Raw genomic sequence first — 56343 nt, 5'->3', positions numbered from 1 at the left:
ACACTCTGCTTGATTGATGCCCCACACCCAACCCTCCTAAGGTGACTCCACGACAGCGAACCCGTGGAGTGGTCATGACTACAACAATATCCCCCGACGCGCGATGGACGCGGCGGCGCAGCGAGAAGCAGCGGCGTCTTGAGTTGGTCAAAGGCCTGGCCGACGGTGTGGTGTTGCCCACCGAGAACATCGTCGCGGCGCTGGAGGCGTTGATTCTGCCCGGCGACCGTGTGGTGCTGGAGGGCAATAACCAGAAGCAGGCGGATTTCCTTTCGCGCTCCCTGGCCAAGGCTGATCCGGCCAAGTTGCACGACCTGCACATGATCATGCCCAGCGTCGGTCGCTCCGAGCACCTGGACCTGTTCGAACGCGGCATCGCCCGCAAGCTCGATTTCTCCTTTGCCGGTACCCAGAGCCTGCGCATCAGCCAGTTGCTGGAAGATGGCCTGCTGGAAATCGGCGCGATCCACACCTACATCGAACTCTATGCACGGCTGGTGGTGGACCTGATCCCCAACGTCGTGCTCTCGGCCGGTTTCATGGCCGACCGCGCCGGCAACATCTACACCGGCCCGAGCACCGAAGACACTCCAGCGTTAATCGAACCAGCCGCGTTCAGCGACGGCATCGTCATCGTCCAGGTCAACCAATTGGTGGACGACGTCACCGACCTGCCGCGCGTCGATATCCCCGCGTCCTGGGTCGATTTCGTCGTGGTGGCCGACAAGCCTTTCTATATCGAACCGCTGTTCACCCGCGACCCGCGCCACATCAAGCCTGTGCACGTGTTGATGGCGATGATGGCGATTCGCGGGATCTACGAAAAACACAACGTTCAGTCGCTGAACCACGGCATCGGTTTCAACACCGCTGCCATCGAATTGATCCTGCCGACCTACGGCGAATCCCTCGGCCTCAAAGGCAAAATCTGCCGCAACTGGACGCTCAATCCGCACCCAACCCTGATCCCGGCGATTGAAAGCGGTTGGGTCGAAAGCGTGCATTGTTTCGGCACCGAACTGGGGATGGAAAACTACATCGCCGCCCGGCCCGACGTGTTCTTCACCGGGCGCGACGGCTCGCTGCGGTCCAACCGGATGTTCTGCCAATTGGCCGGGCAATACGCCGTGGACCTGTTTATCGGCGCGACCCTACAAGTCGATGGCGATGGTCATTCCTCCACCGTGACCCGTGGACGCCTCGCCGGTTTCGGTGGTGCGCCGAACATGGGCCACGACCCGCGCGGTCGCCGCCATGGCACGCCTGCCTGGCTCGATATGCGCTACGACGATGCGCCGGAAGCCTTGCTCGAACGCGGTAAAAAACTCGTGGTGCAAATGGTCGAGACGTTCCAGGAGGGCGGCAAACCGACCTTCGTCGAAACCCTCGACGCGGTGGAAGTGGCACGTAAAAGCGGCATGCCGCTGGCGCCGATCATGATCTACGGCGACGACGTCACCCACCTGCTGACCGAAGAAGGCATCGCCTATCTGTACAAGGCGCGCTCGCTGGAAGAACGCCAGGCGATGATCGCGGCGGTCGCGGGCGTCACCGTGATCGGCATGCGCCACAACCCGAAAGACACCGCGCGCATGCGCCGCGAAGGCTTGATCGCCTTGCCCGAAGACCTCGGCATCCGCCGCACCGACGCCACCCGCGAACTGCTCGCGGCGAAAAGCGTGGCCGATCTGGTGGAGTGGTCCGGTGGCCTCTACAACCCGCCCGCCAAGTTCAGGAGCTGGTAAATGCACGCACTTAACCTGCAACCCAAAACACTGACCCTGGCCGATCGGCTGGCGGATTTGGCGGTGGATGCGCTGATCGACGAAGCGGACCTGTCGCCGAAACCGGCGCTGGTGGACCGTCGTGGCAATGGCGCCCACACCGATTTGCACCTCGGGCTTATGCACGCCTCGGCGCTGTCGTTGTGGCCGGCGTTCAAGGAAATGGCGGAAGCCGCTATCGAGTTTGGCGAAGTCGGCTTACCACTGCGCGAAGCCCTTGGGCGGATTGGCCGGGAAGGGGAGCAAGCGATGCTCGCCACTACCAGCGGTGTGAATACTCATCGTGGGGCGATTTGGGCCTTGGGGCTGTTGGTCGCTGCCGCTGCACTTGAAAACACAAAGGCCAGCGCCGTCACTCTGTGCGCCGCACGTTTGGCCTTGCTCGATGACCGCTATGCACCACGTCCTCTAAGCCACGGCGCCCAAGTCGCCCAACGCTACGGCGCACGCGGCGCCCGTGAAGAAGCACAACTTGGTTTCCCTTCGGTGCTGCAACGCGCACTGCCCCAACTTCAGCGCAGCCGCGCCTTGGGCCACGGCGAGCAGAACGCGCGCCTCGACGCCTTGCTCGCGATCATGACCCGACTGGCCGACACCTGCGTGCTCTACCGCGCCGGCGAACAAGGCCTGCAAACCATGCAACTCGGCGCCCAAGCCGTGCTCGACGCGGGCGGCAGTGCCAGCCTCGGCGGTCGTCGGCGCTTGCATGAACTGGATGAACAATTAATCGCGTTGAACGCCTCGCCGGGCGGCGCTGCTGATTTGCTCGCCGCTTGCCTGTTCATCGACCGCATCGAATCCGGAGCTTTCTGATGGAAACCTTATCCTTTGAATTCCCCGCCGGGCAGCCGCCCCGGGGCCGGACGCTGGTGGGCTGTGTCGGCTCGGGCGATCTGGAAGTGCTGATCGAACCGGGTCAGGCCGGCAAGCTGACCATCCAGGTGCAGACCTCGGTGAATGGCGCCGAACAACGCTGGCAGCATCTGTTCGCACGGATGTTCGACGGGCAGACCCCGCCGGCGATGGCGATTGATATCCACGACTTCGGCGCGACGCCGGGTGTGGTGCGTTTGCGTCTGGAACAAGGCTTTGAGGAGATCGGCCATGACTGATCTCCTGCGTAAACACAGCTTCGTCGAACTCGGCGCGCGCCAGCGGGCGAAAGCCTTGCTCGACGCCGGCACCTTCCGCGAATTGCTCGATCCGTTTCAACGCATCATGTCGCCATGGCTCTCGCGCCAAGGCGTGGTGCCGCAAGCCGATGACGGCGTGGTGATCGCCAAGGGCAGCATCGGCGGATTGCCGGTGGTGATCGCGGCGATTGAAGGCTCGTTCCAGGGCGGCAGCCTCGGCGAAGTCGGCGGGGCGAAGATGGCCGGTGCGCTGGAATTGGCCGCTGAAGACAACCGCAAGGGCATTCCGACCCGCGCCGTGCTGCTGCTGGAAACCGGTGGCGTACGGTTGCAGGAGGCCAATCTCGGGCTGGCGGCAATTGCGGATATTCATGCGGCGATTGTCGATTTGCGTCAGTACCAACCGGTGGTTGGCGTCGTCGCCGGCAGCGTCGGTTGCTTTGGCGGGATGTCGATTGCCGCCGGGTTGTGCAGCTATTTGCTGGTGACCCAGGAAGCACGGCTTGGGTTGAACGGCCCGCAAGTGATCGAGCAGGAAGCCGGGATTGAGGAATACGACTCGCGGGATCGTCCTTTCATCTGGAGCCTGACCGGTGGCGAGCAGCGGTTTGCCAGTGGTTTGGTGGATCGGTATGCCGCTGATGATGTGGCAGAGATTCAGCAGCAGGTCAGCGAATTGCTCAAGCAAGGCGTGCCCGCGAAGCAGCGTAGCCAGCAATCCGAACTGTTCCTGCAACGCTTGGCGCGTCTGGATGCCGAGCCGCAAATCGAGCCGTCGGTGGTTCGCGATCTGTATCAAGGAGAGGGCGCATGAGAGGTTTGAACTGGTTCAATGCTTTGAGTGCTGGCGCCAAACCGGTCGAGGGTTTGCCGGCTTCTTTGAAGGTTGCCGACGGCGTGTTGGGCGATCAATCGGTGCGGTTTATTGCCGTGGTGACTGACCCCGACAACCGCTTCGCCCGCGCTCGCAATGGCGAGGTCGGATTGCTGGAAGGCTGGGGCTTGGCCAAAGCCGTGGATGAAGTGATCACTGCTGACGTAGATAAACCGAACAAGCGCGCCTTGATCGCCATCGTCGATGTACCGAGCCAAGCCTACGGTCGCCGCGAAGAAGCCCTCGGGATTCATCAGGCATTGGCCGGTGCGGCGGACAGTTACGCTCGCGCACGTCTGGCTGGCCACGCGGTGATCGGTTTGCTGGTGGGCAAGGCGATGTCCGGGGCGTTTCTGGCTCACGGGTATCAGGCCAATCGACTGATCGCCTTGCGTGATCCGGGCGTGATGGTGCATGCGATGGGCAAGGCTTCAGCGGCGCGGGTGACCTTGCGCAGCGTTGAAGAACTCGAAGCCCTGGCCGCCAGCGTGCCGCCGATGGCGTATGACATCGACAGCTACGCGAGCCTCGGTTTGCTTTGGGAAACCTTGTCGGTGGAGAAGATCGAACAGCCGACGGCGCAGGATCTTTCCCGCGTGACGGAATGCCTGAATCAGGCGATCAGCGATGTCGCCGCAAGCGGTCGCGACTTGAGCAGCCGCTTGGGCGCCAGCAACCGCGCCGCGTCGAGCAAGGTTCGCGAATTGCTGAGAGCGCAGTGGTGAACACGCTTCTGGCGCACGACTTGCTCTGGGGCATGACCCCGGCGCAGTTGCCTGCGGATGCGCCGTTGTGGGCGATTCAGTCGCTTGGCTCCGGTCAGCCTGTAGTGGTTCGGCGTGCATTGAGCGCGCCGGGTCAGGTCGCGGTCGGGGTGCGTGGGCCATTGCGGGAACAGCGTTATGCAGCGGTGATGTCGGTCGATTCGATTCAGCGTCGGATCAAACCGGAAGAGCTGTGCCATGTCTCGATTGATCGCGATCTGCCGGCCTTGCGCGCCTTGGCGCAACTGCGGGCGATGCTGGATGCCAGCGGCTGGGTCTGGGGCATCAGCGGCAGCGCCGGGTTTGAATTGGCCAGCGGTGTTGAGGCGCTGCATGAACGCAGCGATCTCGATTTGATCCTGCGCACACCGCAACCGCTGGACCGTGAACAGGCTCGGGAGTGGGTGAAGATTTTCGATACCTGCGCCTGCCAAGTGGACATGCAATTGCAAACGCCGTTGGGTGCCGTCGCCTTGCGCGAATGGGCCGGCCCTGCACGTCGGGTGCTGCTGAAAAATGCGCGCGAAGCCTGTCTGGTCATCGATCCATGGAACCCACAGGAGCAAGCCGCATGAGCAGCCTGCTGGTGTTCCCCGGCCAAGGCGCGCAGCAGCCCGGCATGCTGCAGCGTTTGCCTCGGGAAACGCTGAACGAGGCGAGTGATGTCCTGGGCGAAGACGCGTTGCTGCTGGATTCCGCCGAAGCGTTGAAGACCACGAGGGCGGTTCAGCTCTGCTTGCTGATCGCTGGCGTCGCGGCTTCGCGGCAATTGCAGGAACCAGCGGATTATGTGGCGGGATTGTCCATCGGCGCGTACCCGGCAGCGGTGGTCGCCGGCGCCTTGAGCTTCAGCGATGCGCTGCATCTGGTCAGCCTGCGCGGTGAACTGATGCAGCAGGCTTATCCACAGGGCTATGGAATGACCGCGATCATCGGTCTGGATTTATCCACCGTGGAAACCTTGCTGGCGCAGGTTCACAGCGTCGAAACGCCGGTGTACCTGGCCAATATCAACGCCGATAACCAGGTGGTGATTGCCGGCAGTGACGAAGGGATGAAAGCCGTGGCGCAGTTGGCTAAAAGTCGCGGTGCAGGTTTGGCCAAACGCTTGGCGGTCAGCGTGCCGTCGCACTGTCCGTTACTGGATGCACCAGCCAAAACCCTCGCCGAAGCCTTCGCCAAAGTGACACTCAAAACACCGACGATGGGTTATCTGAGCGGCAGTCGCGCTCGGCCCATCGTCAACCTTGAAGCCCTGCGCGACGACCTCGCTTTCAACATGTGCCGCGTCGTCGATTGGCGCGGCACCGTGCAAAGCGCCTACGAGCGTGGCGTACGTCTACACATCGAACTGCCGCCCGGTGCGGTGTTGACCGGGCTGGCGCGCCGGGTGTTCGAGCAGGGCACCGTGATTGCCTTCGACGGTGCTCGGCTGGACACCTTGCAAGCGCTGTTGCGTGAGGAGGGAAGCCGCCAACTTTAGAACACCGACTCAGGCTTGCGAAGCACAAAAACAACAACTTCGACGATGCACTTTGAGGACTACAACAATGATTATTTACGGTGTGGCGCTGTTAGCGATCTGTACGCTGGCAGGGGTGATCATGGGCGATGCCCTGGGCATGTTATTGGGCGTGAAGTCTAACGTTGGCGGGGTCGGGATCGCGATGATCCTGTTGATCTGCGCACGGTTGTACATGCAAAAACGCGGCGGCATGACCAAGGATTGCGAGATGGGCGTCGGTTTCTGGGGCGCGATGTACATTCCGGTGGTGGTGGCGATGGCGGCACAACAGAACGTCGTGACTGCGTTGCACGGTGGCCCGGTGGCGGTGTTGGCGGCCATCGGTTCGGTGGTGATCTGCGGCTGCACGATTGCCCTGATCAGCCGGACTCATAAAGGCGAACCTTTGCCCGATGAACCGGCGGAAGTGACCCCGCTCGGCACCCCAGTAGGAGGTCGCTGATATGTGGGAACTCATTGATAAAGGCCTGACCGCCAATGGTCTGGTCACCGCGTTCGCGTTCGTCGGCATCATCATGTGGGTGTCGGTGGTGTTGTCCAAACGCCTGACTTACGGGCGGATTCACGGCTCGGCGATTGCGATCGTCATCGGCCTGGTGCTGGCCTGGGTCGGCGGCACCATGACCGGTGGGCAAAAAGGTTTGGCAGACCTGACGCTGTTCTCCGGCATCGGCTTGATGGGCGGCGCCATGCTGCGGGACTTCGCCATCGTCGCCACGGCGTTCGAAGTGCAAGCCACCGAAGCGAAAAAGGCCGGGTTGGTCGGCGCGATTGCGCTGCTGCTGGGCACGGTGCTGCCGTTCATTGTCGGCGCGAGCATTGCCTGGGCCTTCGGTTATCGCGATGCGATCAGCATGACCACCATCGGCGCGGGCGCGGTGACGTACATCGTCGGGCCGGTGACCGGGGCGGCGATTGGTGCCAGTTCGGATGTGGTGGCGTTGTCGATTGCTACCGGTTTGATCAAGGCGATTCTGGTAATGGTCGGCACGCCGATGGCGGCGAAATGGATGGGCCTGGATAACCCGCGTTCGGCGATGGTGTTTGGTGGGTTGGCCGGGACCGTGAGCGGTGTGACGGCGGGGTTGGCGGCGACGGATCGGCGGTTGGTGCCTTATGGGGCGTTGACCGCGACGTTCCATACCGGGCTTGGGTGTTTGTTGGGGCCTTCGTTGTTGTACTTCATTGTTCGCGGGATTGTGGGTTAAACCGCTGGATCTTTGTTGACTGTACCGACGTCTTCGCGAGCAAGCCCGCTCCCACATTGGAATGCATCCTCCTGTGGGAGCGGGCTTGCTCGCGAATGGGGCGCCACGGTCTCAAGCCTGGCGATTCGCATACATCCGACACTCCGCCAACAACGCCAGCAAATTCGGATCGCGCTCCTTGGCCTTCAAGAACACCACGCCAATGTGCTGCTGCAACCGGTACTTTTCCTGCAACGGAATCAGCTTCACCCGGTTCTCATACACCGCCGCAATCCTCCCCGGCAGCAACGCATAACCCACTCCCGAGCTGACCATGCTCAGCAGGGTGAAGATGTCGTTGACCTGCATCGCCACCTTCGGCTCGAACCCCGCCTGCTTGAACACCCGGATCCCGTCCTGGTGCGTGGCGAAGCCTTGGGTCAGGGTGATGAAAGTTTCGTCGCGCACTTCGGCGAGGTCGACTTCGGTCCGTTGGGCAAACTTCGAGTCCGCCGGAGTGGCGAGGAAGATGTCGTCGGAGAACAGCTGGATATGCTCGCAATCCGGGTCGTTGATGCTGTCGTCCAGGGACATCAGGATCGCGTCGACTTCCATGTTTTTGAGCTTGTAGAGCAGGTCGATGTTCGAGCCGAGGATCAGGTCGATGTTGAGTTCGCTGCGGCGGATTTTCAGGCCCATGATCAGCTGCGGCACGGTTTTCACCGTCAGTGAGTACAGCGAGCCGAGCTTGAAGCGTTCCGCCGAGAATCCGGCGGCTTCGCGGGTCAGGCGCACGCTTTCGACCACGTCCTGAATCAGCTTCTGCGCCCGTTCTTCCAGTACATACGCACTTTCCAGCGGCGTCAGGTTACGGCCTTCGTGTTTGAACAGCGGGCAGCGCAGGGCACTTTCCAGGGAGTGGATGGCGCGGTGCACGCTGACATTGCTGGTCTGCAACTCGGCGGCGGCACGGGCCAGATTGCCGGTGCGCATGAAGGCAAGGAACACCTCGAGTTTTTTCAGGGTCAACTCTTCGTCGATCAGCATGGGCCGGACTCTTTTTGGAATGACCTGATTGTGCACGTAAGTGGGTTCTTGTAGGAGCCGTGTAGGAGCTGTGTAGGAGCTGTCGAGAGAAACGAGGCTGCGATCTTTTGATCTTGGCGTCTACAAAGGCACCGCAGATCAAGGTCAAAAGATCGCAGCCTCGTTTCACTCGACAGCTCCTACGCCTTGCGCCATGTTGTAGCGAATTTTGAGGAAAGCGATTCATGTATCACGGGGAAAGATTGAACGCCTGGACGCATTTGGTCGGGGCGGTGGCGGCGACGGTCGGGGTGGTGTGGATGCTGGTGATTGCCAGCATGGACGGCAGCCCGTGGAAGATTGTCAGCGTGGCGATTTACGGATTTACCTTGATGGTGCTCTACAGCGCCTCGACCGTGTACCACAGCGTGCGCGGGCGCAAGAAAGAGATCATGCAGAAGGTTGATCACTTTTCGATCTACCTGCTGATCGCCGGCAGCTACACGCCGTTCTGCCTGGTGACCCTGCGCGGGCCGTGGGGCTGGACGTTGTTCGGGATTGTCTGGGGGCTGGCGCTGATCGGCATCCTGCAAGAGATCAAGCCGCGTTCGGAAGCGCGGATTTTGTCGATCGTGATCTACGCGGTGATGGGGTGGATTGTGCTGGTGGCGGTCAAGCCGCTGCTGGCGGCGTTGGGCTCCACAGGTTTCGCGTGGCTGGCGTCGGGCGGGGTGTTGTACACCGTGGGGATTATCTTTTTTGCCCTGGACCATCGCCTGCGGCATGCCCATGGGATCTGGCATTTGTTCGTGATTGCCGGGAGTTTGCTGCACTTTGTGGCGATATTGTTTTACGTTCTTTGAACCGTGTCGCGGCCATTCGCGAGCAGGCCCGCTCCCACAATCAAGCGATCCAGCTGCGCCTGCGCCCGTCGGCTGAAGACCTGCAACAAGTCGCTCAAGGTGTGGGGCGGCGGTTCGTCGGCGCGGGTCACGGCGTACAGGGTGATCGGCAGCGCCGGCGCCAGGGGGCGAATCGCGGTCGTGGCGGGGGAGGCCCCGAGCGCGGTGAATGGGTCGATGACCGCCAGCCCGGCACCGGATTCCACCATCGCCCGCGCCAGTGAATAGGTCTGCACGGCGATGCGCACCCGGGGTGGAGGATCGACTGCTTCAAGGTAGCTGTCGAGCCTGGCGGCCAACGGGTCGGCGCTGGACAGGCCGATCAGTGGCGCACCGGCCAACTCGATCAATGGCAACGGTTGGCCGTGGCTGGCGACGGGCCAATAGCCCAGCGGCGCCAGCGCCACCAGCATTCCACTGGCCAGGGTTTGCGCCTTCAACCCCGGATGATCCGGCGGCTGCAACGTCAGGGCGACATCCACTTCGCGCATCAACAGGTTCTGCATCAACTCACGGCTATGGGCACTGGACAGTTCGCAAACAATGTCCGGGTAACGTTGTGTCCACTCGTTGATCGCCGGTGGCAGTAGCGACAGCGCCAACGCCGGGATCGCGCCGATCCGCAGGCTGTGGCCCGGCTCACGGCGCAGGCTCTGGGCCAGGCGCCGCACGCCTTGCAGGCTTTCGGTGACCTTATCGACCTCGCGCTCAAGCTCCAGCGCTTCGGGCGTGGCCTGCAATTTACCGCGCACCCGCAGAAATAACGCAAAGCCCAATTGCTGTTCGGCGTGTTGCAGCACTTTGCTCACTGCCGGCTGCGAGACGTGCAGCAACTGTGCGGCGCCACTGACCGACCCGGTCTGGCGAATGGCTTGGAAAATCTCGATGTGGCGCAGGCGCATGGCAAGTCCATAACCTTTGTTTATGGGTCAGCCATCTTTATGCATTGTTCAACGACTGTCACCTGGTCCTAACCTGAGGCCTGATTCAACAACGGTTAAGGACAGACATGGCTCAGCGGGTTTGCATCATCGGCGGCGGCGTCATCGGGCTGACAACGGCTTACGCACTGGTTCGCGACGGCATCGACGTGACGCTGGTCGAGGCCCGGGACTCGCTGGCCAGCGAAACCAGTTTCGCCAACGGCGGCCAGTTGTCCTACCGTTACGTCGCGCCATTGGCCGATGCTGGCGTGCCGCTGCAAGCCATTGGCTGGATGCTGCGCGGTGACTCGCCCCTGAAGCTGCGCCCACGGCTGGACCCGGCGCAATGGCGCTGGATGGCCTCCTTTCTGGCGGCCTGCCGGCGTTCGGTGAACCAGCGCAACAGCGCGCATTTACTGCGCCTGGCGCTGCTGAGCCAAGCCACGCTGCAAGGCTGGCGCGACGACGATCGCCTGGGCGGTTTTGACTGGCGGCGCAACGGCAAACTGGTGACGTTTCGTGAAGCCGCGAGTTTCGAGCATGCGCGCCACGGTTTGGCTGATCCGCAACAGCAACAGGTGTTGTCCCGGGCCGAATGCGCCCAACTGGAACCGGCACTCGCCGAGGCGCCGTTCGTGGGCGCGATTTACACCCCCGATGAAGAAGTCGCCGACTGCCACGCGTTCTGCCAGCAATTGGTGGCCCGGCTCAAGGCATCGGGGCGTTGCGAGTTTTTGCTGGGTCAACAGGTCACCGGCATTCGCCAAACGGGCGGCGCGGTGCAGGCCATCGAAATGGGTTCGCAAGTGCTGCCGGTCGAGCAACTGGTGATCGCGGCCGGGCATCGCAGCCCGGCGCTGGCGTTGCCCGGTATGAACCTGCCGCTGTATCCGCTCAAGGGCTATAGCCTGACCGCGCCCATTCGCGCCGAACATCGCGCGCCGGACCTGAGCATCACCGATTACAACCGCAAGATCGTCTACGCGCGCATCGGTGCTCAACTGCGCGTGGCCGCGATGGTCGACATTGTCGGCTTCGATCCGGCGCTCGATCCCAAGCGTCTGGCGCTGATCAAACGTCAGGCCCAGGACACCTTGCCTAATGCCGGCGACTACGACGCTGCCATCGAATGGGCCGGCATGCGCCCGGCCACGCCCAGTGGCGTGCCGCTGATTGGCGCCACGGCGTACCGCAACCTTTGGCTCAACCTCGGCCATGGCGCGCTGGGTTTCACCTTGGCCTGCGGCAGCGCGCGGCTGCTCAGCGATTTGATGACGCAGCGCGCACCTTCGATTGAAATGCACGGCCTCGCGCCTCGCGTCGCCTGACTTGATCTTGATAAGGAAGAAACGATGAGCATCAACCGAATCAACAGCAACAGTCGACTCTCTGCCGCCCTGACCTTTGGCGAACTGGTGTTTCTCTCGGGGCAGGTGCCCGGCGACAGCCCCGATGTCAGCGGCCAGACCGCCGAGGTGCTGGCGAAAATCGATGCGCTGCTGGCCGAGGCGGGCAGCGACAAGGATCACCTGCTCAGCGCGACCATTTACTTGAGCGACATTGGCCGCGATTTCGCCGCCATGAACGAGGTCTGGTCACACTGGTTGTCGCCGGACAAGGCGCCGACCCGTACCACATTGCAGGCGCAACTGGCCCGTCCAGAGGTTCTGGTAGAAATCACTGTGATAGCCGCCCGCCGCTAATCGCCCCACCCACAACGGAGAATAACAATGCAAAAAATCACGTTGATCGGCTGCACCCTCGGCCTGCTGCTCACCAGTCAGGCCCACGCCAGTGAAGCGCCGCTGACCGGCACGCTGAACAAGGTCGCCAATGCCAAGAGCATCACCCTGGGCTATCGCGATGCGTCGGTGCCGTTCTCGTATGTGGGTGATCACTCGGGGCAGCCGATGGGCTATTCGGTGGATCTGGCGGGCAAGATTGTCGAGCGCATCAAGCAAAAACTCGATCAGCCGAACCTGCAGGTGAAGTACAACCTGGTGACCTCGCAAACCCGTATTCCGCTGGTGCAGAACGGTACGGTCGATCTTGAGTGCGGCTCCACCGGCGTGACGGCTGAGCGCATGCAGCAAGTAGCGTTTTCCTACGGGTTTATTTATGTGAAGGGGCAGTTGCTCACAGCCAAGGACAGCGGCATCAAAAGCTTCGCCGACCTGCGCGGCAAGAATGTCGTGACCACCGCCGGCACCACCAATGAGCGGTTTCTGAAGAGCTACAACGTCGATCACAAGATCGACATGTTCGTGATCAGCGCCAAGGATCACGGCGAAGCGTTCCAGATGTTGCAGTCCGGAAGGGCTGCGGCGTTTTACATGGACGATGCGCTGCTCTACGGCGAGCGGGCCAAGGCTCGCGATCCGCATAACTGGGTCGTGGTCGGCGAGGAGCAATCGCGGGAAATCTACAGCTGCATGGTGCGCAAGGGCGACCCGCAATTTCTCGAGTTGGTGAACTCGACGCTTGCCGATCTTTACAGCTCCGGGGAAATCAACGGCATCTACAACCGCTGGTTCCAGCAGCCGATTCCGCCTAAAGGGCTGAACCTGGAGTTTCCGATGACCAGCGAGTTGAAAGCGATTATCGCCAAGCCGGTGAGTGATCCGGTGCAATAGCTCCGGAACGATCAAAATCGATAATGCATCCTGTAGGAGCGAGGCTTGCCCGCGAAGGCTTCACCTCGGTTTTTGTGGTGTCGCTGATGACGCCTTCGCGGGCAAGCCTCGCTCCTACAGGGGATGATGTTTTAGAAATCACCCCAAAGCTGCTGGGCCACCGCCAACGCCACAACCGGCGCTGTCTCGGTGCGCAACACCCGAGGCCCAAGCCGGGCGGCATGGAAACCAGCCCCTTTGGCCTGATCAACCTCAGCATCCGACAACCCACCCTCCGGCCCAATCAGGAATGCCAGGGTCTGCGGCTTCGCGTGACTCACCAAAGGCTCCGCCACCGGATGCAGCACCAGTTTCAATTCCGCTTCGGTCTGCTTCAGCCAATCCGCCAACAGCAGCGGCGGATGAATCACCGGCACCCGTGAACGCCCGCATTGTTCGCAAGCGCTGATCGCCACTTGGCGCCAGTGCATCAGGCGTTTGTCGGCGCGTTCGTCCTTGAGGCGGACTTCGCAACGGTCGGTGAAGATCGGGGTGATTTCCGTGACGCCCAGTTCGGTGGCTTTCTGAATCGCCCAGTCCATCCGCTCGCCACGGGACAAGCCTTGGCCAAGATGGATCTGCAGCGGCGACTCGACCTGCCCGATGAAGCTTTCATCGAGTTGCACCACCACGCGTTTCTTGCCGACTTCCACCAATGAGCCGCGAAACTCGTGGCCCGAGCCGTCGAACAGTTGCACCGCATCACCCTCGGCCATGCGCAGCACGCGGCTGATGTAATGGGCCTGGGCCTCGGGCAACTCGTGCTCGCCAGTGCTCAGGGGGGCGTCGATAAAGAAGCGGGACAGTCTCATCTTGGGTCTCTGGAAAGGGTGTGAATCATCTGGATTTGTGTCGACTTCATTCGCGAGCAAGCCCGCTCCCACAGGGGAATGCATTCCAAATGTGGGAGCGGGCTTGCTCGCGAAGGCGGCTGCTCAGTCACCACAGCAGTTCAAGCAGGTTCGATCAGCCCGGATCACGGAAACCCGGGTGAAAATCCTCAGGCACCGACACGCTGACGCTGTTACGGGTCGCAATGTCGATCCCTTCGCTGGCCACTTCCGCCAGGAAATCAATCTGCTCCGGGGTAATCACGTACGGCGGCAGGAAGTACACCACGCTGCCCAACGGACGAAGTAAAGCACCTCGCTCCAACGCATGCTTGAACACTTTCAAGCCACGCCGCTCCTGCCACGGATACGCTTCCTTGGTCGCTTTGTCTTTGACCATCTCGATGGCCAGGACCATGCCGGTCTGGCGCACTTCCGCGACGTTCGGGTGATCCACCAAGTGCGCGGTGGAGGTGGCCATGCGCTGGGCCAGGGCCTTGTTGTTCTCGATGACGTTGTCTTCTTCGAAGATATCCAAAGTCGCCAATGCCGCCGCGCACGCCAGCGGATTGCCGGTGTAGCTGTGGGAATGCAGGAACGCGCGCAGGGTCGGGTAGTCGTCGTAGAAGGCGCTGTAGACGTCATCGGTGGTCAGCACTGCCGCCAGCGGCAGGTAGCCGCCGGTCAGGGCTTTGGACAGGCACAGGAAGTCCGGGCGGATGCCGGCCTGTTCACAGGCGAACATCGTGCCGGTGCGGCCGAAGCCGACGGCGATTTCGTCGTGGATCAGGTGCACGCCATAACGGTCGCACGCTTCGCGCAGCAACTTCAGGTACACCGGGTGATACATGCGCATGCCGCCGGCGCCCTGGATCAATGGCTCCAGAATCACCGCAGCGACAGTGTCGTGGTTCTCGGCCAGGGTCTGTTCCATGGCGGCGAACATGTTGCGCGAGTGTTCTTCCCAGCTCATGCCTTCGGGGCGCAGGTAGCAATCCGGGCTCGGCACCTTGATGGTGTCCATCAGCAGGGCTTTGTAGGTTTCGGTGAACAGCGGCACGTCGCCGACTGCCATCGCCGCCATGGTTTCGCCGTGGTAGCCGTTGGTCAGGGTGACGAAGCGCTTCTTGTTCGGCTGGCCGCGATTGAGCCAGTAGTGAAAGCTCATTTTCAGCGCGACTTCGATGCAGGACGAGCCGTTATCGGCGTAGAAGCACCGGGTCAGGCCTTCCGGAGTCATCTTCACCAGGCGCTCGGACAACTCGATCACCGGCTGATGGCTGAAACCGGCGAGGATCACGTGTTCCAGTTGATCGACCTGGTCCTTGATGCGCTGGTTGATCCGTGGGTTGGCGTGGCCGAACACGTTGACCCACCAGGAGCTGACGGCGTCGAGGTAGCGCTTGCCTTCGAAGTCCTCCAGCCAGATGCCTTCACCGCGCTTGATCGGGATCAGCGGCAGCTGTTCGTGGTCTTTCATCTGGGTGCAGGGGTGCCATAACACGGCCAGGTCCCGTTGCATCCACTGATTATTCAGGCCCATTTACAGTCTCCTCGAGGCGGTCCGCGGCGGGCGCGGGCAAACAATCGCGCAAGCCTATGCAATGCATCGCGCGGGGACAACCCATTGTGTCGATTGAGCTACTTTGTATGGGGCGATAGACGTCGCTGGCGGCGTTTTGATGGCTGACGTATTCTTCGCGGTTCTTTGAGTCGTCTGGCTCGCAAAACCGCTTTTTCTCGTGTATTTCCGGAGTTCGCTGAATGTCTGCTGGTTGGCTGCGCGCCTGTGCGCTGGTGATGTTGGGGCTGTTCAGCGTTTCGGCGCTGGCCAAAGATAAAACGGCGATCGTGATCGGCGGCGGGCTTTCGGGCCTTACCGCGGCCTACGAGCTGCAAAACAAAGGCTGGCAGGTGACCCTGCTGGAAGCCAAGCCAAGCCTGGGCGGTCGCTCCGGCATGGCCACCAGCGAGTGGATCGGCAACGACAAGGCCCAGCCGGTACTGAACAAGTACGTATCGACGTTCAAGCTTGGCACCACGCCAGCGCCTGAATTCGTGCGTACGCCGGGCTACCTGATCGACGGCGTGTATTTCACCGCTGCTGATCTGGCGACCAAGGACCCGGTGACTGCCGAAGCGCTCAAGCGCTACGAAAAAACCGTGGATGACCTGGCAAGCTCGATCGAAGATCCGCAAAACCCGGCCGCGAACAACACGTTGCATGCCCTGGATCAGATCAACGTTTCCAACTGGCTCGATCGTCTGGCATTGCCAGCCACGGCTCGCCAACTGATCAATCAGGAGATTCGTACCCATTACGACGAACCTTCGCGCCTGTCGCTGTTGTACTTCGCCCAGCAGAACCGGGTTTACCGAGGTGTTTCCGACCGTGACCTGCGCGCTTCGCGCCTGATCGGTGGTAGCCCGGTGTTGGCCCAGGCCTTCGTCAAACAACTGAAAACCATCAAGACCAGCTCGCCGGTTTCGTCCATTACCCAGGACAAGGACAGCGTGACCGTCAAAGTCGGCAGCGTGGGCTACCAGGCTGACTACGTGGTGGTTGCCGTGCCATTGCGCGCACTCAGCAAAATCGTCATGACCCCGTCGCTGGATGCCCAGCACATGGGCGCGATCAAGGGCACCAACTACGGCTGGCGCGACCAGATCATGTTGAAGTTCAAGACGCCAGTGTGGGAAAGCAAGGCGCGGATGTCCGGCGAGATCTACAGCAACGCCGGTCTGGGCATGTTGTGGGTAGAGCCGGCGCTGAAGGGCGGCGCCAACGTGGTGATCAACCTGTCCGGCGACAACGCCCGGGTGATGCAGGCCTTCGGCGACAAGCAGATGGCCGATCAGGTGCTGATTCGTCTGCACGCGTTTTATCCACAGGCCCGTGGTTCGTTCACTGGTTATGAAATCCGCCGCTACAGCACCGACCCGTCGATGGGTGGCGCTTACCTGGCCTTCGGCCCGGGCCAGATCAGCAAGTACTGGCGCCTGTGGGAACGTCCGCTGCAACGCGTAGCGTTTGCCGGCGAACACACCGACACCTTGTATCCGGGCACCCTGGAAGGCGCATTGCGCACCGGTCAGCGTGCGGCCGGTCAGGTTGAAGACCTGGCGGCCGGCAAGTCGTTTGAGCCGGTGAAAGTTGTTCCAGCAGCCACCGCTGCAGCGGCCGGCGCAGTGGCGGCGAAGAAAGGTAACTTCTTCACCAACCTGTTCGGTGGCTCGTCGGATGACGACAAGAAGCCAGAACCGGTCAAGGTGCCAGAACCTGTAGCTCCGCCAGCACCGACACCTGCTCCAGTGCCAACCCCGGCCCCTGCGCCAGTGGAAGCACCGAAGCCTGCGGCCCCGGTCAAAGCCGAGCCAGCGAAAAAAGCGACCAAGCCTGCGGCGAAGAAACCTGCGGCGAAAACCGAGGCCAAAAAGGCACCGGCCAAACCGGCAGCGAAGAAAGCTGAACCGGCGAAGAAACCAGCGGCCAAGCCCGCTGCAACGACCCCGGCAGCGACCGATACCAAAGCGCAGTAAGGCTTTGAGTTGATAAAAAGCGCGGCAGCGATGCCGCGCTTTTTTTATGCCTGAAGAAAGCCGTTATCAAGAATCGAATAAACCTTGTGGTGGAGGTGTTCTTTGATTGGACGTCTTTTCTTTTCACACATTGGGTCTTTAATCTTTCCTTAACTGATGCATTACAGACTCTTGATCGTATTTCTCGATATTTCAAAGCGAAATTTTCCGCTTTAAATCGATAGATAACTCGATAGTCTTGGTCGCAGTTCTCACGGGATATGGGCAATGCAGCTACGTAACTCTTCTTCTCGCTACGGTTGGGTCAGCGTTCTACTGCACTGGGGCGTGGCGTTGGTGGTCTTCGGGCTGTTCGCGTTGGGCCTGTGGATGGTTGGCCTGGATTACTACAGCACCTGGCGCAAAGACGCGCCGGACCTGCACAAAAGCATTGGCCTGACGCTGTTCGCCATCATGCTGCTGCGGGTGTTGTGGCGTTTCATCAGTCCGCCGCCGCCAGCATTGCAGAGCTATAGCCGCATGACGCGCCTTGGCGCCAAGTTCGGCCATGCGTTCCTGTACATCAGTCTGTTTGCTGTGATGATTGCCGGCTACCTGATTTCCACCGCAGACGGTGTCGGTATCCCGGTGTTTGGCCTGTTTGAGATTCCTGCGCTGGTGTCCGGACTACCGGATCAGGCAGATACCGCCGGTGTGATTCATCTGTATCTGGCATGGCTACTGGTAATTTTTTCCGGTCTCCATGCGTTGGCAGCATTGAAGCACCACTTTATCGACCGTGATGCGACGCTGATGCGAATGCTCGGCCGCAAAGCTTGAAGTTCAACCTCGACTCCAAAGGAATAGAAAGCATGTTGAAAAAGACTCTCGCCGCTCTGGCAATCGGTTCTGCTCTGCTGTCCGCCAACGCGATGGCTGCTGATTACACCGTCGACAAAGAAGGCCAGCACGCCTTCGTCGACTTCAAGATCAGCCACCTGGGCTACAGCTTCATCACCGGTACTTTCAAGGATATCGACGGCAAGTTCAGCTTCGACGCTGCCAAGCCGGAAGACAGCAAGATCGAGTTCAATGTGAACACTTCCAGTGTGTTCACCAACAACGCTGAGCGTGACAAGCACATCGCCAGCGCTGACTTCCTGAACGCGAGCAAGTTTGCTAAAGCCACCTTCGTCTCCACCGCAGTCAAATCCACCGGCAAAAACGCCGCTGGCAAAGACACTGCTGACGTGACCGGCGACCTGACCATTGCTGGTGTGACCAAGCCAATCGTGGTCAAGGCGACTTTCCTGGGTGAAGGCAAGGATCCATGGGGCGGCTACCGTGCAGGCTTCGAAGGTACTACCAACCTGAAGCGTTCCGACTTCGGCAAGCAGAAAGACCTGGGCCCATCGTCCGATGCGGTCGAGCTGTACATCACCTTTGAAGGTGTGAAAGCGAAGTAATGCTGAGACTGTAGGAGCTGCCGCAGGCTGCGATCTTTTAAAATCAAAAGATCGCAGGCTTCGCCAGCTCCTACAAAAGCTCTTCGTAGCGCACACAAAAACGCCCCCGATCTCGCGATCGGGGGCGTTTTTTTATGCCTGCCAAAATCCGCATGACCTCCGCATATCCCCTGTGGGAGCGGGCTTGCTCGCGAAGGCGTCGTATCGGACAACATCTCAGTTAACTGGCAGACCGCTTTCGCGAGCAAGCCCGCTCCCACCTTTGATCTCCAGTAAACACAAACATCGGACACGACAGAGATCCACTGTGGGAGCGAGCCTGCTCGCGAAGACGGCGCATCAGTCGACATCAATGTTGAATGCTCAATCGCTTTCGCGAGCAGGCTCGCTCCCACAGGGATTGTTTGTGGGGGCAGGGAAACAAAAATGCCCCGGATCTCGCGATCCGGGGCATTTTTTGTTTACTTCAAAAACTCAGCGATTGCGGGTCAGCAAGGCTGGTTTTTCGCCGCGCGGGCGACCTGGCAGTTGATCCAGTTGCTCAGGAGTCGGGAACCGATCGGTTTTCGACTCTTTATGGATGATCTTCGGTGCCGGGCCACGCGGGTTCTGCACGGCCGGTTCCGAACGAGGCTGGTCGTCACGGGCCGGACGGCGGTTGCGGGACTCTTCGCGACGGGCCTGACCGTCACGTGGAGCGCCGTTGCGTGGGCCGCTACGCTTGGCTGGCGGGGTGCCGGTGGTGGCGCCGTCGCTGCTGCGTGGACCGCTTTGGCGACCCTGCGGCTTGCCGCCGGTGCGCGGAGCACCTGCACCAGCGCCAGCTGCCGTACCTTGTGCCGGAGCACCTGGACGGCGACCACGACCCTGGGCCGGTTTGGCCTGAGGCACGTAGTCAACGCGGTTACCGAAGTTATCCACATCGTCGTCCAGGAACTCGTCCGGAGCACGATCAGCGGCGGCAGCGCGTGGCGCCGGACGCTGTTGCTCGCGCGCCGGGGTGCCTTCGCGTGGTTTGTGTTCACGGGCCGGGCGATCGCCACGGCCAGTGGCAGCAGGTTTTTCCTTGCCGCCCTTGTCCTTGCCTTTGTCTTTACGACCGCCGCCACCGCCAGTGCCGGTCGGACCGTCGCCGCGCGGGCCACGTGGGTTGCGCGGGTTACGCACATCCGGACGCTCGCGGACTTCTGGTTTCTCGGCTTCTACAGCGCTGGAGTCGAAGCCCATCAGGTTGCCGTCGGCAATCTTCTGCTTGGTCATGCGCTCGATGCTTTTCAGCAGCTTTTCTTCGTCCGGGGCCACCAGCGAGATCGCCTCGCCCGAACGACCGGCACGGCCAGTACGGCCGATACGGTGCACGTAGTCTTCATCGACGTTCGGCAGTTCGAAGTTGACCACGTGTGGCAACTGGTCGATGTCGAGGCCGCGAGCGGCGATGTCGGTGGCAACCAGGATGCGCACTTCACCGGCCTTGAAGTCGGCCAGGGCTTTGGTGCGCGCGTTCTGGCTCTTGTTGCCGTGGATGGCGACGGCGCTCAGGCCGTGTTTGTCCAGGTACTCGGCCAGGCGGTTGGCGCCGTGCTTGGTGCGGGTGAAGACCAGAACCTGTTCCCAGGCGCCGGCGGTAATCAGGTGCGCCAGCAGCGAACGCTTGTGGCTGGCGGCCAGGCGGAACACACGCTGTTCGATACGCTCGACCGTGGTGTTCGGCGGCGTGACTTCGATGCGTTCCGGGTTGTGCAGCAGCTTGCCGGCGAGGTCGGTGATGTCTTTGGAGAACGTCGCCGAGAACAGCAGGTTCTGGCGTTTGCTCGGCAGACGGGCGAGGACCTTTTTCACGTCATGGACGAAGCCCATGTCGAGCATGCGGTCGGCTTCGTCCAGCACGAGGATTTCCACGTGGGACAAATCGACGCTGCCTTGGCCGGCGAGGTCGAGCAGGCGGCCAGGGCAGGCCACCAGCACGTCAACACCGCGGGACATGGCCTGAACCTGTGGGTTCATGCCGACGCCGCCGAAAATGCAGGCGCTGACGAACTTCAGGTCACGGGCATAGACCTTGAAGCTCTCGTGTACTTGAGCCGCGAGTTCGCGGGTAGGGGTCAGGACCAGTACGCGCGGTTGGCGCGGGCCGTGACGCTGGGATTTGTCCGGGTGACCGTTGGGGAACAACCGCTCCAGAATCGGAAGGGCGAAGCCGCCGGTTTTACCAGTACCTGTCTGAGCCGCGACCATCAGGTCGCGACCTTGCAACACGGCGGGAATGGCCCGCTGTTGCACCGGAGTAGGCTCGGTATAGCCCGCTGCCTCGATGGCGCGGACTAAAGCCTCGGAGAGACCGAGGGAAGCAAAGGACATGAGTAATCCTGTTTTAGTTAGGGCTTGGCCCAATGGGAGTCTTGCCTGGCGCGAATGGCGTTTAAGAGGAACGCAATCCCGTCCGGTCCTGCTGGGTTTCGAAGGCTCGTCTGGAGCGCTCGCGCGGGCTGAAAAGCTGCGCTGTAGCGGGGTCGAGATGCCTTGAACGATTCCGAGCGGCCGGGCGTGAGCCTGGCGGGAAGGCCGGAGTATAACAGAGCAATCACTGCGCGCCGCTTTCCTGCTGCTCAACGGTTTTCTCGCGCACGGCGGTGGCGCTTGTGGCTTTGATATCGGGGCCGGGACTTGCGCCATAACGGGCGCTCAGCTCCGCATACGCGGGCTCGCGCTTGAAACGCTTGAGTTCGGCGCCGAAGCGTTGCACCAGCAAATCCATACCGGCGTTGCGCCGAACCGCCAGAAATTGGCTCTGGTGGCTGATGATCGTGGGGTTTTCGGTGATCTGATCGCGGATCTTCAGCTCATCCAGCAAATGTTGGCCGACCCGGCGATCAGTGATCAGCAGGTCGATCCGTCCACGCAGCAGTTTGCCGAAGTTGGCTTCGTGGGTCGGCGCGGGCTCGCGGGTAAACAGCGTCGAGCCGCTGAAGTCCTCGCTGTAAAGATAACCCGGCGAGGTGCCGATGGTCAGGCCTTTCAGGTCATTGAGGGTGCTGAACGGATGGGGGCGCTCGTTGGCGTAGAACATCACGAACTCGACTTCGGAGAGTGGTTCGCTGGGGTAGAGCAGCGTGGCGTCACGCTCGTCGCTGTGGAAAATATCCAGCGCACCGTCGGCCTGACCGGTGTCGAGCATCGACAGGCAGCGCTTCCACGGTAGGAATTGCCATTCCACTTCAATCCCCAGGCGTTTGAAAACGATGGCCGTGGTTTCGTAGTCCAGGCCCAGGGATTTGCCGTTTTCCTCGTACACGTAAGGTGCCCACGGCTCCGTGACAATGCGCAATTTCTCGCCCCGAGCGGCAAAGCTCAGGCAAGTGAAAAGAAGCAGGGTCAGTAACTGCGTGATCAAAGGCATGGCTTGAGATTACGACGAGAAACCGTAAAGAGCCAGAAACTGGCCGCAGAAGCTCTGCTTCGGGCCTCAAAAGCAAAAGATCGCAGCCTTCGGCAGCGCCCACAGACGCGTAGGAGCTGCCGAAGGCTGCGATCTTTTGATCTTGCCTTTATTTCGTTTTTTGCTTGTTTCTTAACGCGGCAACTTCAGGTTGTTCCACACCGCCAGGCTTGGTTCAGCCTGGTTCAACGTGTAGAAGTGCAACCCTGGCGCGCCACCTTGCAGCAAGCGTTCGCACATCTCGGTGATGACTTGCTCACCAAAGCCTTGAATGCTCTGGGTGTCGTCGCCGTAGGCTTCCAGTTGCTTGCGGATCCAGCGCGGGATTTCCGCACCGCAGGCATCGGAGAAACGCGCGAGTTTGCTGTAGTTGGTGATCGGCATGATCCCCGGCACGATCGGGATATTCACGCCCATCGCCCGTACACGCTCGACGAAGTAGAAGTAGCTGTCGGCGTTGAAGAAGTACTGGGTGATTGCACTGTCGGCGCCAGCGTTGGCCTTGCGCACGAAGTTGTTCAGATCGTCTTCGAAATTGCGCGCCTGCGGATGCATTTCCGGGTAGGCGGCGACTTCGATGTGGAAATGATCGCCGGTTTCTTCACGAATGAATTCAACCAGGTCGTTGGCGTGGCGCAGTTCACCGCTGGCCATGCCCATGCCCGAAGGCAAGTCACCGCGCAGGGCAACGATGCGGGTAATGCCGGCTGCCTTGTATTGCGTCAGCAGGCCACGCAAGTCGTCCTTGCTGTCGCCCACGCAAGACAGATGCGGTGCGGCAGGGACTTTGACTTCGCTTTCGAGCTGCAACACGGTGTTGATGGTGCGATCACGGGTCGAACCGCCAGCGCCATAGGTGCAGGAGAAGAAGTCGGGGTTGTAAGTTGCCAACTGACGAGCAGTGGCGAGTAGCTTTTCATGCCCAGCGTCGGTCTTCGTAGGGAAGAACTCGAAGCTGTAGCGACGATCTTGGGACATGGTCATATCCTTGGAAACGCGTAAGCCAGAGGCTTGCACATCCCAATGTGGGAGCGGGCTTGCTCGCGAATGCGGTGTGTCAGACGACATTAATGTTGAATGATGAACCGCATTCGCGAGCAAGCCCGCTCCCACAAGGGAGAGCAGGCTGCAGGTCGATCAGTAGCGGTATGCGTGCGGCTTGAACGGACCTTCGACGGTCACGCCGATGTAGTCGGCCTGGGTCTTGGTCAGTTGAGTCACGACGCCGCCGAAACCGCGGACCATTTCCAGGGCCACTTCTTCGTCGAGTTTCTTCGGCAGTACTTCAACCGTCAGGCGCTCGGCTTTCTGGGCTGGCGACAGGTCGGCGTACTTCTGGCCGAACAGGAAGATCTGAGCCAGAACCTGGTTGGCGAACGAACCGTCCATGATGCGGCTTGGGTGACCAGTGGCGTTACCCAGGTTAACCAGACGGCCTTCGGCCAGCAGGATCAGGTAGTCGTCGTTCTGGGCATCGAATGCGCCAGGACCGGTACGGTGGATCTTGTGAACCTGTGGCTTCACTTCTTCCCATGCCCAGTTCTTGCGCATGAAAGCGGTGTCGATTTCGTTGTCGAAGTGGCCGATGTTGCAGACAACAGCGCGCTTCTTCAGGGCTTTGAGCATGTTCGAGTCGCAAACATTGACGTTGCCGGTGGTGGTCACGATCAGGTCGATCTTGCCCAGCAGTGCTTTGTCGATGCTTTCTTCGGTGCCGGTGTTGATCCCGTCGATGAACGGCGAAACCAGTTCGAAACCGTCCATGCAGGCTTGCATGGCGCAGATCGGGTCGACTTCGGAGACTTTAACGATCATGCCTTCCTGACGCAGGGACTGGGCCGAGCCCTTGCCCACGTCACCGTAACCGATGACCAGCGCTTGCTTGCCGGACAGCAGGTGGTCGGTACCGCGCTTGATGGCATCGTTCAGGCTGTGACGGCAGCCGTACTTGTTGTCGTTCTTGCTCTTGGTGACCGAGTCGTTGACGTTGATGGCCGGGATTTTCAGCTCGCCCTTGGCCAGCATGTCCAGCAGGCGGTGAACGCCAGTGGTGGTTTCTTCGGTGACGCCGTGGACGCGGTCCAGGATCGCCGGGTATTTCTTGTGCAGCAGCTCGGTCAGGTCGCCGCCGTCGTCGAGGATCATGTTGGCATCCCATGGCGCGCCATCTTTGAGGATGGTTTGCTCAAGGCACCACTCGTACTCTTCTTCGGTTTCGCCTTTCCAGGCGTAAACAGCGATGCCGGCAGCGGCGATGGCAGCAGCGGCCTGGTCTTGAGTCGAGAAAATGTTGCAGGACGACCAGCGAACTTCGGCACCCAGGGCAACCAGGGTTTCGATCAGCACGGCAGTCTGAATGGTCATGTGGATGCAGCCGAGAATCTTGGCGCCTTTGAGCGGTTGCTCACCGGCGTACTTGCGGCGCAGACCCATCAGGGCTGGCATTTCGGATTCGGCGATGATGGTTTCGCGACGACCCCAGGCAGCCAGGGACATGTCGGCAACTTTGTAATCGGTAAAACCTGCAGGCGTGATAACAGCGCTCATGATGAGCCTCCATTCGTAATGTATGCGAATGGGCGCCGTTGTGCGTTTAGTGTCCGGTCGATGAGACCAGGCAACGCCCCATCCGAGCCTGACAGGTTTGACCTGCTGCAGCGCCCCTCGGACAGGTGGCGGGAAAACGGTATCAAAGGATCGTTACCGTTCTGAAACGGTGGCGATTATAGCGGGCTATTCTTATCTTCCAAAGCCTTTCTGCAGGTCAATGTCTGAACGGTAATCGAGCCCATAGTCGATGCTTGATAGAGCTCTAGGTCGGGCTCTGCCATGATGGCGCCCATCATTCGGCAAGACGCTCAGGAGTGAATATGAATTTCCACACCCGCAAATGGGTAAAACCCGAAGACCTCAACCCCAACGGCACGCTGTTTGGCGGCAGCCTGTTGCGCTGGATCGACGAAGAAGCGGCGATCTACGCCATCGTCCAGCTGGGCAACCAGCGCGTGGTCACCAAGTACATTTCCGAAATCAACTTCGTCAGCGCCTCGCGCCAGGGCGACATCATCGAACTGGGCATCACTGCCACCGAGTTCGGCCGCACCTCGATCACCCTGACGTGCGAAGTGCGCAACAAGATCACGCGCAAAAGCATCCTCACGGTAGAGCGCATGGTCTTCGTCAACCTGGGTGAGGATGGCTTGCCGGCGCCGCACGGGCGGACCGAGATCCTGTACGTCAAAGACCAGTTCAAGGATGAAGTCGTCAGCGATTGAAATCGGTGGCGCGCCCTTTGCGAGCAAGCTCGCTCCCACATTAGGCCGCGATCCAATGTGGGAGCGAGCCTGCTCGCGAAGGCGACCGAAAGATCACCGTTGTTTTAACGGTCAGTGAACAGCTCCGAACCCCGCGTGTCGTACGTACATGACACGCCACCGGTTCCGGAGCTCCATGGACACTCAAAAAGACGGCAAGACCCCGAACCTCTCGGCTGAAGAACAGCACGACGTCGAAAAGAACCAGCCGCCCCGTGCGGCGGTGCTGCATGAAATCATCCGCACCCAGGGCGATCAGGAGCTCGAGCGCAGCGTCGCCGCCCTCTGGTGGTCGGCCCTCGCAGCAGGCCTGACCATGGGCCTGTCGCTGATGGCCATGGGGTTGCTCAACTCGCGGCTGCCGGACGGTGAAGGCTTCAAGGTCATCGCCAGTTTCGGCTACTGCGCCGGTTTCCTCGCGGTGATCCTGGCGCGCCAGCAACTGTTCACCGAAAACACCCTCACCGCCGTGCTGCCGGTCATGACCAAGCCCACGCTGAATAATTTCGGTCGGTTGATCCGTCTGTGGGGCGTCGTGTTGTTTGGCAACCTGTGCGGCACGTTGCTGGTGGCCTACGTGATGCTGCACCTGCCGATTTTCGATACCAAGACCGACCTGGCCTTCCTCGAGATCGGACGCAAGATCATGGAAAACAGCGCCAGCCAGATGTTCGCCAAAGGCATCATTTCCGGCTGGATGATCGCCACCATGGTCTGGATGATTCCGTCCATGGAGAGCGCCAAGATGTGGATCATCATCCTCATCACCTACCTGATGGCGCTGGGGGATTTCACCCACATCGTGGTCGGTTCGGCGGAAGTGTCGTATCTGGTGTTTGCCGGCGAGTTGCCGTGGAAGGATTTCTGGCTGGTGTTCGCCGGGCCGACGCTGGCGGGCAACATCATCGGCGGCAGCTGCATCTTTGCGCTGATCAGTCATGCGCAGATCCGCAGCGAAAGCGGGCCGCCGAAGCAGGGCACGGATCAGCAGGCCGATCCGCGCAAGCTCAAGAAGTAATCAGTGATGCTCAGCCTGTGCCGTTGGCGCAGGCTCATCCTTGGTCACGTGCTTGACCAGTTTGCCGATGCTCAAACCCTGCAACAGGATCGACGACAACACCACGATGTAGGTGATGCTCAAGATCAGATCGCGCTCCGGGCCCAGCGGTAACGCCAGGGCCAGCGCCACCGAAACACCGCCGCGCAAACCACCCCACGTCAGAATCCGGATCGTCCCGCGCGGAACCGTGCGCCAGCGCCGCAGCAGCAGGATGGCCGGGGCCACCGTCAGCAGGCGCGACAGCAGAATGGCCAGCGCCAGCAAACTTGCGGCCAGCACATGCAGCCAATTGAACGGCAGCAGCAACAGCTCCATGCCGATCAGCGCGAACAGCAAGGCATTGAGCATGTCATCGAGCAATTCCCAGAAACCGTCCAGGTACTTTCGGGTCATGTCGTTCATCGCCAGGTTGCGTCCCAGGTTACCGATGATCAGGCCGGCGACCACCATCGCAATCGGTGCGGAAACGTGCAGCTCCGAGGCCATGGCCGAACCGCCGATCACCAGCGCCAGGGTCAGCATCACTTCGATCTGATGCTGCTCGATGCTCTTGATCATCAGGTACACCAGGTAACCGATCAGCCCGCCAAACAGCACACCGCCAATCGCCTCATGGACGAATAGCATAGCCGTGGCGCCGACGGTCGGGGTTTCACCCAGCTGCGCGATGCCGAGCAACACGGTGAACACCACCACCGCCGTGCCGTCATTGAACAGCGACTCGCCGACGATCGTGGTTTTCAGTGGCTTGGACGCGTTGGCGGTCCGCAGCACGCCGAGTACGGCAATCGGGTCGGTGGGGGAAATCAGCGCGCCGAACAGCAGGCAATAAAGGAGGCTCACGTGCCAGCCGAACAGGGCAAAAATGTAATAGGCGAGGCTGCCAATCACTGCGGTGGCGATCAACACACCGAACGTCGCCAGCAGACCGATGGGCCAGCGGTAACTGCGCAAGTCGTTCAGGTTGACGTGCAGCGCGCCGGCGAACAGCAGGAACGACAGCATCCAGTTCATTAGCAGATCACCGAAATCGATCTGGCCGATCAGTTGCTGCACGCGTTCTTCCAGGCCGGGGTAGCCGATGAAGCTCAGGCCTTGCAGCAGCAGGGAAAACATCAGCGCGGTGACCATCACGCCGATGGTCGGCGGCAGGCCGATGAAACGGAAATTCACGTAGGTGAGGAGGGAGGTGAGGCAGATAAACGCAGCGACAAGTTCAAGCATCCGGGGTCCTTTGGATGAGGGGTGAGAAATGGGGGTTTCAGGCAGTTGGACCGAGTTGGTTTCTTCGCGGGCAAGCCTCGCTCCTACAGGGGGCTGTGTAAGTCCTGTAGGAGCGAGGCTTGCCCGCGAAAGCAATCTCGGGAGCAACTCAATTATTCAGCCGGACACATTGACCGCAGTCGCGCCACGACGTTGCAGGTAGATATAGAAAAGCGCCGTGAGCACCGTCAGGCCACTGACCAGCGCACCGGTCCATGGCAAGTCGGCCAGGTCCGCGCCACTGGCAACCACCAGCCCGCCAATCCACGCACCGGCGGCATTGCCGAGATTGAATGCACTCTGGTTCAACGTCGAACCCAGATTCGGCGCTTCATGCGCCTGATCGATAATCAGCAGTTGCAGGATCGGGCACAGGGCAAACGCAAAAATCCCCCACAACACCAGCGTAATCGCCGCCGGAATCACCGAATGGCTGGTCTGGCTGAACGCCGCCAACACCACCATGACCGCCAGCGCCATGCCCACCAGCGACGGCAGCAAGCGACTGTCTGCCAGCCGACCACCGAGCATGCTGCCCGCCGTCAGGCCGACGCCGAACAACAGCAGCATGATGGTCACGCCATGCGGACTGACGCCGGTGATGTCTTGCAGGATCGGCGCGATGTAGGTGAACACGCTGAACAGACTGGTGGACGCCAGCACGCTCATGCCCAAGGCCAACAACACATTGACCTTGCCCAGCACTTTGAACTCACTGGCGAGGTTGGCCTTGTCCATGGCGATGTCTTTCGGCAGCCAGACCCACTGGGCAATGGCCGCGATCACACCAATCACCGACACCGCCCAGAACGTCGAGCGCCAACCGGCGTACTGCCCAAGCGCGGTGCCCAGTGGCACGCCGAGCACGTTGGCCAGGGTCAGGCCGGTGAACATCATGGCAATCGCCTGGGCGCGTTTGTTTGGAGCGACCAAACCTGCTGCGACCACCGAGCCGATACCGAAGAACGCGCCGTGGCACAGCGCGGTGACCACCCGGGCGGCCATCAGCGTCGCGTAATTCGGCGCCAACGCACACAGAATGTTGCCGAGGATAAACATCAACGTCATCCCCAGCAGCGTGGCTTTGCGTGGCATGTTGGCGGTGCCGATCGCCAGGATCGGCGCGCCGAACACTACGCCCAGGGCGTAACCGGTGATCAACAGACCGGCGTGGGGAATGCTCACGGCGAGGTCGCGGGCAACATCGGGCAGCAAGCCCATGATGACGAATTCAGTGGTGCCGATGCCGAACGCGGCAACAGCGAGGGCAAGCAAGGCGAGTGGCATGCGCAAGGTCTCTGTCGGTAGTCTTGACGCTCTGATCAGGCATACGCAGGCCAACGACCGTTCTCGAGGAGGACGGGCGGGGGCAGAAATTATTGGAATTAGTCTGTGCGCAACTGAGTGCGGCGTGGTCGCTTGCAGTATAAACAGCTGCGGACATATGGCGAATCAATTATCTGCCTGCGTCTTGTAGGAGCGAGGCTTGCCCGCGAAGGCGTTCTTGAGATTGCCTTCGCGGGCAAGCCTCGCTCCTACGGGGGGCGCGGCGGGCAAAAAAGGAGTGGGCCGTGCTTGCAACAGCACTGGTGTTGGTGGCGGCGCTGTTGCATGCGGCGTGGAATACCCTGATCAAGTTCAGCGCCGAGCGATTACTGGTGGTGGCTTGCATGGACAGCGTGGCGATGTTGTTTGTCGCCGTGATGCTGCCGTTCGTGAACCTGCCGCCCATGGATATCTGGCCGTGGATTCTGGCGTCGGCGGCGTTCGAGTTGCTGTATCGCTATCTGCTGATCCAGGCCTATCGAGTCGGTGACTTGGGGCTGGTCTATCCGCTGATGCGTGGGTTGTCGCCACTGGTGGTGCTGGCGCTGACGCTGATCTTCGCCGGGGAAGTGCTGACGCATCAGCAGATCTTCGGCATTTTGCTGATCCCGTTCGGCATGCTTTGCCTGCTCTGGCAGGGCGGTGGCGGTGCGCGCTTGCCGTGGTCGATGTTGCCGGTGGTGGCGCTAATCGGCCTGTGCATCGGCTGCTACACCTTTATCGATGGTCAGGCCTTGCGGCGCTGGTCGCATCCGCTGGATTACCTGGTCTGGGTCACGTTGCTCAGTGCCTGGCCGTTCCCGTTGCTGGCGCTGGTGCGCAAACGACCGGCGTTCATGCTGTTTTGGCGTGAGCAGTGGCGACTGGGGCTGGCGGTCGGGTTTTGCGTGTTGTTCAGCTACGCTTTGGTGCTGTGGGCCATGCAGCTGGGCTCGATTGCCGAAGCGGCCGCGTTGCGCGAGATCAGTGTGATTCTGGTGGTGTTGTTCGGCATGCGCTACTTGAAAGAACCTTTCGGCCGGCCACGGCTCTTAGCCTGTGGGCTGGTGCTGATCGGCATGCTGGTGATGAAGTTTTGACTGGCCCCCGAATTTTTTAAATTGAAGAAGGGACTGCTTTATGACGGTTGCTCTGTGGTGCGTATTGATCGCGATTTTCCTGCCGTATATCTGCACGGCCGTTGCCAAGGCCAGTGGCGGGTACCGGTTGCAAGACAACCATGATCCCCGTGATTTTCTTGAGTCGTTGAATGGTTTCGCCAGACGGGCGCATGCGGCGCAGTTGAACAGTTTTGAGGTGATGCCGGCGTTTGCGATTGCGGTGATCGTGGCGCATCTGGTGGGCACAGCGCAGTTGGTGACGGTCAACGTGCTGGCGGTGCTGTTTATCACCAGTCGGTTGCTGTACATCATTTGTTATCTGGCGGACTGGGCGATCTTGCGGTCGCTGGTGTGGTTTGTGGGGATGGGGTTGATTGCGAGTTTCTTTTTTGTGTCGGTCTGAAGCTGGCTGTCGGGATTTTTGGTGCTAGTTAGGTCCTCTTCGCGAGCAGGCTCGCTCCCACAAGGGAAATGCATTCCTATGTGGGAGCGAGCCTGCTCGCGAAAGCTATCGAACGGCCAATAGATGACTCAAGGCTTCACCGCATCAGCTACCTGAGGAACTGTCGGCAACGCCGCACCCTTAGGCCACAACATCCAGATTTGCCCCTGCTGTTTCATGTCCCCGGCCAGTTGCCCGGCCGCTTCGCCGGTGCCCCAGAACAGGTCCGCACGGACTTCGCCGGCAATCGCGCCGCCCGTGTCCTGAGCGGCTACCGGGCGAACCAGTGCGCTGCCGTCCGGTTTGGTGGTCGACAGCCACAACAGACTGCCCAACGGAATCACCTTGCGATCCACCGCCGCGCTGTAGCCGGCCGTGAGCGGAACGTTCAGCGAGCCGCGTGGCCCTTCGTTGCTGTCCGGGTTTTGGGTGAAAAACACGTAGCTGGGGTTGCTGCCGAGCAGTTGCGGAATGCGCGACGGATTGGCCTTGGCCCAGGCGCTGATCGCGCCCATGGTCACGTCTTCCTTCTTCAATTCACCCTGATCCACCAGCCAGCGGCCAATCGGCCGATAGGGATGGCCGTTCTGGTCGGCATAAGCGATACGCAACTGGCGACCACTGTCGAGCTGGATACGCCCGGAGCCCTGGATTTGCAGGAACTGCAGGTTCATCGGATCGGTCAGCCAGGCAACGACCGGTGCCTTGACCCCTTTGCTCTCGATGGTGGCGGCGTCGTCATACGGCTTGAGCACGCGACCTTCAAGTCGACCGCGCAGACGCTTGCCCTTGAGTTCCGGGTAAATGCTGTCCAGGGACACAATGATCATGTCCTCGGGCACGCCGTACACCGGGATGTTCGCCACTTCAGTCTGGGTCAGGCTGCCGGGGTACACCGGTTCGTAGTAACCGGTGATCAGGCCGTTGGGATTGTCGTTGGCGGCGCGCAGGCCGTAAACGTCGAGGTTCTGTTTGAGGAAGCCGCGAATCTCTCCGGCGGTTTGCGGCACATTCGCCGACGCCGCGCAGGTCGAGCCCCAGACCGGGTCGGCCTTGAGTCGGGTGCAAGCGCTGCGCCAGGAACCGAAGCCCGCCACCAGGTCGCTATCTGACACGGCCGGCAAGGCTTCCCAGGTGGCGCTGGAATAAGTGGCCAGGGCATGAGTTTTCGGGGTGTTGTTTTCGCCACCGGTGCAGCCCGCGAGCACGGCCACCATCGGAAGGGTCCAGGCGAGACGGGGACGCCATGCCTTGAAACGGCTGTTCATGGAGAATTTCCTTTGACGGTTGCCTGAGTGCTCCATGCGCTCAAACAACCCTTATTGATAATAGGGCTATTGGTCTTTAACGATGACGCGAGGATACTGGCCGCCGTTCCCCGTGACCTGAAGCCACCATGACTCTTAAAAGACTTTCTGTTGTATTGCTGGCCTGCCTGACCTTGTCTGCCTGCGGCGGTGTTGACCCGAATTCTCCGCTGGGTCAACGCAAGGCGATTTTCAAGCAAATGCTCAAGACCGGCGAAGACCTGGGTGGCATGTTGCGTGGTCGTATTCCGTTTGACGGTCCGAAGTTCGCTGAAGGCGCGACGAAACTCGACGCGTTGTCCCATGAGCCATGGAAACATTTCCCGCAGGTGCGCGAAGAAGATCACACCAGCGCCAAAGACAACGTGTGGCAGCAACAGGCACGCTTCCAGGAAATGGCCCGCACCCTTGAAAGCGCCACCGGTGAATTGGTGATCGCCAGCCAGGTCCAGCCGTACAAGGCCAGTAATCTTGGGCCGGCGGTGCAGAAAGTCGAAGATGCCTGCAGTGCGTGCCATAAACAGTTTCGGGATCATTGATTTGTGGTGTTCTGGCTGACGCCTTCGCGAGCAAGCCCGCTCCCACAGTTGATCGCATTCCAACTGTGGGAGCGGGCTTGCTCGCGAAGGCTGCCAGAAGATCGACACAAGCCTCCGGGGTTACCTTTTCTTACTTATCCAACTCATCCAGCGCTTCCTGCAATTCCTTGCGGGATTCGGCGAGTTTGTCTTTGCGTTTGTTGATCTTCTCGGCATCGCCCTTGCTCATGGCCTTGTCGAGATCGGCCTGACGCTTGCTGACTTCATGCTTGGCATCGAGCACCTTGTTCTCGCGTTCCTTTTTCAAGGAGGCGTCGGTGCAGTGTGCGGTGACTTCGTCCAGGGCGGTCTGGAGACCGGCCTGCTGATCGGCATTGCCGTGGCTCTTGGCCAACTCGATCTGGTTAACGATGCCTTGTTTCTTGGCGGCGCAACCGGTCAGTTCCGGAATTTCTTCGGCGGCCATCAGTGGGGTGGCCAACACGCCGCAAACGGCCAGCAGGGCGAGCGGTGAAAGTAGTTTCATAAAAGCTCCATGCGCAAAGGCAATCGGATCGATGTGGCAATGGGCTGTTTGAGCGCAGCGCCACCATTGGGTTCCCAGGCTGACAAGCATTGTTGGTCGCTAAAAACCGTCGATGCCTGCCACCCGTAATGTTTCACTCAAGGCCAGGACCTGCGGGTCGCGGAAAAACGCGCTCAGTTGCGCTGCGCGTCCCGGGCCGATGCCTGCTTCGGCTTGCCATTGTTCGTTGCTGCGTTGGGCCAGGACCTGCCACGAATCAGCGAGCTGCGCCTGACCCGTCGGTGGCAAGCCCAACGCTTTTAGCCAGCGAGCGAAAGGACGTCGCCGGGCACTTTCAAAACTGTTTAAAAGACGAGCGCTGCTGCGCTCGCCGAAGCCATCAATGTTAGCAAGCTCTTGGGCATCGAGGGTCAACCAATCCAGCAGGCTGTTGAGGCGGCCTGTTTCGAAAAGTTTCTCCCAGGTGCCAGGACCTACGTGGGGCATTGCCAGCCCCTGCTTGCCGCTGAGCCAGGTCAGCCGCGCAAGGAATTGACTCTCACATCCCGGTGTCGGTTGCCAGCAACTCAAGTGATGAAAGTCCGACGCCAGCGGTGCATTCACTTCAGGGCGTTCGGTGCTGCGCAGCACCACATCATCGAGCCTTGGAATGGTCAGGCCCGCGAGGCTGATGGCGACTTGATCGCCGGGGCGAATATCCAGTTTCTCCCAGCGTTGCAGGGAGCTGACGCTCACGCGCTTGATCTGGCGGTCATCGAGTTTCACTGGCGCAAGCTCCAGCACTGGCGTAATCCGCCCGGTCCGACCGATCTTGAAATTGACTTTGCGCACCTCGGCCAGCGCCTGGGCAAAAGGGTATTTCCAGGCGACGCTCCAATAAGGCGGCCGCGCCTGCCAGCGCTCGGCGGACGGGCGCTGATCCTGGCGCAGGACGATACCGTCGCTGGCGAAGGGCAGCGGGGAGCGATACCAGTGATCACGCCAACGTTCAGCGTCGGCGAAGGTACTGATCGGCTGACTGAAGGCCTCGGTGGTCGGGAAACCCAACTCACTCAGCGCCGCCGCCCTGGCAGGCAAACTGGCCGGGCCTTGCGGCCAATCCCAGACAAACAGACCGATCCCGGCAGCCTGCTCGGCACTCAGCGTCTTGCGCGCCATCAATCCCGCAACGGTTGCCCGGGCGTTGAGGCTGCCGGCTTGGGCTTGCACGTGATCGGTCAGGCGCCAATAGAGTTCGCCTTGCACCAACAAGTCCAGCGGTCGGGCCAGTTGCCGAGGAATGGCGGCGATCTGGTGGGCGGAGCTGGTCCAGTCCTGGCCGTGCAATCCATCGCCCCGACTGATCGCCTGATGCAGCAAGCCTTTGCGATAAATCAATGACACGGCCACGCCATCGACCTTGGGTTGAACCCAGACGTCCTTGCGCTCACGCAACCAGTGTTCGACGCCGCGGCCATGGTGGAGTTTTTCCAGACCGGTGTGGGCGGTCGGGTGAGGCACCTTGCCGCCCGCCGTTCGTAGCGGCTCGTCAGTGGCGCCGAGGTTGAAGCAGGCGCGCCATTGCGTCAGACGGGCGCGGGACTGGTCGTAGAGTTCATCGGCAATCAGTGAGCGGCCGTTGCGGTGGTAGTTCTCGTCCCACGAGTCGATTTGTTGTTGGACAGAATTGATCTCGGCCTGGGCACGGGCGGGAGGCCAGTCGGGGCAATCGGTGGCGCTGGCGGTCAGCGTTGTCAGCAGGAGGGCGAAAAACAGGCGCAGGTTGGGGAGCATCGAGAGCGTCCTTGCTCATTGGAATGCTTGAGAGGCTAGTCGGTCTTGCGCTTTGTGGGTCCGGGTTGTTTTTCGGGGTGTTTCGAGCGCGAAAGATCAAAAGATCGCAGCCTTCGGCAGCTCCTACAGGTGTACGTCAAACCAATGTAGGAGCTGCCGAAGGCTGCGATCTTTTGATTTTGCCTAATAAAAAGCCCCGCACGGCGCGAACCGTGCGGGGCTTTTGGTACCGCCGGGGAAGTCTTACAGGCCGGCAGCAGCGCGCAACGAGTCGGCGCGGTCGGTCTTTTCCCAAGTGAAGGTGGTGAAAGTATCGTCACCCACAGTCTTGGTTTGCGGGGTGCGACCGAAGTGGCCGTACGCAGCGGTTTCCTGGTACATCGGGTGCAGCAGGTCGAGCATGGTGGTGATTGCGTATGGACGCAGGTCGAACACTTCGCGAACCAGTTTGACGATTTTGTCGTCGCTGATTTTGCCGGTGCCGAAGGTGTTCAACGAGATCGACGTAGGCTGGGCCACACCGATCGCGTAGGAAACCTGAATCTCGCAACGCTCGGCCAGGCCGGCAGCGACGATGTTCTTGGCTACATAACGACCAGCGTAGGCGGCCGAACGGTCAACCTTCGATGGATCTTTACCCGAGAACGCGCCGCCGCCGTGACGGGCCATGCCGCCGTAGCTGTCGACGATGATCTTGCGACCGGTCAGGCCGCAGTCGCCAACCGGGCCACCGATGATGAACTGGCCAGTCGGGTTGATGTGGAACTGGGTGTCTTTGGTCAGCAGTTCGGCAGGCAGCACGTGCTTGACGATCAGCTCCATCACGCCTTCGCGCAGGTCTTTGTACGACACTTCAGGGTTGTGTTGGGTCGACAGTACAACGGCGTCGATGCCGACAACCTTGCCGCCTTCGTAACGGCAAGTCACTTGCGACTTGGCGTCCGGGCGCAGCCAAGGCAGCAGGCCGGATTTACGGGCCTCGGCTTGCCTTTGCACAAGCTGGTGCGAGAACGTGATCGGTGCTGGCATCAGCACGTCGGTTTCGTTGCTGGCGTAGCCGAACATCAGGCCCTGGTCGCCGGCGCCCTGATCTTCAGGCTTGGCGCGGTCAACACCCTGGTTGATGTCTGGGGACTGCTTGCCGATGATGTTCATCACACCGCAAGTGGCGCCGTCGAAGCCGACATCGGAGCTGTTGTAGCCGATGTCCAGGATGACGTTACGCACGATTTCTTCCAGATCGACCCAGGCCGACGTGGTGACTTCACCTGCGATGATTGCCACGCCGGTCTTGACCAGAGTCTCGCACGCCACACGGGCGAACTTGTCTTCAGCAATGATGGCGTCCAGCACCGCATCGGAAATCTGGTCGGCGATTTTGTCCGGATGCCCTTCAGACACGGACTCGGAGGTGAAGAGGGAGTATTCGCTCATCTCGATGTTTTCCTGAATTTACCGATGGTGAGTGTCGCCAGTCGGCCGCTGAAAATGGCGGACCTGGATCTGGAAACCATTGCGTAAGCCTACATAGAGGCTTTCCCCGGGAACGAGTCCCGCAGCGGTGGCCCAACGGGCCAAATCGTCCTGTTCAAACCCCAACCACAGATCACCGCAGGCCTCCCTGGCCCAACTCTGGTTGTGGCTACATAACTCTGTCACGAGCAGGCTACCGCCCGGTTGCAGCAAACCGGCCATGTGCTTGAGCGCTTCGGCCGGCGCGGCAAAATGGTGCAGTACCATGTTCAGCACAACGCAATCGGCGGTAAGGCTCACACCGTTCAGTGCATCGGCCAATTGCAGGCTGACATTAGTCAACGTTTCACGTTCGCAGACCTGGCGCGCCAGTTCGAGCATCGCCGGGCTGTTGTCCAGCGCCGTGACCTGCGTAAAGCGGCGCGCCAGTTCCGGCAGGAAACCGCCGTCGCCGGGGCCGACTTCAATCGCCGTGGCGCCTGCGCTGAAACTCAGCTTGTCGAGCAGCGCCACCACGCTTTCGCGGTACTGCGGCAGGCCGGCGATCAAGTCTTGCTGGGCGCGAAACTTCTCCGCCACCCGTGAGAAAAAGTCCTGGCTGGCCGCTGCCCGTTGCCCATGGACCTGACCGATCCGCGACTGCACATCCCCAGGCAGGGTCAGGTTATCCACTTCTTCGAGCAAGGCCGCGTGCAGCTTGCCGCCCAGCAGATCGGTGTGGGGCAGGGCGCGACGGTAGAAAATCGCGTTGCCTTCACGCCGGGTCGCCACCAGGTCGGCCTGGGCCAGCACCTTGAGGTGATGACTCATGCCTGACTGGCCGATGCCGAAGATCTGCGCCAGTTCCAGCACGCCGAACGAATCGTTGGCCAGCGCGCGCAATACATTCAGCCGCAGAGGATCACCGCCGGCCTTGCACAGGGCCGCCAGCTCATCGCAATCGTCATGTTGAATGGAAGGCACGCGTAAATTCATAAGGCCAGCAGTCTAGTGATGGTCAGAAAACCCCGCAAGAGCAATATCAAAAAGTTTTGATATTGCTCGATAGATGGCACTTCTCGACGTTAGGTTCAGTCAACAAACGAACTGCGGAAAGGTTTCATCAGTCGAAACCTCCGTTATCCATTGGAAAAACGTCTCCAGATGCTTATCTGTCATTGCCCCGAGGCGGGTGGGTGAGGGAAAATGCTCGCCTTTTTTCCGATTCGTTTTATTCACTCTCGATACAGAACCCGTAGGAGAACAGCGATGCCAAGCCGTCGTGAGCGTGCCAACGCCATTCGTGCCCTCAGCATGGATGCCGTGCAAAAGGCCAACAGCGGCCATCCCGGTGCCCCCATGGGTATGGCGGATATCGCCGAAGTACTGTGGCGTGACTACATGAAGCACAACCCGAGCAATCCATCGTTCGCCGACCGTGACCGCTTCGTGCTGTCCAACGGCCACGGCTCGATGCTGATCTACTCGCTGCTGCACCTGACCGGCTACGACCTGTCGATCGAAGACCTGAAAAACTTCCGCCAGCTGCACAGCCGCACCCCTGGTCACCCGGAATTCGGCTACACCCCGGGCGTTGAAACCACCACCGGTCCACTCGGCCAAGGCCTGGCCAACGCCGTGGGTTTTGCCCTGGCAGAAAAAGTCCTGGCGGCGCAGTTCAACCGTCCTGGCCACAACATCGTTGACCACCACACCTACGTGTTCCTGGGTGATGGCTGCATGATGGAAGGCATTTCCCACGAAGTCGGCTCCCTGGCCGGCACCTTGGGCCTGGGCAAACTGATCGCCTTCTACGATGACAACGGCATCTCCATCGATGGCGAAGTCGAAGGCTGGTTCACCGACGACACGCCGAAGCGTTTCGAAGCCTACAACTGGCAAGTGATCCGCAATGTCGACGGTCACGACCCGGAAGAAATCAAGACTGCGATCGAGACTGCACGCAAAAGCGAGCTGCCGACGCTGATCTGCTGCAAGACCACTATCGGTTTCGGTTCGCCGAACAAGCAAGGCAAGGAAGATTGCCACGGTGCCCCGTTGGGTGACGCGGAAATCGCCCTGACCCGCAAGGCGCTGAACTGGAATCACGGCCCGTTTGAAATCCCGGCCGACATCTATGCCGAGTGGGATGCCAAGGAAAAAGGTCGCGCTGCTGAAGCCGAGTGGGATCAGCGTTTCGCTGCTTACTCCGCAGCATTCCCGACCGAAGCCAACGAACTGGTGCGTCGCCTGAGCGGTGAATTGCCAGCCGACTTCGCGGAAAAAGCCTCGGCTTATATTGCTGAAGTTGCGGCCAAGGGCGAAACCATCGCCAGCCGTAAAGCCAGCCAGAACGCGTTGAATGCCTACGGCCCGCTGTTGCCGGAACTGCTGGGCGGCTCCGCTGACCTGGCCGGTTCCAACCTGACCCTGTGGAAAGGTTGCAAAGGTGTCTCGGCTGAAGACGCCAGCGGCAACTACATGTACTACGGCGTTCGCGAGTTCGGCATGAGCGCGATCATGAACGGCGTGTCCCTGCACGGCGGCCTGGTGCCTTACGGCGCGACTTTCCTGATGTTCATGGAATACGCGCGCAACGCAGTACGCATGGCTTCGCTGATGAAGAAACGCGTGGTGTTCGTCTACACCCACGACTCCATCGGTCTGGGCGAAGACGGCCCGACGCACCAGCCGGTCGAGCAACTGACCAGCCTGCGCAGCACGCCGAACCTCAACACCTGGCGTCCAGCCGATGCGGTTGAATCGGCGGTGTGCTGGAAACTGGCGATCGAGCGTAAGGACGGCCCTTCGGCGCTGATCTTCTCGCGTCAGAACCTGCAACATCAGGAACGTGATGCCGGCCAGATCGCCGACATCGCCCGTGGCGGTTATGTGTTGAAGGATTGCGCAGGCGAGCCTGAGCTGATCCTGATCTCTACCGGTTCGGAAGTTGGCCTGGCGGTTCAGGCTTACGACAAGCTGACCGAGCAAGGTCGCAAGGTTCGCGTCGTTTCGATGCCGTGCACCAGCGTGTTCGACGCGCAAGACGCAGGCTACAAGCAAGACGTCCTGCCACTGCAAGTCGGCGCGCGTATCGCGATCGAAGCTGCTCACGCGGACTACTGGTACAAATACGTGGGCCTGGAAGGCCGCGTGATCGGCATGACCACCTACGGCGAGTCGGCGCCTGCGCCAGCCTTGTTCGAAGAGTTCGGCTTCACCCTGGAAAACATCCTGGGTCAGGCTGAAGAGCTGCTGGAAGACTAAAACACAGCGCGGTGGCCCTGGCTGCCGCGGTCCCTGTAGGAGCTGTCGAGAGAAACGAGGCTGCGATCTTTTGATCTTGATCTTGATCTAAAAAAACAAGATCAAAAGATCGCAGCCTCGTTTCACTCGACAGCTCCTACACAGCTCCTACGCGGACTGTGTTGTTAACGAGAATTTGTCTGCCTGCGTCCATCGAGAACCCCATGCCTCAACCGCGTCCCTACAAAGTTGCACTCAACGGCTACGGCCGGATTGGTCGTTGCGTCTTGCGTGCGTTGTTTGAACGAGGCGAGAAGGCCGGGTTTGAAATTGTCGCGATCAACGATCTGGCAGACATGGCCAGCATCGAATACCTGACACGCTTCGACTCCACTCACGGGCGTTTTCCCGGCGAAGTGCGGGTTGAGGACGATTGTCTGCATATTAATGGCGACTGCGTGAAGGTCCTGCGCAGTGCCACTCCCGAAGGCATCGATTGGGCGTCCCTGGGCGTCGATCTGGTGCTGGAGTGCTCCGGCGCTTATCACACTCGTGCAGATGGCCAGCGCTTCCTCGACGCCGGCGCCCCGCGAGTGTTGTTCTCCCAGCCGATGGCCAGCGAAGCGGATGTCGACGCCACCATCGTCTACGGCGTGAACCAGGATTGCCTGACCGGTGATGAGCTGCTGGTGTCCAACGCGTCCTGCACCACCAACTGCGGCGTGCCGCTGTTGCGCCTGCTGGATCAGGCCATTGGTCTGGAATACGTGTCGATCACCACCATCCACTCGGCGATGAACGATCAGCCGGTGATCGACGCCTATCACCACGAAGACCTGCGCCGCACCCGTTCGGCGTTCCAGTCGGTGATCCCGGTGTCCACTGGTCTGGCGCGCGGCATCGAACGCCTGCTACCGGAACTTGCCGGGCGAATTCAGGCCAAAGCCGTACGGGTGCCGACGGTGAACGTGTCGTGCCTCGACATTACGATGCAAACCGTCAGCGACACCGACGCCACCGAGGTCAACCGGATCCTGCGCGAGGCCGCCACCAGCGGTCCGCTCAAAGGCCTGCTGGCCTACACTGAATTGCCTCACGCCAGTTGTGATTTCAACCACGACCCACATTCGGCCATCGTCGATGCCAGTCAGACCCGCGTTTCCGGCCCACGGCTGGTGAACATCCTGGCCTGGTTCGACAACGAATGGGGGTTTGCCAACCGAATGCTGGACGTTGCAGAGCACTACCTGCAAATAGCCGCTCCACTTTCTGTCTCTAAAAAACAGTAACTCAGGAATTGCGACCCATGACCGTGTTGAAGATGACCGACCTCGATCTGCAAGGTAAGCGCGTACTGATCCGCGAAGACCTCAACGTCCCAGTCAAGGACGGTGTTGTCACCAGCGATGCGCGTATCCTGGCTTCGCTGCCGACCATCAAGCTGGCCCTGGAAAAAGGCGCGGCCGTGATGGTCTGCTCGCACCTTGGCCGTCCGACCGAAGGCGAGTTCTCGGCCGAGAACAGCCTCAAGCCAGTCGCTGACTACCTGAGCAAGGCCCTGGGCCGCGAAGTGCCGCTGGTGGCCGATTATCTGGGCGGCGTTGACGTCAAGGCCGGCGACATCGTGCTGTTCGAAAACGTACGCTTCAACAAAGGCGAGAAAAAGAACGCTGACGAACTGGCCCAGCAATACGCCGCCCTGTGCGACGTATTCGTGATGGACGCCTTCGGCACCGCTCACCGTGCCGAGGGTTCGACCCACGGCGTGGCCAAGTTCGCCAAAGTCGCTGCCGCTGGTCCGTTGCTGGCCGCTGAACTGGACGCACTGGGCAAAGCCCTCGGCGCTCCAGCCCAGCCAATGGCTGCGATCGTTGCCGGCTCCAAGGTGTCGACCAAACTCGACGTCCTCAACAGCCTGAGCCAGATCTGCAACCAGTTGATCGTTGGTGGCGGCATCGCCAACACGTTCCTGGCCGCAGCCGGTCACCCGGTCGGCAAGTCGCTGTACGAACCGGACCTGCTGGACACCGCCCGCGCCATCGCCGCCAAAGTCAGCGTGCCGCTGCCAGTGGACGTGGTGGTTGCCAAGGAATTCGCTGAAAGCGCTACCGCTACCGTCAAGCTGATCGCCGACGTGGCCGACGACGACATGATCCTGGACATCGGCCCACAGACTGCGGCGAATTTCGCCGAGCTGCTGAAGTCGTCCAAGACCATCCTGTGGAACGGCCCGGTGGGCGTGTTCGAATTCGACCAGTTCGGCAACGGCACCAAAGTCCTGGCCCAGGCTATCGCTGAAAGCTCGGCGTTCTCGATTGCTGGCGGTGGCGACACCCTGGCGGCCATCGATAAGTATGGCGTTGCTGACCAGATCTCCTACATTTCCACCGGTGGTGGCGCATTCCTTGAGTTCGTCGAAGGCAAGGTGCTGCCGGCCGTTGAGGTCCTGGAAAGCCGGGCCAAGGCCTGAGGCGACCCATTTGACCAGGCAAAGGAGTGTTTACATGGTCAGGACGATAGCGCTGTTGATCGTCGCGGCTTCGCTGACGGCTTGCGGGAGTAACCCGAAAGCCAAACCGGAACCCGCGCCGTCTGCGCCGGCTGATAAAGGCTGTTACCAGGCCGACTGGCAGGCCGAAACCAACCCGGTGCTCAACAAGCGTTCCGGGCCGGATGGCCTGGACAAATACGAGACACAGACCCCGGCCAAGGAACATGGCTGCCCTTGACGGGTCTGACTCTTTACTCAAGGCCGGCAGCGTGCGCCGTCGGTCGAGGAACACGGATGAAAGGTTTTATCACCGTCATGGCGCTGGCACTGCTGGCAGGTTGTTCGAATTTCAACCTGTTCGACTCGTCGGCACCGGCGGACAACTGGACCACCTGGACCTGCGACAGCCAGGCGAAAGTGCTGTGGCGCTACACCGACGACAGCCGCAAGGAAGTCGACGTGCGCCTCGGCGGGGCTGATCAGGTCTACCGCTTGAAGCTTGAACCGGGCGCCGAAGGTTCGCTGTACAGCAACGACATGCTGGCGTTTCACGTAAAAGGTGAGGAAGGCCTGGTGTACTGGGTCGCCACCAATGATTTGATTGGCCGCGGTTGTAAAGCGCAGTAATTGAAACGCCACGGACCTAATGTGGGAGCGGGCTTGCTCGCGAAAGCGGTCTGACAGTCACTGCACTGTTGACTGCAATACCGCCTTCGCGAGCAGGCTCGCTCCCACAAGGGATTTGTGTAGTTCTCAAGATTTTTGTAATACCGAATGAGCGGACCGGACCAACCCCCGATCTGCAATAACTTGAATAGCCGCCGCCGCTACGGCAGGCTGGCACGATTAACGACCCAAACCGGGAGAGACACACACAATGGCACTTATCAGCATGCGCCAGATGTTGGACCACGCAGCCGAATTCGGCTACGGCGTTCCAGCCTTCAACGTCAACAACCTTGAGCAGATGCGCGCCATCATGGAAGCCGCTGACAAGACTGACTCCCCGGTGATCGTCCAGGCTTCGGCCGGTGCTCGCAAATACGCAGGCGCCCCGTTCCTGCGTCACCTGATCCTCGCGGCAATCGAAGAATTCCCGCACATCCCGGTGTGCATGCACCAGGACCACGGCACCAGCCCTGACGTCTGCCAGCGCTCCATTCAACTGGGCTTCAGCTCGGTAATGATGGACGGTTCCCTGGGCGAAGACGGCAAGACCCCGACCGACTACGACTACAACATCCGTGTTACCCAACAAACCGTGGCCATGGCTCACGCCTGCGGCGTTTCGGTAGAAGGCGAGCTGGGCTGCCTGGGTTCGCTGGAAACCGGCATGGCCGGTGAAGAAGACGGCATCGGCGCCGAAGGCGTTCTGGATTACAGCCAGATGCTGACCGACCCGGAAGAAGCCGCTGACTTCGTCAAACGCACCCAAGTCGACGCCCTGGCCATCGCCATCGGCACCAGCCACGGCGCGTACAAGTTCACCAAGCCGCCTACCGGCGACGTGCTGGCCATCGACCGCATCAAAGAAATCCACAAACGCATCCCGAACACCCACCTGGTGATGCACGGTTCTTCTTCGGTGCCACAAGACTGGCTGGCGATCATCAACCAGTACGGCGGCGACATCAAAGAAACCTACGGCGTACCGGTTGAAGAAATCGTCGAAGGCATCAAGCACGGCGTGCGCAAGGTCAACATCGACACCGACCTGCGTCTGGCATCCACCGGCGCAATGCGTCGCCTGATGGCCACCAACCCGAGCGAGTTCGACCCGCGCAAGTTCTTCGGCGCGACTGTGACGGCGATGCGTGATGTTTGTATCGCTCGCTACGAAGCTTTCGGTACTGCCGGCAATGCTTCGAAGATCAAGCCGATCTCGTTGGAAGCGATGTATCAGCGTTACCTGAAAGGTGAGTTGAACGCTAAGGTTAACTAAGCCTGAGTGTGAAACAGCGTTGATGAAAAACCCGCCGAGAGGCGGGTTTTTTTGTGGGCGTCATTTGCATCATCAGGCCGGGGCGACATAGTGAGCATAATCAATCTTAAAGATTTAAAGGTTCTATATAGGTGACATTTATGCTGTTGCATAATCCAAAATTACTTCGTTATGGTCAATTGAGTAATTGCTTCAGTGGGTTGATTTTTTTGTTGCTAGATAAGGGTTATTTATTGCAAAAAGATATAAATACCTGTCAGATATTACAGGTGTGCTAGCGCTGGCAGACGCCTATTCTTTGAACTCACTCACTTGCTGGATGAAAAGAATGGAAACTAAAAATAGCGCTAGTGGCAATGTTTCTGGTGAGCTGGACGTCATATTCAAACATCAAGACTATGGTGATCACACGTTGAAGCTTGCGGGGCAGGGCCTCTTTTCTAATAAGGACGGGTTCTTTCATGTTACTCCAGGTTATAGGGAGATAGACGGGCACCGTTATTATATGGGAATTAAGTTTAGAACCGACCTTGAGGTTGGAAAGACCTACACGCTAGACCGAAATGATGAGCCCGTTGCAGCGCATTTGGAGATTGATAATATTGAAGGTGATAAATATGCCAGTGGTACGTTTCGTTTGTCAAAGGGTGGGAATTATCCCGAGGGGGAATTCAAACTTTTTGAGGAGGGGGTCTTTTCAGTAGAGGGAACATTCATATCGTTAGGGTAGGCCTGAGTAGTTGATGCTGGTCTGACGTCACAAAGGAAAAGTGAACAGATTTATTTAATAGGTCCCCTCTTCACAACTATCGTAATGGTCTATTTCGTTGGCCGTCCCGTGCTCTTTCTGTTATTAGCAATTCACGCTTTCAAAAGAGTTGGGATTAAAAAGCGCGCTAATAAAAACCCGCCGTCGTGCGGGTTTTTATTGGATAAAGATGTGGCGAGGGGGCTTGCACCCATTCGGTGGCGCAGCCGCCGCAAAACCGGGCGCTGCGGTGGATTGTAGGAATACGGTGGCAGGGTTTGGGGCTGCTTCGCCGCCCGACGGGAGCAAGCTCCCTCGCCACAAGGGGTGGATTCCTACGAGATTTTAGGATGGCTAGAGAGTGATGGGGGGCTGCTGCGCAGCCCAACGGGGGCAAGCCCCCTCGCCACAAGGGTTAGCGTCAGCCAACGATCTACTTATCGTGATCAATATCCAGCTTGCTGAACGTCACTTTCCCGCCTTCGCTGGTATACCCGGTGTGGTCCTGCACATACACGCCCGCCTTGAAATACAGCGGTTTGTCGCGCCACGTCGCGCTGATGTTCGAGTCCCACTGATAACCCGCGGCACTGATGCCTAATGCACCGCCGGGGCTCAGGTGAAGAAGGTAGGAAAACTCCTGATCCAGCTTCACGCCGGTCGCGATGGTGATCACCCGGCCTTCGCCGTCATCCGGGTGCATGCGCACTTTGGCGACGATGTTGCCCGTCTGGGTGCCGGTCTTGAATTGGTATTCAAGCTTGATCAGGGGTTTCTGGCTTTCATAGGCGTGGATCTGGCCGATGACGATCTTGCCCGAGCTCGGCACCTGATTGACTGCCAGGGTCGCGCGCAGGGAATTGTCGGCGTCCGGGTAGAGCCAGTTGCGCAGGGTACCGTTGCTATAGGTTTCGCGAAGTTCGGTGCGGGGGTATTTGGCGTTTGCGGTTTTGGAGCCGGTGACCGGGGACCAGAAGAACAGGGTGCCGGTGTCAGAGTGGAAGTATTGGTCCTTGAAACCGTTCACCAGTTTGGCTGTATCAACGGTGTACGGCGGATTGCCGACAGGAACACTCAGGTTCCATGTTGCGAGATCGATCATAGACAAAGCTTCCACAAATTCATGCTGCACGCCCGTGCCAGAAGCTCTAACACGGGCCTTGGAGGGCAGTCTTTATAAGCGTAGCGGGCGTCTTTGTTAATGCCCGCCTGGCAGATGATTGACGTCAACATCCTGTCAAAAAGCCATCTTCCCCGGTTTCCGGGGGCTGTAGAGCCGACCGTTAGTCGGCTTATGGACGCTTTGGTTAAATGATGGCGTGATGACACCTACTGCTTTTGCGGATCCGGGTCTAGAGTGAAGGCGTAGAATTTGTCCGGTTTTCACGAGAAACCGGCCTGTCGCCCCGAACAAGAGAAGCAGCATGGAATGCGCGCAACCCACGCCAGGTGAAGGCAACTCTGTCCTTTTAGTCGTTGATGATTACCCTGAAAACCTGATCAGCATGCGCGCCTTGTTACAGCGCCAGGACTGGCAGGTCATGACCGCCGCCTCGGGCTTCGAGGCCCTCAGTTTGCTCCTGGAACACGAAATCGACCTGGTGCTGCTGGATGTGCAGATGCCCGGTATGGACGGCTTCGAAGTCGCGCGGTTGATGCGCGGCAGTCAACGCACCCGCCTGACCCCAATCATATTCCTCACCGCCAACGAACAATCCCAGGACGCCGTGATCAAGGGCTACGCGAGTGGCGCGGTGGATTACCTGTTCAAACCCTTCGATCCGCAGATTCTCAAGCCCAAGGTCCAGGCGTTGCTTGAGCATCAACGCAATCGTCGGGCCTTGCAGCGCCTGAGCCACGATCTGGAGGTTGCCAGGGCTTTCAATGCGTCGGTGCTCGACAACGCTGCCGAAGGCATCCTGGTGGTGGGGGAGGACGGCCTGATCCGTTTCGCCAACCCGGCGATGTCGCGTCTGCTCAATGCCACGGTCAAGGATTTGCAGGGCAAGGAGTTTCTGGATTTCCTGCAAAAGCCGCACATTCCGGTCTGGGCCGATTCCGATCTTTATAACGGCTACAAGCGCGGCGAGACCTCGCGTCTGCACGATGCGCTGTTGCGTACAGCGCCGGGCCAGCAGGTTCCGGTGGCGTTGTCCTGCGCGCCATTGCCTTCCGAGCAGCACGCGATGGTGGTGACGGTGCTGGACATGTCGGTAGTGCGCCACCTGCATCAGCAACTGGAGTTCCAGGCTGTCACCGATCCGCTGACCGGGCTGCTCAACCGGCGCGGTTTTCACCAGACCGTGGAAAACCTGCTGCTGCGTGGCGAACGTACCGACAGCTCCTGGGTGCTGATGTATCTCGATCTGGACGGCTTCAAGCGGGTCAATGATTCCCTCGGTCACGATGCCGGCGACCGGGTGCTGCGCTGGGTCTCCGAGCAGTTGAAGGCTTGCCTGCGGCCCTTTGACATTCTGGCGCGGATGGGCGGCGACGAATTCACGGCGCTGCTGGACCTGGAATTCCCCGAGCAGGCGGCGAAGATTGCCGAGAAACTGATTGAGCGGGTGTCGATCTGTCAGCAGATCGAAGGCCTGGACATTGCCCTCGGCGCCAGCATCGGCATTGCGACTTACCCGGATTGCGGCTCCAACCTTGACGGTTTACTGCGCGCGTCCGATATCGCGATGTACGAAGCCAAGCGCGCCGGGCGTCAGCAATATCGTTTTTACGATCACGAAATGAACGGCCGGGCGCGCTCGCGGCTGATGCTCGAAGAGAGCGTGCGCACGGCCATCGAGAACCGCGATTTCAATCTGGTCTATCAACCGCAAGTCGCAATCGATGGCGGGCAGATTCGCGGTTTCGAAGCGTTGCTGCGCTGGCAGCACCCGAGTGTCGGCGATGTGCCGCCGGGGCTGTTTTTGCCGTTGCTGGAGGAGGCTCGGTTGATCAGTCGCCTGGGCAGCTGGATTTACCATCGCAGCGCCAAACAGCGTAAAGCCTGGGAAACCTTGTTTGCCGAGGATCTGGTGTTGGGAGTGAGTTTGAGCAGCACCCAGTTCGGCATGCCCAATCTGGTCACCGAATTACGCCAGGTGCTGGAGCGCCATGAATTGAAGCCGCGCCAGATCGAAGTCGAGGTCACCGAAGAAGCGTTGATGATTAACCCCGAGGAAACCCGCAAGCAGCTGCGCTTGCTGCACAACCTGGGGGTGAGGGTGGCGTTGGATGACTTCGGCTCGGGGTCGTGTTCGCTGGCGCATCTGCGGGATCTGGAGCTGGACACCCTGAAACTCGACCGGCATCTGATCGCCCGCCTGCCCGAGTCGTCTCGGGACGCGGCGTTGGTGCGCACGGTGATCGATCTGTGCAAGCAATACGGTTTGCTGGTGATTGCCGAAGGGGTGGAAACGCCGGCGCAGTATGAGTGGCTGCAGGCCAACGGCTGCGAGTATGTGCAGGGCTTCCTGGTCGCGCGGCCGATGATGGCCGAGGATGCCGGCGCCTTTGTGCAGCCCTTCGACTGGAGCGCGCTGCCCGGCTGAATTCGCTACACTGGCGACCTTTTCATGCTGCATGTTGCCCGCCCGATGATCGCGTTGAAATACCTCCAGGCTTATCCCGCTGCATTGCAGGACCAGGTGTGCCAGCTGGTCGCCGACGGTCGGCTGGGCGATTACCTGAGCCAGCGTTACCCGCAAAAACACGATGTGCAAAGCGACAAGGCGTTGTACACCTACGCCTTGGACCTGAAGCAGGAATACCTGCGCAACGCCCCGTCCATCGACAAAGTGTTGTTCGACAACCGCCTGGACCTGACCCACCGCGCCCTCGGCCTGCACACCACGATTTCCCGGGTGCAGGGCGGCAAGCTCAAGGCCAAGAAAGAAATCCGCGTGGCCTCGCTGTTCAAGGAGGCGCCGTCGGAATTTCTGAAAATGATCGTGGTGCATGAGTTGGCGCATTTCAAGGAGTCCGATCACAACAAGGCGTTCTACAAGCTGTGCGAACACATGTTGCCGGGGTATCACCAGGTGGAGTTTGATCTGCGGGTGTATCTGACTTGGCGGGATATGCAATAGAAGATCAAGATCAAAAGATCGCAGCCTTCGGCAGCTCCTACGCGCCTATGGGCGCCGCCGAAGGCTGCGATCTTTTGATCTTCTAATTAACCCGGAGCGCATGGATGGACGTCAGCAAGACCAAAAGCAGCTTCTACCGCCGGTTGTACGTGGCGTACCTGATCGACAGCGGGCTGGCCAGCAGCGTCCCGACCCTTACCGACGTCACCGGCATGCCTCGGCGCACGGCCCAAGACACCATCGCGGCGTTGGCGGATCTGGATATCGTGTGTGAATTCGAGCAGGAAGACGGCGCGCGTAACCATGCCGGGCATTATCGGATTCGGGATTGGGGCGCGATTGACCGGGGGTGGATCGAGCGCAATTTGCGGCAGATTAAAGCGGTGCTGGAATATCCCTGAGGTTTTGTGGCGTCTGTTCCGACGCCTTCGCGGGCAAGCCTCGCTCCTACAGGATTTGGGTTGTCCGCATCATTTGTGGACACCGCGAATAATTGTAGGAGCGAGGCTTGCCCGCGAAGCGGCCCTTAAGACCGCCGCATCCCGATATGCGGAATGCCATCCTCGACATACTCCTCACCCGCCACCGCAAACCCGTATCGCCCGTAATACCCCTGCAAATGCGCCTGGGCCGACAGATAAATCGGCATGTCGGGCCAGCGCTTTTCAGCCTGTTTCAACGCCTGTTCCATCATTGCATGCCCCAGCCCCTGGCCACGACCTTCAGGCGCGGTCACCACCCGGCCGATCACCACGTCGCCGCCCTGCAGTTCCGGGTCGAGCAAACGCAGGTACGCGACCAGACGCTCGCCATCCCAGCCCATCAAATGGCTGGTGTCACCTTCCAGATCCTGGCCATCGATATCCTGGTAGACACATTGCTGCTCGACGACAAACACCTCGGCGCGCAATTTCAAAATGGCATACAGCTGCTCTTTACCCAGATCGCTGTGATGTTTGCAGACCCACTCGATTGTCATCTTCACATTCCTTGACCAACGTCCTCCCGATACTAAGCGTCCCGGCGAAAGATGTCTCGATGGCTGATAAATCTGTGACATAGGCCAAAATGCCATCATTCATTTCGCGCGGCGTTGTCTTCTTTGTGTAATCTGCAATCAAGCGCTGTGCAGTGGCTTCAATGAGCTAAGGTTTAGTACCGGCAGGCCGGTACTCGAGTCTTGGAGTTTTGGCTGAAAAACACGCCGGGCAGCCCGCCCGCTAAGGATTTTCTAGCATGCCGCGATTGCATCGAGCTTTTGCTTTGATTGGATTGCTGTTGCTGACACAGAACGCGGCGGCGGAAAAGCTGCGTCTGGTGGCCGATGCATGGCCGCCCTTTACCGACGCCACGCTGGTCAACGGTGGCTTGGCCACCGACATTGTCAGCACTGCGCTGGCCCGGGCCGGCTATTCCAGCGATTTCGAGCAGGTGCCTTGGGCGCGTGCCTTGCTCGGCGTAGGCGAGGGCCGCTACGACGTGTTGGTCAACGCCTGGTACAACGACGAGCGCACCAAGCTCGGGCAATTCTCCGGCGAATACCTGCTCAACCGCGTGCGCTTCATCAAGCGCAAAGACGCGCCCATCGAATACAACAATTTGCAGCAACTGCACACCTACCCGATCGCAGTAGTGCGCGGGTACGCCTACTCGCCGGAGTTCGATGAGGATGCGGCGCTGCAGAAAATCCCGGTGCATAACTTCGCCATGGCCGTGCGCATGCTGGCGGCTGATCGGGTCCAACTGACCCTGGAAGATGAGTACGTCGCTCGTTACTACCTGGCCCGGGAATCGGCCAAGGTGCGCAATTCGGTCGAATTCCTGCCCAAGCCGCTGAGTGAAAACAGCCTGCACATTCTGGTCAGCCTGAAGAACCCGCAGCATGAGCAGATTGTGGCGGGGTTTGATCGGGAGATTGCGGCGATGAAGGCGGATGGGAGTTATGAGCGGTTGATGAAGCAGCATGGGATGTGAGGCGGGTTGATCCAGTTGTTTGGGTGTGGCTGATATTGCCTTCGCGAGCAGGCTCGCTCCCACATTGAAATGCATACCCTTGTGGGAGCGAGCCTGCTCGCGAAAGGGCCTGCCCGGTCAACGCGACACTCAATCCTCGCTCGTATCCTTGATCAAATGCGCCGCCAACGTCCGCAACGGCCCCAACTGCCGACAAATCAACGCCAACTGCGTCTGCACCAATCGCTGACCTTCATCGATCTCATCCGGCATCTGCTCCAGCTCATTGGCCAGCGCCTCTTCCGCATCGCTCTGAATCGCAATCGGCAGTTTGCTCGCCAAACCCTGAGCGATCTCATCGATGCTCGCCGCCAGACTTACCCCGGCACCGTCGATCAAATGCTCTCGCACATCCTGCGGCAACTGCGTTTCACGGTGCGCGCCGAGGCCTGACAAGTAGCTCAGCAACGTGTGGGACAACACCAGGAAACGGAAACCGACATCCGCTTCTTTCCGGAAATGCCCCGGCTCCATCAGCATGTTCGCCAGTGTGGTCGACAGCGCCGCATCGGCGTTGTGTGCGTTGCGTCGGGCCAGGCGATACGCCAGGTCGTCGCTTTTGCCGGCGGCGTATTGCTGCATGATCTGGCGCAGGTAAATGCTGTTGCAGGTCAGGGTATTGGCCAGCACTTTGTTCAGGCGACGGCCCTGCCAGTCCGGCAGAAACAGGAATACCGCCAGTCCGGCGATCAGGCTGCCGAGCAAGGTATCGAACAGTCGTGGCAGGAACAGCCCGTAACCGTCGCCGACCTGATTGAAGCAGAACAACACCATCAAGGTGATCGCCGCTGTCGCCAGGGTGTAGCGCGTGGTGCGGTTGATAAAGAACACCACCCCGGCGGCGATGGCGAAACCTGACTGGACCAACGGGTTCGGGAACAGGTCGAACAGCGCCCAGGCCAGGGTCAGGCCGATGGCGGTGCCGATGATCCGCTGCCCGAGTTTGCGTCGGGTCGCGCCGTAGTTAGGTTGGCAGACAAACAGCGTGGTGAGGATGATCCAGTAACCCTGGGACGGGTGGATCATATGCACCATGCCGTAGCCGATGCTCAACGCCAGGGGCAACCGCAGGGCGTGGCGGAACAGCAGCGAGGTCGGCGTCAGTTGCGTGCGCAAGCGCAGCCACACATCCTTGAGGTTGCGTGGCGAACGGTCGAGCAGGCTGCTGTCGGTGGCGTCGGCGAGGGCGTCGGGGTTGCTCGCGTCGCTGAGCAAACGGTCGAGGGTGCCGAGGTTGGCCGCCAGTGCGCGCAAGGAACGCAGCAGTCCGCGCCAGGCCGGGTTGCTCTGGATGCGCAGGTGTTCGAGGGAAGCGTGCAGGTCGCCCAGGGCTTCGGCGAAGCTGGCGTCATAGACGAAGGGCTGGCGCATCTGGATCGATTCGGCCAGGGCGCGACAGGCTTTGCCTTGCTGGCGCAGCAGGCGCTGGCAGCGGAACATTACGTCGCTGTGGAAGAACGCGTCGGCCAGCGCGTTGTAAGGGTAGTGCGAGGAACTGGCGCGCTCGTGGATGTCCTGGGCGAGGAAGTACAGCTTGAGGTAACGACTGACTTTCGAGCCCGGCCGGCCATTGCCAACCCGGTGCAGAATGATTTCCTTGGCGACGTTCAGCGCAGCCACTACCCGGCCGTTTTGCTGGGCCAGTTCCAGGCGTCGCGCTTCCACGTCCATCTGCCGGATCGGTTCGAACAGCGACGATTTGAGCTTCAGGTACAAACCCAATTCACGGAACAATCGCGCCAGGCTCTGCTGCACCGGCTGGTTGGAAAACATCGCCTGCCACAGCACCGAGAGCAATCCGTACCAGGCCGCACCGGCCACCAGCAGCACCGGTTCGTGCCAGAAATCGGTCACCGCGCCGCCGCGCTGGTCCACGCCGATCATGGTGTAGACCGACAGGATCAGCGTCGCCGAGGCAATTGCACCATAGCGTTCGCCGAGGGCACCGAGCATGGTCAGGCCGAAGGCGGCCAACGCCAGGGCGACGATAAAGATGATGGGGTAGGGGAAGAGCAATTCGACCGAGAACGCGGCAACGCTGAAACACACCAGCGTCACGGCCAGCGCATTGAGGCGGCCCTGCCAACTATCGTCGGTCTCGGCCAGGGCGCTGGCGATAATGCCCAGGAACAACGGGATCAATAGCCCCATTTCATCCTGATACCAACAAACGGCCATGCTGCCGGTCAGGGCGATGAACACCCGCACGCTGTAGCTGAATTTATCCAGCGCCCAGAGGCGACGCAGAGACTGACTAAAAGGGGTCGATGACATGAAGTGCGAGGGCCTTCCGAGGCGATGACGCTAAATTGAGCCAGTAATGACGCCGACGCAATGGCGCCGATCACATCTGACAGCAAAATCTGTTCCTTGCGTGGTGAACACGGGGTTATCACCTTGAAATGAAATCCCCTGTAGGAGCTGTCGAGTGAAACGAGGCTGCGATCTTTTGACTTTGTTTTTTCAGAAGCAAGATCAAAAGATCGCAGCCTCGTTTCACTCGACAGCTCCTACACAGCTCCTACACAGCTCCTGCACCGAGTGGTGGGGTCAGGCGTATTGTGCGGCGGCGTAGCCCGAGGCCCATGCCCACTGGAAGTTGAAGCCGCCCAGATGGCCGGTAACGTCGAGCACTTCGCCGATGAAGTACAGGCCGGGGCTTTTCAGGGATTCCATGGTCTTGGACGACACTTCGTGGGTGTCGACGCCGCCCAGGGTCACTTCGGCGGTGCGGTAGCCTTCGGTGCCGGCGGGGACGACTTTCCAGCTCGCGAGTTTTTCGGCGATGTCGGCGATTTCCGCGTGGGTGTATTGCTTCATCGGTTTGGACACGAACCAGTTGTCCGCCAGCAGGTTGGCCATCTTCTTGGTGAAGATTTCCCCCAGCAAGGTTTTCAATTCGCTGTTCGGGCGTTCGGCTTGCTGCTGTTGCAGCCAGGTCGGCACGTCGTGGTCCGGCATCAGGTTGATTTCGACCGTATCGCCGGATTCCCAGAACGACGAGATCTGCAAAATCGCCGGGCCGCTGAGGCCGCGGTGAGTGAACAGGATGTTCTCGCGGAAACTCTGCTCGTTGCAGCTCACCAGGCAATCCACCGACGTACCGGACAGCTCGGTGCAGAGTTCTTTGAGCTGATCGGTGATGGTGAACGGCACCAGGCCGGCGCGGGTTGGCAACAAGTCGTGGCCGAATTGCTTGGCCACTTGATAACCGAATCCGGTGGCGCCCAGGGTCGGAATCGACAGGCCGCCGGTGGCGATCACCAACGATTCGCAGGCCAGCTGACCAAGGGTGGTGTCCAGCAAGTAACCGCTTTCGAGTTTCTCGATGGTCTGGATCGAGGTGTCCAGGTGCAGGCTGACGCCGACCTGAGCGCACTCGTTGAGCAGCATTTCGAGGATGTCGCTGGATTTGTTATCGCAGAACAACTGGCCGAGTTTCTTCTCGTGGTACGGCACGCCGTGTTTGGCGACCATACCGATGAAATCCCACTGGGTGTAACGCGCCAGCGCGGATTTGCAGAAGTGTTCGTTCTGCGAGAGAAAATTGCCCGGTTCGGTGTACATGTTGGTGAAATTGCAGCGGCCACCGCCCGACATCAGGATTTTCTTGCCGGCCTTGTTGGCGTGGTCGAGCAACATCACCTTGCGCCCGCGCCCGGCGGCGGTCAGCGCACACATCAACCCTGCGGCGCCAGCGCCAATGATCACGACTTCGGTAGAGCGCAAAACGGTGTCCTCTTAATGTCTCACCACAAAACTAACTGTGGGAGCGAGCCTGCTCGCGAAGAGGTCGGTACATTCAACATTGATGTTGTCTGACTGACCGCTTTCGCGAGCAGGCTCGCTCCCACAGGGGAATGTGCGCAGTTCTTACAGAATACGCACGCGCAACGAACGGCCCTTGATCTTGCCGTCGTTCAGACGCTGCAGGGCCTGCTTGGCAATCCCGCGTTCCACTGCCACATACGCCTGGAAGTCGAAGATCGCGATTTTGCCGACCTGGGCGCCCGGAATACCGGCATCACCGGTCAGTGCACCCAGAATGTCGCCCGGGCGAACCTTGTCTTTACGACCTGCGCCGATGCACAGGGTGCTCATCACCGGCAGCAGCGGTGCGCCGCCCTGGGAGGTGAGGTTGTCGATTTGATCCCAGCTCAACGGCGACTGTTGCAGCTTCTCGATGGCCTGGGCGCGGTGCGCTTCGGACGGGGCGACGAGGCTGATCGCGATGCCTTTTTCACCGGCGCGACCGGTACGGCCAACGCGGTGAATGTGGATTTCCGAGTCACGGGCCAGTTCGACGTTGATCACCATGTCCAGCGCATCGATATCGAGACCGCGCGCGGCGACGTCGGTGGCAACCAGTACCGAAGTACTGCGATTGGAGAACATCGCCAATACCTGGTCGCGGTCACGCTGTTCCAGATCGCCGTGCAGGCCGACGGCGGAAATGCCTTTGGAGGTCAGGTGATCAACGGTTTCCTGGACTTGTTGCTTGGTGAAGCAGAAGGCCACGGTGGACGCCGGGCGGAAGTGGCCGAGGACCTTGGTCACGGCGCTCATGCGTTCTTCCGGGGAAATTTCGTAGAAGCGCTGCTCGATCTGCGTGTCGTCGTGGAACGCCTCGGCCTTGACGATCTGCGGGTTGCGCATGAACTTCGCGGCCAGTTGCTTGATGCCCGTCGGGTAAGTGGCGGAGAACAGCAGGGTCTGGCGGCGCTCAGGGGTCTGGGCAATGATTTCTTCGATGGAATCGTAGAAACCCATGTCGAGCATGCGGTCGGCTTCGTCGAGGATCAGCGTGTTCAGGCCATGCAGCACCAGCGAACCTTTGCGCAAATGCTGCTGAATGCGACCCGGGGTGCCGACGATGATGTGCGCGCCGTGCTCCAGCGAACCGATCTGCGGGCCGAACGACACGCCGCCACACAGGGTCAGGACCTTGATGTTGTCTTCGGCACGGGCCAGGCGACGGATTTCCTTGGCAACCTGATCCGCGAGCTCACGCGTCGGGCAGATGACCAGCGCCTGGCAACCGAAGAAACGCGGATTGATCGGGTTCAGCAGGCCGATGCCGAAGGCAGCCGTCTTGCCGCTGCCGGTCTTGGCTTGCGCGATCAGGTCCATCCCCTTGAGGATCACCGGCAAGCTTTGCGCCTGGATCGGCGTCATCTGGGCATAACCGAGGGAGTCGAGGTTAGCCAGCATGGCGGCGGACAGCGGCAAAGTATTAAAAGCGGTGGCGATGGTGGTCACGGGACTGGCCTGCAAAACAAAATGTCGCGCAGTGTATCAGGCCTGCGTGTCGCACCTGCAAATTCTGGACGAGAAGCATGTAGCAGCTGCCGAGGGTGGCCCCGCAAGCGCGCAACGCAGCCTCGTATTTGTAGCAGCTGCCGAGGTACGAGGCTGCGTCGGGCTGCGAAGCGGCCCCCGAGGGCGGTCCTGCGGACGCGCAACGCAGCCTCGTGCCTCGACAGCTGCTACATCAGTGCTCTATGTCGTGTTCGCGACTGATCACCCGTCGACCATCATTGGGTGAAAGCTGCGAGAAGATCGTCGCGGCGAGCATCGCCATGATTCCGACCGTTACGAAGGTCAGTTGGAACGCGCCCAGCACCGTTTCCACACCATCGTTGCCGATTTCCGCCGTAAACCCGCCGAGCAGCGCA

At 60.2% G+C, this 56343-nt stretch carries 53 protein-coding genes and 1 riboswitch (1 of these 54 only partly in view); of the genes, 32 read left to right on the top strand and 21 right to left on the bottom strand.

The genetic code is table 11. From position 1 onward, the window contains the following. Positions 1-74 precede the first annotated feature (74 nt). From mdcA to madM, 9 genes are all read left to right on the top strand, one after another. A complete protein-coding gene (gene mdcA, locus LOY68_RS29850; RefSeq protein ID WP_265041390.1) occupies positions 75-1745 on the top strand; it encodes a malonate decarboxylase subunit alpha in 1671 nt (556 codons plus the stop codon). Beyond that, positions 1746-2597 carry a triphosphoribosyl-dephospho-CoA synthase gene (locus LOY68_RS29845; protein WP_265041389.1) on the top strand — a complete coding sequence of 284 codons (852 nt, stop codon included), beginning with the start codon at positions 1746-1748 and terminating at the stop codon, positions 2595-2597. After that, positions 2597-2896, top strand: a complete 300-nt coding sequence (locus LOY68_RS29840) for a malonate decarboxylase subunit delta (protein ID WP_054044377.1) — start codon at positions 2597-2599, stop codon at positions 2894-2896. The genes LOY68_RS29845 and LOY68_RS29840 overlap by 1 nt, the downstream gene beginning before the upstream one ends. Further along, on the top strand, positions 2889-3731 hold the full coding sequence (locus LOY68_RS29835; protein ID WP_265041388.1) for a biotin-independent malonate decarboxylase subunit beta: 843 nt from the start codon (positions 2889-2891) through the stop codon (positions 3729-3731). The genes LOY68_RS29840 and LOY68_RS29835 overlap by 8 nt, the downstream gene beginning before the upstream one ends. After that, entirely contained in the window at positions 3728-4516 is a 789-nt protein-coding gene (mdcE, locus tag LOY68_RS29830; RefSeq protein ID WP_265041387.1) for a biotin-independent malonate decarboxylase subunit gamma, read from the top strand. The genes LOY68_RS29835 and mdcE overlap by 4 nt, the downstream gene beginning before the upstream one ends. Beyond that, positions 4510-5130 carry a malonate decarboxylase holo-ACP synthase gene (locus LOY68_RS29825; protein WP_265041386.1) on the top strand — a complete coding sequence of 207 codons (621 nt, stop codon included), beginning with the start codon at positions 4510-4512 and terminating at the stop codon, positions 5128-5130. The genes mdcE and LOY68_RS29825 overlap by 7 nt, the downstream gene beginning before the upstream one ends. Continuing rightward, a complete protein-coding gene (gene mdcH, locus LOY68_RS29820) occupies positions 5127-6038 on the top strand; it encodes a malonate decarboxylase subunit epsilon (protein WP_265041385.1) in 912 nt (303 codons plus the stop codon). Before LOY68_RS29825 ends, mdcH begins: the two co-directional genes overlap by 4 nt. 67 nt (positions 6039-6105) lie before the next feature. Continuing rightward, positions 6106-6522: a malonate transporter subunit MadL gene (gene madL, locus LOY68_RS29815; RefSeq protein ID WP_054044368.1), complete on the top strand. Its 417-nt coding sequence runs from the start codon at positions 6106-6108 to the stop codon at positions 6520-6522. 1 nt (position 6523) lies between these two features. Beyond that, positions 6524-7288 carry a malonate transporter subunit MadM gene (madM, locus tag LOY68_RS29810; RefSeq protein ID WP_054044366.1) on the top strand — a complete coding sequence of 255 codons (765 nt, stop codon included), beginning with the start codon at positions 6524-6526 and terminating at the stop codon, positions 7286-7288. 111 nt (positions 7289-7399) lie between these two features. Here the strand turns inward: madM and LOY68_RS29805 are convergent, their stop codons facing one another. Then, entirely contained in the window at positions 7400-8314 is a 915-nt protein-coding gene (locus tag LOY68_RS29805; protein ID WP_265041384.1) for a LysR substrate-binding domain-containing protein, read from the bottom strand. A 224-nt stretch (positions 8315-8538) separates the two neighbouring features. Here LOY68_RS29805 and trhA point away from each other — a divergent pair, with 224 nt between their 5' ends. Further along, positions 8539-9156, top strand: coding sequence for a PAQR family membrane homeostasis protein TrhA (gene trhA / locus LOY68_RS29800; protein WP_054044362.1), 618 nt, complete (start codon positions 8539-8541; stop codon positions 9154-9156). Here the strand turns inward: trhA and LOY68_RS29795 are convergent. Continuing rightward, complete coding sequence (locus LOY68_RS29795) at positions 9144-10097, bottom strand: LysR substrate-binding domain-containing protein (protein WP_163911003.1); 954 nt, start codon at positions 10095-10097, stop codon at positions 9144-9146. The two genes, trhA and LOY68_RS29795, sit on opposite strands and share 13 nt — an antisense overlap. Before the next feature lie 107 nt (positions 10098-10204). On the opposite strand from LOY68_RS29795, the gene LOY68_RS29790 reads away from it, so the two are divergent. The 3 genes from LOY68_RS29790 to LOY68_RS29780 are packed head-to-tail and all read left to right on the top strand — an operon-like array spanning position 10205 to position 12751. Continuing rightward, positions 10205-11446, top strand: coding sequence for a D-amino acid dehydrogenase (locus tag LOY68_RS29790; protein WP_265041383.1), 1242 nt, complete (start codon positions 10205-10207; stop codon positions 11444-11446). A gap of 24 nt (positions 11447-11470) precedes the next feature. Continuing rightward, complete coding sequence (locus LOY68_RS29785) at positions 11471-11821, top strand: RidA family protein (RefSeq protein WP_265041382.1); 351 nt, start codon at positions 11471-11473, stop codon at positions 11819-11821. Positions 11822-11848: 27 nt separating this feature from the next. After that, positions 11849-12751 (top strand): transporter substrate-binding domain-containing protein, encoded by a 903-nt coding sequence (locus LOY68_RS29780; protein ID WP_265041381.1) that lies wholly within the window; start codon positions 11849-11851, stop codon positions 12749-12751. Between the two features lie 131 nt (positions 12752-12882). Here LOY68_RS29780 and LOY68_RS29775 read toward each other — a convergent pair whose 3' ends face one another. Then, the gene (locus LOY68_RS29775) at positions 12883-13602 is read right to left on the bottom strand and encodes a 16S rRNA (uracil(1498)-N(3))-methyltransferase (protein ID WP_054044356.1); all 720 of its coding nucleotides are present in this window, start codon (positions 13600-13602) and stop codon (positions 12883-12885) included. A 154-nt stretch (positions 13603-13756) separates the two neighbouring features. Then, complete coding sequence (locus LOY68_RS29770; protein ID WP_163911012.1) at positions 13757-15163, bottom strand: adenosylmethionine--8-amino-7-oxononanoate transaminase; 1407 nt, start codon at positions 15161-15163, stop codon at positions 13757-13759. Positions 15164-15384: 221 nt separating this feature from the next. Here LOY68_RS29770 and LOY68_RS29765 point away from each other — a divergent pair, with 221 nt between their 5' ends. The 3 genes from LOY68_RS29765 to LOY68_RS29755 all read left to right on the top strand — a co-directional run bounded on the left by LOY68_RS29765 (position 15385) and on the right by LOY68_RS29755 (position 18605). Then, positions 15385-17160, top strand: a complete 1776-nt coding sequence (locus LOY68_RS29765; RefSeq protein ID WP_265041380.1) for a flavin monoamine oxidase family protein — start codon at positions 15385-15387, stop codon at positions 17158-17160. Positions 17161-17427: 267 nt separating this feature from the next. Continuing rightward, positions 17428-17979, top strand: a complete 552-nt coding sequence (locus tag LOY68_RS29760; protein ID WP_054044351.1) for a cytochrome b — start codon at positions 17428-17430, stop codon at positions 17977-17979. 32 nt (positions 17980-18011) lie between these two features. After that, entirely contained in the window at positions 18012-18605 is a 594-nt protein-coding gene (locus LOY68_RS29755; protein ID WP_265041379.1) for a YceI family protein, read from the top strand. Between the two features lie 474 nt (positions 18606-19079). Here the strand turns inward: LOY68_RS29755 and LOY68_RS29750 are convergent, their stop codons facing one another. The 4 genes from LOY68_RS29750 to ahcY form a co-directional block, all read right to left on the bottom strand. Next, on the bottom strand, positions 19080-20963 hold the full coding sequence (locus LOY68_RS29750) for a DEAD/DEAH box helicase (protein WP_163911018.1): 1884 nt from the start codon (positions 20961-20963) through the stop codon (positions 19080-19082). 223 nt (positions 20964-21186) lie between these two features. Beyond that, the gene (locus tag LOY68_RS29745) at positions 21187-22002 is read right to left on the bottom strand and encodes a substrate-binding periplasmic protein (protein ID WP_265041378.1); all 816 of its coding nucleotides are present in this window, start codon (positions 22000-22002) and stop codon (positions 21187-21189) included. 171 nt (positions 22003-22173) lie between these two features. Beyond that, the gene (gene metF / locus LOY68_RS29740; protein WP_054044345.1) at positions 22174-23019 is read right to left on the bottom strand and encodes a methylenetetrahydrofolate reductase [NAD(P)H]; all 846 of its coding nucleotides are present in this window, start codon (positions 23017-23019) and stop codon (positions 22174-22176) included. 159 nt (positions 23020-23178) lie between these two features. Next, positions 23179-24588, bottom strand: coding sequence for an adenosylhomocysteinase (gene ahcY, locus LOY68_RS29735; RefSeq protein WP_054044343.1), 1410 nt, complete (start codon positions 24586-24588; stop codon positions 23179-23181). Between the two features lie 23 nt (positions 24589-24611). Then, positions 24612-24713, bottom strand: a riboswitch (S-adenosyl-L-homocysteine riboswitch). 198 nt (positions 24714-24911) lie between these two features. On the opposite strand from ahcY, the gene LOY68_RS29730 reads away from it, so the two are divergent. Both LOY68_RS29730 and LOY68_RS29725 read left to right on the top strand, forming a co-directional pair. After that, complete coding sequence (locus tag LOY68_RS29730; RefSeq protein WP_054044341.1) at positions 24912-25316, top strand: acyl-CoA thioesterase; 405 nt, start codon at positions 24912-24914, stop codon at positions 25314-25316. Positions 25317-25491: 175 nt separating this feature from the next. Then, complete coding sequence (locus LOY68_RS29725; protein ID WP_163911027.1) at positions 25492-26373, top strand: formate/nitrite transporter family protein; 882 nt, start codon at positions 25492-25494, stop codon at positions 26371-26373. Here the strand turns inward: LOY68_RS29725 and LOY68_RS29720 are convergent, their stop codons facing one another. Together LOY68_RS29720 and LOY68_RS29715 are read right to left on the bottom strand one after the other, a co-directional pair. Beyond that, positions 26374-27639: a cation:proton antiporter gene (locus tag LOY68_RS29720; protein ID WP_265041377.1), complete on the bottom strand. Its 1266-nt coding sequence runs from the start codon at positions 27637-27639 to the stop codon at positions 26374-26376. A 156-nt stretch (positions 27640-27795) separates the two neighbouring features. Further along, positions 27796-28965, bottom strand: coding sequence for an MFS transporter (locus tag LOY68_RS29715; RefSeq protein ID WP_054616901.1), 1170 nt, complete (start codon positions 28963-28965; stop codon positions 27796-27798). 284 nt (positions 28966-29249) lie between these two features. Between LOY68_RS29715 and LOY68_RS29710 the strand changes: the two genes are divergently transcribed. Together LOY68_RS29710 and LOY68_RS29705 are read left to right on the top strand one after the other, a co-directional pair. Further along, positions 29250-30083, top strand: coding sequence for an EamA family transporter (locus tag LOY68_RS29710; protein WP_054616900.1), 834 nt, complete (start codon positions 29250-29252; stop codon positions 30081-30083). Between the two features lie 40 nt (positions 30084-30123). Then, positions 30124-30507 (top strand): MAPEG family protein, encoded by a 384-nt coding sequence (locus tag LOY68_RS29705; RefSeq protein WP_054044268.1) that lies wholly within the window; start codon positions 30124-30126, stop codon positions 30505-30507. A gap of 128 nt (positions 30508-30635) precedes the next feature. On the opposite strand, the gene LOY68_RS29700 is transcribed toward LOY68_RS29705, so the two are convergent. After that, positions 30636-31814, bottom strand: coding sequence for a murein transglycosylase A (locus tag LOY68_RS29700; RefSeq protein ID WP_265041376.1), 1179 nt, complete (start codon positions 31812-31814; stop codon positions 30636-30638). A 128-nt stretch (positions 31815-31942) separates the two neighbouring features. Here LOY68_RS29700 and LOY68_RS29695 point away from each other — a divergent pair, with 128 nt between their 5' ends. Then, positions 31943-32392 (top strand): c-type cytochrome, encoded by a 450-nt coding sequence (locus LOY68_RS29695; protein WP_054044264.1) that lies wholly within the window; start codon positions 31943-31945, stop codon positions 32390-32392. A gap of 130 nt (positions 32393-32522) precedes the next feature. Here LOY68_RS29695 and LOY68_RS29690 read toward each other — a convergent pair whose 3' ends face one another. From LOY68_RS29690 to LOY68_RS29675, 4 genes are all read right to left on the bottom strand, one after another. Beyond that, a complete protein-coding gene (locus LOY68_RS29690) occupies positions 32523-32918 on the bottom strand; it encodes a DUF1090 domain-containing protein (RefSeq protein ID WP_265041375.1) in 396 nt (131 codons plus the stop codon). 99 nt (positions 32919-33017) lie between these two features. Continuing rightward, positions 33018-34691: an NAD-dependent DNA ligase LigB gene (ligB, locus tag LOY68_RS29685; RefSeq protein WP_265041374.1), complete on the bottom strand. Its 1674-nt coding sequence runs from the start codon at positions 34689-34691 to the stop codon at positions 33018-33020. 243 nt (positions 34692-34934) lie between these two features. Beyond that, positions 34935-36125, bottom strand: coding sequence for a methionine adenosyltransferase (gene metK / locus LOY68_RS29680; RefSeq protein ID WP_163911044.1), 1191 nt, complete (start codon positions 36123-36125; stop codon positions 34935-34937). Between the two features lie 18 nt (positions 36126-36143). Further along, entirely contained in the window at positions 36144-37139 is a 996-nt protein-coding gene (locus LOY68_RS29675) for an ArsR/SmtB family transcription factor (protein WP_265041373.1), read from the bottom strand. A gap of 273 nt (positions 37140-37412) precedes the next feature. Here LOY68_RS29675 and tkt point away from each other — a divergent pair, with 273 nt between their 5' ends. From tkt to LOY68_RS29640, 7 genes are all read left to right on the top strand, one after another. Continuing rightward, entirely contained in the window at positions 37413-39410 is a 1998-nt protein-coding gene (gene tkt, locus LOY68_RS29670) for a transketolase (protein ID WP_054616895.1), read from the top strand. A gap of 203 nt (positions 39411-39613) precedes the next feature. Further along, the gene (gene epd, locus LOY68_RS29665) at positions 39614-40678 is read left to right on the top strand and encodes an erythrose-4-phosphate dehydrogenase (protein WP_163911052.1); all 1065 of its coding nucleotides are present in this window, start codon (positions 39614-39616) and stop codon (positions 40676-40678) included. 17 nt (positions 40679-40695) lie between these two features. Continuing rightward, entirely contained in the window at positions 40696-41859 is a 1164-nt protein-coding gene (locus LOY68_RS29660; RefSeq protein ID WP_163911055.1) for a phosphoglycerate kinase, read from the top strand. 34 nt (positions 41860-41893) lie between these two features. Then, positions 41894-42118, top strand: coding sequence for a hypothetical protein (locus LOY68_RS29655; RefSeq protein WP_265041372.1), 225 nt, complete (start codon positions 41894-41896; stop codon positions 42116-42118). A gap of 56 nt (positions 42119-42174) precedes the next feature. Then, positions 42175-42507 (top strand): MliC family protein, encoded by a 333-nt coding sequence (locus LOY68_RS29650; RefSeq protein WP_265041371.1) that lies wholly within the window; start codon positions 42175-42177, stop codon positions 42505-42507. A 250-nt stretch (positions 42508-42757) separates the two neighbouring features. Beyond that, positions 42758-43822, top strand: a complete 1065-nt coding sequence (gene fba / locus LOY68_RS29645) for a class II fructose-bisphosphate aldolase (protein ID WP_265041370.1) — start codon at positions 42758-42760, stop codon at positions 43820-43822. A gap of 328 nt (positions 43823-44150) precedes the next feature. Then, positions 44151-44552 (top strand): hypothetical protein, encoded by a 402-nt coding sequence (locus tag LOY68_RS29640; protein WP_265041369.1) that lies wholly within the window; start codon positions 44151-44153, stop codon positions 44550-44552. A 451-nt stretch (positions 44553-45003) separates the two neighbouring features. On the opposite strand, the gene LOY68_RS29635 is transcribed toward LOY68_RS29640, so the two are convergent. Then, positions 45004-45672: a polysaccharide lyase family 7 protein gene (locus LOY68_RS29635; protein WP_163911064.1), complete on the bottom strand. Its 669-nt coding sequence runs from the start codon at positions 45670-45672 to the stop codon at positions 45004-45006. A gap of 322 nt (positions 45673-45994) precedes the next feature. Here LOY68_RS29635 and LOY68_RS29630 point away from each other — a divergent pair, with 322 nt between their 5' ends. The 3 genes from LOY68_RS29630 (at position 45995) to LOY68_RS29620 (ending at position 49056) form a co-directional block, all read left to right on the top strand. Then, positions 45995-48118, top strand: a complete 2124-nt coding sequence (locus tag LOY68_RS29630) for a putative bifunctional diguanylate cyclase/phosphodiesterase (protein ID WP_265041368.1) — start codon at positions 45995-45997, stop codon at positions 48116-48118. Between the two features lie 45 nt (positions 48119-48163). Continuing rightward, positions 48164-48655 (top strand): M48 family metallopeptidase, encoded by a 492-nt coding sequence (locus LOY68_RS29625; RefSeq protein WP_265045843.1) that lies wholly within the window; start codon positions 48164-48166, stop codon positions 48653-48655. Positions 48656-48759: 104 nt separating this feature from the next. After that, positions 48760-49056 carry a winged helix-turn-helix domain-containing protein gene (locus LOY68_RS29620; RefSeq protein ID WP_163911071.1) on the top strand — a complete coding sequence of 99 codons (297 nt, stop codon included), beginning with the start codon at positions 48760-48762 and terminating at the stop codon, positions 49054-49056. 125 nt (positions 49057-49181) lie between these two features. Here the strand turns inward: LOY68_RS29620 and LOY68_RS29615 are convergent, their stop codons facing one another. After that, positions 49182-49634: a GNAT family N-acetyltransferase gene (locus LOY68_RS29615; RefSeq protein ID WP_265041367.1), complete on the bottom strand. Its 453-nt coding sequence runs from the start codon at positions 49632-49634 to the stop codon at positions 49182-49184. Between the two features lie 257 nt (positions 49635-49891). On the opposite strand from LOY68_RS29615, the gene LOY68_RS29610 reads away from it, so the two are divergent. After that, entirely contained in the window at positions 49892-50629 is a 738-nt protein-coding gene (locus LOY68_RS29610) for a substrate-binding periplasmic protein (RefSeq protein WP_265041366.1), read from the top strand. 129 nt (positions 50630-50758) lie between these two features. Here LOY68_RS29610 and yccS read toward each other — a convergent pair whose 3' ends face one another. The 4 genes from yccS to mdtD all read right to left on the bottom strand — a co-directional run. Then, entirely contained in the window at positions 50759-52942 is a 2184-nt protein-coding gene (gene yccS / locus LOY68_RS29605) for a YccS family putative transporter (RefSeq protein ID WP_054616890.1), read from the bottom strand. A gap of 276 nt (positions 52943-53218) precedes the next feature. Then, positions 53219-54397: an NAD(P)/FAD-dependent oxidoreductase gene (locus tag LOY68_RS29600; RefSeq protein WP_265041365.1), complete on the bottom strand. Its 1179-nt coding sequence runs from the start codon at positions 54395-54397 to the stop codon at positions 53219-53221. Between the two features lie 144 nt (positions 54398-54541). Continuing rightward, the gene (gene dbpA, locus LOY68_RS29595; protein ID WP_054044240.1) at positions 54542-55927 is read right to left on the bottom strand and encodes an ATP-dependent RNA helicase DbpA; all 1386 of its coding nucleotides are present in this window, start codon (positions 55925-55927) and stop codon (positions 54542-54544) included. A gap of 232 nt (positions 55928-56159) precedes the next feature. After that, positions 56160-56343 carry the end of a multidrug transporter subunit MdtD gene (gene mdtD, locus LOY68_RS29590; RefSeq protein WP_163911079.1) on the bottom strand. It continues 1244 nt past the right edge of the window, so 184 of the gene's 1428 nt are visible here — the last part of the coding sequence; the start codon falls outside the window, past its right edge — the gene reads right to left on this strand; it ends in the stop codon at positions 56160-56162.

Source organism: Pseudomonas sp. B21-053, assembly GCF_026016365.1.
GTDB classification, from domain to species: Bacteria; Pseudomonadota; Gammaproteobacteria; order Pseudomonadales; family Pseudomonadaceae; genus Aquipseudomonas; species Aquipseudomonas nunensis.
Note: the sequence above shows the minus strand (reverse complement) of the source record. Positions and strands in the feature narration are given on the sequence as shown.

Bases quoted from the DNA above. Each gene is read 5' to 3' on its own strand.
- LOY68_RS29770 (WP_163911012.1), bottom strand. From the start codon at position 15,163: ATGGGCCTGAATAATCAGTGGATGCAACGGGACCTGGCCGTGTTATGG.
- mdcH (WP_265041385.1), top strand. From the start codon at position 5,127: ATGAGCAGCCTGCTGGTGTTCCCCGGCCAAGGCGCGCAGCAGCCCGGC.
- LOY68_RS29745 (WP_265041378.1), bottom strand. From the start codon at position 22,002: ATGCCTTTGATCACGCAGTTACTGACCCTGCTTCTTTTCACTTGCCTG.
- madL (WP_054044368.1), top strand. From the start codon at position 6,106: ATGATTATTTACGGTGTGGCGCTGTTAGCGATCTGTACGCTGGCAGGG.
- fba (WP_265041370.1), top strand. From the start codon at position 42,758: ATGGCACTTATCAGCATGCGCCAGATGTTGGACCACGCAGCCGAATTC.
- LOY68_RS29725 (WP_163911027.1), top strand. From the start codon at position 25,492: ATGGACACTCAAAAAGACGGCAAGACCCCGAACCTCTCGGCTGAAGAA.
- LOY68_RS29625 (WP_265045843.1), top strand. From the start codon at position 48,164: ATGATCGCGTTGAAATACCTCCAGGCTTATCCCGCTGCATTGCAGGAC.
- metK (WP_163911044.1), bottom strand. From the start codon at position 36,125: ATGAGCGAATACTCCCTCTTCACCTCCGAGTCCGTGTCTGAAGGGCAT.
- LOY68_RS29655 (WP_265041372.1), top strand. From the start codon at position 41,894: ATGGTCAGGACGATAGCGCTGTTGATCGTCGCGGCTTCGCTGACGGCT.
- LOY68_RS29690 (WP_265041375.1), bottom strand. From the start codon at position 32,918: ATGAAACTACTTTCACCGCTCGCCCTGCTGGCCGTTTGCGGCGTGTTG.
- trhA (WP_054044362.1), top strand. From the start codon at position 8,539: ATGTATCACGGGGAAAGATTGAACGCCTGGACGCATTTGGTCGGGGCG.
- LOY68_RS29650 (WP_265041371.1), top strand. From the start codon at position 42,175: ATGAAAGGTTTTATCACCGTCATGGCGCTGGCACTGCTGGCAGGTTGT.
- LOY68_RS29780 (WP_265041381.1), top strand. From the start codon at position 11,849: ATGCAAAAAATCACGTTGATCGGCTGCACCCTCGGCCTGCTGCTCACC.
- LOY68_RS29750 (WP_163911018.1), bottom strand. From the start codon at position 20,963: ATGTCCTTTGCTTCCCTCGGTCTCTCCGAGGCTTTAGTCCGCGCCATC.
- LOY68_RS29755 (WP_265041379.1), top strand. From the start codon at position 18,012: ATGTTGAAAAAGACTCTCGCCGCTCTGGCAATCGGTTCTGCTCTGCTG.
- LOY68_RS29620 (WP_163911071.1), top strand. From the start codon at position 48,760: ATGGACGTCAGCAAGACCAAAAGCAGCTTCTACCGCCGGTTGTACGTG.
- LOY68_RS29705 (WP_054044268.1), top strand. From the start codon at position 30,124: ATGACGGTTGCTCTGTGGTGCGTATTGATCGCGATTTTCCTGCCGTAT.
- LOY68_RS29840 (WP_054044377.1), top strand. From the start codon at position 2,597: ATGGAAACCTTATCCTTTGAATTCCCCGCCGGGCAGCCGCCCCGGGGC.
- metF (WP_054044345.1), bottom strand. From the start codon at position 23,019: ATGTCCCAAGATCGTCGCTACAGCTTCGAGTTCTTCCCTACGAAGACC.
- LOY68_RS29695 (WP_054044264.1), top strand. From the start codon at position 31,943: ATGACTCTTAAAAGACTTTCTGTTGTATTGCTGGCCTGCCTGACCTTG.
- mdcE (WP_265041387.1), top strand. From the start codon at position 3,728: ATGAGAGGTTTGAACTGGTTCAATGCTTTGAGTGCTGGCGCCAAACCG.
- LOY68_RS29615 (WP_265041367.1), bottom strand. From the start codon at position 49,634: ATGACAATCGAGTGGGTCTGCAAACATCACAGCGATCTGGGTAAAGAG.
- LOY68_RS29720 (WP_265041377.1), bottom strand. From the start codon at position 27,639: ATGCTTGAACTTGTCGCTGCGTTTATCTGCCTCACCTCCCTCCTCACC.
- LOY68_RS29700 (WP_265041376.1), bottom strand. From the start codon at position 31,814: ATGAACAGCCGTTTCAAGGCATGGCGTCCCCGTCTCGCCTGGACCCTT.
- LOY68_RS29730 (WP_054044341.1), top strand. From the start codon at position 24,912: ATGAATTTCCACACCCGCAAATGGGTAAAACCCGAAGACCTCAACCCC.
- LOY68_RS29640 (WP_265041369.1), top strand. From the start codon at position 44,151: ATGGAAACTAAAAATAGCGCTAGTGGCAATGTTTCTGGTGAGCTGGAC.
- LOY68_RS29760 (WP_054044351.1), top strand. From the start codon at position 17,428: ATGCAGCTACGTAACTCTTCTTCTCGCTACGGTTGGGTCAGCGTTCTA.
- mdcA (WP_265041390.1), top strand. From the start codon at position 75: ATGACTACAACAATATCCCCCGACGCGCGATGGACGCGGCGGCGCAGC.
- LOY68_RS29845 (WP_265041389.1), top strand. From the start codon at position 1,746: ATGCACGCACTTAACCTGCAACCCAAAACACTGACCCTGGCCGATCGG.
- LOY68_RS29790 (WP_265041383.1), top strand. From the start codon at position 10,205: ATGGCTCAGCGGGTTTGCATCATCGGCGGCGGCGTCATCGGGCTGACA.
- LOY68_RS29785 (WP_265041382.1), top strand. From the start codon at position 11,471: ATGAGCATCAACCGAATCAACAGCAACAGTCGACTCTCTGCCGCCCTG.
- LOY68_RS29805 (WP_265041384.1), bottom strand. From the start codon at position 8,314: ATGCTGATCGACGAAGAGTTGACCCTGAAAAAACTCGAGGTGTTCCTT.
- LOY68_RS29715 (WP_054616901.1), bottom strand. From the start codon at position 28,965: ATGCCACTCGCCTTGCTTGCCCTCGCTGTTGCCGCGTTCGGCATCGGC.
- LOY68_RS29635 (WP_163911064.1), bottom strand. From the start codon at position 45,672: ATGATCGATCTCGCAACATGGAACCTGAGTGTTCCTGTCGGCAATCCG.
- yccS (WP_054616890.1), bottom strand. From the start codon at position 52,942: ATGTCATCGACCCCTTTTAGTCAGTCTCTGCGTCGCCTCTGGGCGCTG.
- LOY68_RS29675 (WP_265041373.1), bottom strand. From the start codon at position 37,139: ATGAATTTACGCGTGCCTTCCATTCAACATGACGATTGCGATGAGCTG.
- epd (WP_163911052.1), top strand. From the start codon at position 39,614: ATGCCTCAACCGCGTCCCTACAAAGTTGCACTCAACGGCTACGGCCGG.
- madM (WP_054044366.1), top strand. From the start codon at position 6,524: ATGTGGGAACTCATTGATAAAGGCCTGACCGCCAATGGTCTGGTCACC.
- LOY68_RS29795 (WP_163911003.1), bottom strand. From the start codon at position 10,097: ATGCGCCTGCGCCACATCGAGATTTTCCAAGCCATTCGCCAGACCGGG.
- LOY68_RS29835 (WP_265041388.1), top strand. From the start codon at position 2,889: ATGACTGATCTCCTGCGTAAACACAGCTTCGTCGAACTCGGCGCGCGC.
- LOY68_RS29660 (WP_163911055.1), top strand. From the start codon at position 40,696: ATGACCGTGTTGAAGATGACCGACCTCGATCTGCAAGGTAAGCGCGTA.
- LOY68_RS29775 (WP_054044356.1), bottom strand. From the start codon at position 13,602: ATGAGACTGTCCCGCTTCTTTATCGACGCCCCCCTGAGCACTGGCGAG.
- tkt (WP_054616895.1), top strand. From the start codon at position 37,413: ATGCCAAGCCGTCGTGAGCGTGCCAACGCCATTCGTGCCCTCAGCATG.
- ligB (WP_265041374.1), bottom strand. From the start codon at position 34,691: ATGCTCCCCAACCTGCGCCTGTTTTTCGCCCTCCTGCTGACAACGCTG.
- LOY68_RS29630 (WP_265041368.1), top strand. From the start codon at position 45,995: ATGGAATGCGCGCAACCCACGCCAGGTGAAGGCAACTCTGTCCTTTTA.
- ahcY (WP_054044343.1), bottom strand. From the start codon at position 24,588: ATGAGCGCTGTTATCACGCCTGCAGGTTTTACCGATTACAAAGTTGCC.
- LOY68_RS29765 (WP_265041380.1), top strand. From the start codon at position 15,385: ATGTCTGCTGGTTGGCTGCGCGCCTGTGCGCTGGTGATGTTGGGGCTG.
- LOY68_RS29610 (WP_265041366.1), top strand. From the start codon at position 49,892: ATGCCGCGATTGCATCGAGCTTTTGCTTTGATTGGATTGCTGTTGCTG.